We start from the raw sequence: 57,671 nt of genomic DNA on the forward strand, positions 1-57,671 counted from the left end.
TGCTTAATGTAAAAAAGCCAGATACATAAGGTATCTGACTTAGCAAAAAAACTATCAATCTATTTTAGGACGAGACATATACCCAATCGACTATAGAGATTTTTATTTGGCCTCATGAACGTGAGCGTGCAGAGTGGTAGGCGCAGAGACAACAGGAATAGGACTTTCGACAAACTGAAACGACTGGCAGCCTGATAGCAGCATCGTCATGCTCAATAAAGCAAATAGTGACTTCATAATAAAATCTCAAAAAGAGCCCTGCCTGCGACAAACAAGCAAGCGATATCACTGTATAACAGGTCTGATAGGGGATACAGCATCCAGCAATGTATCTATTATGTACAGTAAAGGCAGGACAAAGTAAAAAATAACGCCAGTTTTTTAGCATTATACAAGATTATGGCGCGTTTTAATAAAATATAAAAATGAATGTTTAAGATAAGCTATTGTTTTTGATGTTATATTTCTGAATTGTTTTATAAAATATTTTTTTATATATTATTTAAAAAATACAGCGAGTTGGCGCAGGTGGTTTTTTTAACTTTTGTAAAAAAATGGAGGTAATAAGTTACTACGCAAGCAATAGTAGAAAAATAGCTTTACATTAGTAAGGGAGTAGAGAGTATCGAGTAACCATTTATAACGCTGATTTAGACCAGATATTAATCAGTAAAAGATATTAGTCAGTAAAAGATAACAACTAAGCGCAATATACTGGCCATGAGTGTGTTATCTGCTGCTTTAAAGAAGATGTACAGTGCCAAATAAGTGATGGTCAACGCAGATGTATTATCTGGTCAAAAATTATTTGATAAGTCATATGCTGGAGAAATGGATTTTTAAGATACGTCAGGAAGCCAATATTAAAAGATAACAATAATGAAAACATCTTAGTGAATTAAAAATATTAAATCATTAAAACTAGATGCCAGCTATAAGAGGATATTATGAAGCCACTGTCTATGATGTTGTCGATGCTCGTCATCGGTATGACCTCTGGTACCGTCATGGCGCAAGGCAGTAACGTTGCCCGCGCCACCCTACCAAATGCCAGCTTGCCCAATGTCAGCCCCGCCAATAGCGAGCTGGTCAATCGCGGCGCTTATATCGCACGGGCGGCTGACTGTATGGCGTGTCACGGCGAGGACTATACAGGCGGGACCGCGATAGAGACTCCCATGGGGGATATTTACTCTACCAATATCACCCCTTCAAAACGTTATGGCATCGGTAATTATACCGAACAAGACCTAAAAAATGCTTTGCAAAAAGGCCGTGCTCCTACGCATATGCTCTATCCTGCTATGCCATATCCTTCTTATCATGGTATGAAGGATGAAGACATCAAGGCACTATTTGCGTATTTGCAAACGGTGCCCGCTGTCGATAAGGCGCCCAAACAAAAGACTGATTTGCCGTTTCCCTTTAATATCCGTGCCCTAATGTTGGGCTGGAACTTCTTAAACGTGCCATCGACCGAAAACCGTGAAGGCCTGAGTCCCACGCAGCAGCGCGGCGAGTATTTGGTCAATAATCTCGAGCATTGCGGTACATGCCACACACCGCGTAACAGCACCATGGGGTTTGATAAGGAAAAATATCTATCTGGTGCCCAGCTCGGGCATTGGTATGCACCCAATATCACCCCTGATGAGTCAAGCGGTATCGGCAGTTGGAGTGAGCAGGATATCATCACCTATCTACGGACAGGGGAGCTGGATCAGCGAGCGTATGCTGGCGGTCCGATGGGCGAGGCCGTGGCTCATAGTACGCAATACCTCACACACGAAGATTTAAGCGCGATCGCCTCTTATCTAAAAGCCATCCCAGCGGTGCAGACAGATGACAAAGTATCAGCTGTCGATGTGGCACGCTTGCCAACCCCCATCAATGACTCGATCACTCATGATCTTTTGGCACAAAAAGACTATCTGGCTCAGGCCAAAGCAGATGCGGGCAATAGCAGTAATTCGCCTGAGTCTTTGTACCTAGCGACATGTGGTAGCTGCCATGGTGTCAATGGCTATGGTCAGCCGGATGCTCAGTATTCTCCTATCGTTGGTCTGAGTAGTATTCGCCGTGATAACCCTGACGCGCTTGTCAATATCATCTTGCATGGGGTAGTCGGTAGCACCAATACCTCACCGATTATGCCTGGGTTTGCCGACCAGCTCGATAGTGAGCAGGTTGCTAGTATCGCCAATTATGTGCGCGTAAACTTTGGCGGGCTAACAGATAGCGACGTCAGTGCTGCTGATGTCGAACGTATTGCGTCGGCCGGGAATGAGCAGCCGTTTTTAATAAAATACGCAGGTTTGCTGGCGATTATTGGCATCATCGTGGCGGTTTTGCTCATCGTATTCATAATACGAGCCATCATGCGCAAAAGACGCCATCTGTAACTTTACCGTTTTTTTGTCACAGATGCTGCTAAGTGACGCCAGACTATTTAGCAAAACCAATCACAAATAATAATAGGGCAGACGGCCGTGCACACGCTGAGTATCTCATAGCAGAACCATCAGTCTGCTACCAAGCTGAATAGCTTTCTAGGAAAACAGCCTGTCAATACTCAAACTGGCGGTGCTACATAGAGCAAAAACCACAAGCGGACCGTCATGCACCAACTTTAAGGATATGATTATGAAAGACATGCTCCAATCCCCAACACGGCGCCAACTGCTCTCCATGATCGGTAAAACAGCCGGAGCAACGGCGATGTATCAGGCGATGACCACGCTAGGGTTTGCCTCTGAGTCGACATTTCAAGAGTCCATGAAGCTTGAAGGGGCACCTCCGGGCGCTAGTATTATCGTCCTTGGAGCAGGTTTGGGTGGTCTGACGGCCGCTTATGAGCTGCGTCAGGCAGGCTATAATGTCAAGGTTTTGGAGTTTCAAAACCGCGGCGGCGGACGTAGCTGGACGCTAAATAGCGGAGATAGATATACCGAGCTTGGCGGTGCGGAAGTGACATGCGACTTTGAAGAAGGCAATTATTTTAATGGTGGGCCTTGGCGATTACCGAGCCATCATTATGCAGTATTTCATTACTGCAAAAAATTTGGCGTAGAAATGCAGCCGTTTATCCAAACCAATGATCGAGCTTATTTGCATCGGACCAATCACTTCGGCGGTGTCCCTCAGCGTCTAGGGGATGTCAAAAACGATATTCAAGGCAATATCGCAGAGCTGATGTCTAAGGTGGTCAACGTCGGCGGCCTGGATCGCTCGGTCAATACCGAAGATAAAGAAAAGCTACTAGAAGGCTTAAAAGGTTGGGGCGTGCTGGACAAAGACTATCGTTATCGCGCGAGCAATGCCACCAGCAAGCACCGTGGCTATAGCGTCTTGCCAGGCGGCGGGCTTATGCCGACAGAGACACCCTCAAAACCATTACCGATGAGTGAGATACTAGACTCAGGCATGTGGTCTGATATTTATAGCAATCATATGACGTATGCGCATCAGCCCACGATGTTTCAGCCAGTAGGTGGCATGGGTAAGATAGGCGACGCTTTTACGCGTGAGTGCCGCGATATGATCGAATTTAATGCCAAGGTCACTAAGATTCACCAAGATGAGACGGGCGTGACAGTCAGCTATGTAGATAGCAACAACCCAGAAGGGGCGGTGAAGACGGTACGGGCGGACTGGTGTGTCTGTAATATTCCTCTGACCGTTTTGACCCAGCTTGATATCAATGTCTCAAAGCCTATGAAGCAGGCGATGGCGGCGGTGCCTTATGATACTTCTTATAAAGTCGGCCTAGAATTTAAGCGCCGTTTTTGGGAAGAGGATGAGTGGATCTATGGCGGCTTAACCTATACCAATATGCCAATTACCCAAATCGCTTATCCTTCTGAGGATATGTTTAAGGATGGCACAGGCGTTTTATTAGGGGCGTATGGCTTTGGCGCTACTTCCTATAAGTTTAATACCCTAACGCCGCAGGAGCGCATCAACGTCGCACTGGCTTATGGTAAGTACATCCACCCACAGTATCCCAAAGAGTTTCGTGCTGGGACATCAGTGGTCTGGCATCGCATTCCGTGGACTTTGGGCTGTTATGGTATCTGGAGCGAATCTAGCCGCAAACAGCACTACGATACGCTGTGCAGCATAGACAATCGTATCGTCCTAACTGGCGAGCATTGCTCTCATATCCCAGCATGGCAAGAAGGCGCTATTTTATCTGGCATAGACGCCGCCAATCGCCTGCATAAAAAAGCAAAAATGCTTGGTTAATATTGATAACAATAAAATTCAGAGGCTATCATGGACAATGCAATCGTAAAAAAAACAATCAGGGAGAATACAACATCAAAAATGCTGCCTGTGATGTTGCTGAGTGTGATGAGTGGCGCGGTGGTAATGGGCTGTAGCCAGCAAGCAGATGATGTGGAGACGGTGGCTAGTGTACAAGAAGCTGATCTTGCTCCAGATTATCAAGCCAGCCGCAATACGGGCAGTTGGGGCGGTGTCTATATGAGTCGCGACGAGCTAAAAGCCCCGCAGATCAACGTCGTCGATGACAGCTCGTTGCCAAGTATGACGCAAGATGCCAGCCTTAGTAAATGGGAGGCAAAGTTTGAGGGCACCAATGCTTTTGTCACCACCGATGGCAAAAAGCTATACCACGATTCCTGTGCAGGCTGTCATATGCACGAAGGTCAAGGCGCGTACGGGGCAGGATATTACCCGCCGCTGGCGAACAACAGCAAGATGCAGTCAAAATATTATATTATCGATATCTTGATTAATGGCTTTCGCGGTATGCCGTCTTTTCATATGATGATGGACGATGAGCAAATGGCTGCTGTCACGCAATATGTGGTCAGCGATCTTAATGGGTTTACCGATACGGTGACTGCCGCCGATGTTGCCAAATTAAGACACGCCAATCCACCAGGCTATGATCCGAGCGAGTAGCTCGCTGGCATAAAAAAACGCCTGATTAACTATCAGGCGTTTTTTGTGGATGCTGTGGTCGCCAAGATAAAGTCGCTGCGTACTTGTGCTCTAGCTCCTAACTGTGCTGTATGTGCTGTGGTTTATTGTGAGGGATTATTGCGGGCTGGCTGACCAGACGGGCGAGCGTATCACGCCTTGACCAGACTTGCCAAAGGGCTCACCGCCGTTTAGGGACTTGATGATCAGCACTCCTTTGCCACCTTGGGTAGCGGCATATACCACGCGCTTGCCATTTGGCGAAAAGCTTGGCGCTTCATCGATGCCCGTATTGCCTAAATTAGCTGTCACCGTGCCATTGCTATTCATCACCGCTGCGGCTCGCCCACTCAAAAAGGCGATCTGCGTGCCATCGTGACTGAACTGCGGACTGGTGGCATAGCTACTGTTTGAGACTTTTGTCGTGCGCCCTGAGCCAAACTCATAGCGATAAATCTGCGGCTTATTAAAGCCTGCACGGTCACTGACAAACACAAATGATTTACCATCTGGGGCGTAGCTTGGCTGTACCTCGCTGCTTGGCCAGTTGGTCAGTCTTTTGGGCTGGCCACCGCTGGTACTCATCTCATAGATATGCGCGCTGCCTTCAAAGCTGCTAGAAAACAGTATCTTGCTACCATCGGGCGAAAACGACGGGCTAAGATTGCTGCCTTTAAATGGAGTAAGTGCGCTGGCACCGCCGCCACTCACGTTTTGGATATAAATCACCGGATAAGACTGGTCGCGTTGGACGGCATAGGCAATGCGGTTGCCATCAGGCGACCAAGCAGGCGAGAAGATAGAGCCTGCCACTTCGGTGATGGTCTTGGCGTTTTCGCCATCGGCATCCATCACTTTTAGGCGTGAGACTTTTTGTTTGCCGGTGCCTACTTCTTCGATGTAGGCAATACGTCCTGAGAAGTCGCCTGGCGTACCGGTGATCAGCTCATACACCTTATCAGCGATGACATGACCGGCATAGCGCATGCTGTCTTTGTTGTTGTCAGCGCTGAGGCTTTGCTTGCCTTGTAGCACCCGACCTGATTTGACATCGATGACCTCATACTCTGTGATGACTTTACCGCGATTGCTGCGAGTACTGCCCACCACCAAATAAGGAATACCCATGCTTTGCCAGACCGGCAAGCTACCTGCCAGCTCGCTGCTACTATGCGGCTGCTGCGGCAAGTCTTTGCTGGTGACTTTTAGCTCTGTTTTGCTCAAGTCATTGAGAATAATCGGCGATAGTACCGAGTCTCCTGCAAAGGGTACAAACGCGACTTGGTTTTGTTGTACCGGAATTTCGTAGTTCAGCTCTAAAACGACAGGCTCTGCCAACACACTGGAAGAAGCAAGCAATGTGGTGACACTAATGCATAAAGGGGCAAGTAGTTTTTTATGGATAAGCATGAGTAAGTTGGGCTCCTAAGGGAATGTAAGTCTCGTTTTTTATAGGTTTTAGTTTATTATTAGAATAAGGGAGTATCGTCTAGGGTACAAGCTATTTAAGTAACGTTATCAATAATATGTGCCTTAAATCGTGTGTTAGTTGCTTCCTTTAAACTGTATGGTAAAGGTTGGATACCTGGGATCATCAGTATCGAGCGGTAGGCTGCCTGTGTCGAGATCGAGCACAGCTTGTTTGGCGGCCTCGTTGACCGTACTGTCTGGCCCCGATGCTATGACATTGACCACGCTGCCGCTGGCATTGACCGTGATGATTAATGTGGCGTGCTGGGTAGAGCCTTTTGCGGCGGGGGGCGGATTATAGTGGCGTCCGATTAAATTGATAATTTCACTATTGCTAACACCGCGGTTATCGCTGGCAGCTGTTCGGCTACTGCCTTTGTTTGGGCTGGTGGTGACCGTGTCACCAAGGAGGGTAGATTGACCTTCTGATAAGTCAAAGGTTTTACCTGCGCTACCAGAACCACTAGTATCAATTTTTAGGTTTCGGCCGGTAGGCGTAGGACGAGTAATCTTGGGTGGGTTGTTTTGTTTTTGATGAAACTCATCTAGCCGTCTTTGTTCCTCTATCAGCTGCCTTTTTTTATCTTGTTCAACTGCTTCGTGTTCTTCTAATATGGCTTCATCAAGCTTGGCTGCCCACTCTGCCATACGGCGTTCATATTCTTGATTTTGCTCAAGCAGACGTTGGTGCTGCGTCTCACTCATGAGAATTGGTGCACTCGCAGGATCATTAGAGCGTGTGAATACAGGTGCTCGCTGCGCATTCGGTTGGTCAGTGCTTTGGCTGGTAGAGCCGCTATCAACTATCTGAGGCGGCAAGGTGCTGGATATACCGTTTGTACTACTGTCGGTTTGCATGGCCTCTGCAGCGGCAGCTCGGTTGGCCAATATCTGTCCTTGCATCTCAGCGAGCTGCTCTGGCGAGACCATGACCGTCTCGATACTACCTGTTGTTTCTACATCGGTATGTTGATACGCGTACACCAAGATGCCCAGCACCAGCCCATGTGCGAGCAAGCTCAGCAGCATAGGTAAGGTGAGCCCGTTACCTTCAGGCTCGGTGGGCACATAAACGACAGGAGCATTATGCATGGTGTGATTACTCATGAGCGTGGTATATCAGATTGTTTGCTATGGTTTGCTGTATCATTGCTTGGCACTGTATTGGCACAAATAGCGAGACAATCACAGCGATGGGGCCGGTAAAGGCGCACCAGTGAGTAGTCCGACTTTTTCGATCCCTGCTTGTTGTAGGCTGGCCATCAATGTCATGATAGCGCCATACTGATTGTTTTGATCGGCATTGATCATCACTTGTATCGGTGGCTCGCCAGTATTGCTGTTTTGTGTTTGAAGATTGGACAGCGTATTGATCAGCTCAGGCTCACTAATCGGCATATCAATGTTGTTTTCGTAGCTGATAAATAGCTCGCCGCTCGCCGTCAAAGACACAATGATTGGCAGCTGACTTTGGCTCATGGTGTTGGTCTGCTCTTTGGGCAGATCCACGTCGACACCAGTGATGAGCAGCGGCGCGGTCACCATAAATATCACCAGTAGTACCAGCATGACGTCGATATAAGGAACGACATTCATCTCTGCATTTAGGGATTTTTTTTCACGGCGGTAGGGGCTTTGTCTCATATACTTAGCGTCCTTGCACCTGACTGGCGCTCGATGGTGCCTCTGAGCTTGGGTTGTTTTCGCGGTTCATGCTGCGCTCAGCGCTGGTCTCACGCTGGAGCATACCAGTCATTTCATCACAAAACAGCGCGCGCGACTCATACAGACGGCCAGACTTGGCGGTGAAATGGTTGTAGGCCAGTACAGCAGGAATCGCAGCAAATAGACCCATAGCAGTGGCGATCAGTGCTTCAGCAATCCCAGGAGCGACCGCAGCGAGGGTGGCTTGTTCAGTTTGTGATAGCCCCAAAAACGCATTCATAATGCCCCAAACCGTCCCAAATAGTCCAATATAAGGCGCCACTGAGCCAATACTGGCAAGCGTGGTCAGTCCTGACTCTAGTAATAACTGCTGACGACCCAATCCGACACGTAGCTTGCGCTCCACACCATCGATGATGTCGTCTTTGGGTTGGCGTTTTTTATGCATTCTTAAATATTCAGAAAACCCAATATAAAAAATCTGCTCAAGCCCTTGCCGATCAGGGGAGCCTTGTACGCCTTGATAGAGCTTGGCCAAGTCTTCACCCGACCAAAACCACGTCTCAAATTGTTGATCGAAGTTTTTGGCAGTACCCAGCCGTGCACTCATACGAAAAATAATCACCCAGCTAAGTAGCGAGGCCAATAACAACAACGCCATGACGATTTGTACCAGCAAACTGGCTTGGGTAATAAGGTCGATAATGTTTAATGATTCAGGCATGTATTTGACTCATGAGTGATGAATAACAACTGGTAGGACAAGTCCTAGTGTAGTGTACTGTGAAATGAAAAAAAGGTCATTTATTAAAGTGTTAAACGGCAAATAAAACCGGTAAAAATGATACGTTGTTATTTTCGATTGATTTGGTGACTTATCACATGACCTAAACCACAAAACAGTCATAAATAAAGCGAAAACAGCTGTTTGCACCCATCAGGCACGGGTAATGATTGAATTTGTACGCCAATTTCTCTAAAATGTTGCACTTTGTTACCGCTGCCTTTTTGATAATGACGTCGCAATCTATTTGCTGACGTCATATTTATTTTAGGCACCAATAAATTTGTTCTTTCTCTAAGATATGGTTTATTTATATATTTTGATGTTTAAATAAGGCCATACCTTAGCAAGCTGGGCGCGACACTTATGAATGCAATTGAACGCTATTTTGGGATCAACGGTGAAAACACCACGGTCAAAACGGAAATCCTCGCCGGTATAACCACCTTTTTGACGATGGCTTATATCATCTTTGTCAACCCCAACGTATTGGCAGAAGCTGGTATGGACAAAGGGGCGGTGTTTGTTGCTACCTGTTTGGCAGCGGCATTAGGCTGCTTTATCATGGGTATCTATGCCCGATTGCCTGTGGCATTGGCTCCTGGTATGGGCTTAAACGCCTTTTTTACCTATGGCGTCGTTTTAGGGATGGGCTATGCGTGGGAAACCGCGTTAGGCGCTGTTTTCTTATCAGGTTGTTTATTTATTCTCTTAAGCCTATTTAAGATTCGCGAGTGGATCATCAATGCCATTCCAGCCAGCCTCAAGCAAGGCATCGTGGCGGGTATTGGTGCGTTTTTGGCATTTATTGCCTTACAAAGCTCAGGCATCATCGTTGGCCGTGATGCGACACTAGTGATGCTAGGCGATATGACCGCGTTTGCACCGATGATGGCGGCGCTGGGCTTTTTTATTATTATCGGCTTGGTCTACAAAAAAGTCCCAGGCGCGGTGACGATTGGTATTTTGGCGATTACTCTGATCAGTTTGTTTACAGGGCATACACAGTTTACAGGCATCATGTCGACGCCGCCATCTGTCGCACCAACCTTTATGAAACTCGATATCGCAGGTGCCTTTGATATCGGTATGATCAGTGTGATTTTTGCTTTCTTGTTTGTCGATTTGTTTGATACTGCAGGCAGTCTGGTGGGTATCGCCAACAAGGCAGGTCTGATCGATAAAAACGGCAATATCCCTAACATGGACAAGGCGCTGCTTGCTGACTCAACAGCGACGGTCGCAGGCGCTATGCTAGGTACATCATCGACGACCAGTTATATCGAGAGCGCCTCAGGTGTGGCCTCAGGTGGCCGTACAGGTCTGATGGCAGTGACCGTGGGCGTGATGTTTGTGCTGAGTATTTTCTTTGCACCCCTTGCTGGAATGATTCCTGCATATGCGACTGCTGGCGCAATTTTTTATGTCTCGGTATTGATGTTGTTTACGCTAAAAGACATCAACTGGGAAGACTTAACCGAAGCGGCACCAGTGGCGGTAGTCCTGTTACTCACACCGCTGACGTACTCTATCGCTGATGGTATCGCGCTTGGGTTTATCACCTTTACTGCTGTCAAGCTGATGACGGGTAAGTTTTCAGAGATTAGCATCCCTGTATGGGTGTTGACGGCTATTTTGCTTGCCAAGCTGGTACTGCTATAAGTATTTGGCGTTATCAATACGTTTGATACAAATACACTTGATATAATGGCTCAATATTGCGTTGTCATCCGTAAAAACCCTCTTTATCTGATATGGATAAAAAGGGTTTTTTTATGTGGGCGCAGTAGAGGGTTTTTAGGGTGCAGGTTTTAGCAAGTGGCGCGTCCAAGTATTTGATTAAAAAACAATTAATACACAATAGTAAACACAAAAATATAACTCAGGCGTCATGATGGTAAATGTGCTAGTAACTGATTGTTTTTTAGTAAGATATTAATTGTCAAAAATACGCGATATCGTTAGTTGGAAAATTTTTTTCATGATATTATAGCGACGTTAAGCGCATCACCTCAATCAACGCCGTAGAGGTTTTTCTTACAGTGAATTTGCATTATCTTAGATGACAGGGATTCGCCATATTTGACACGTCGATGTTTGATATCGCTATCGCAAAACCTGCTCATCGCACTCCTTTCACTACTAACAAGAAGAAGGCACTAATGCCGCTTAACTTTTCGTTGTTGCCTTTGTATTGTTAACGTAGCCCGTTTAACACTCGAACGACCTACTTAACCGTTTCCAGCCTATGCTGGATTTTCTCGTTTTGTGATGGCGCCGTTTGGTCTTTTGATTATCGCTGCATGCATATATTGTGATTGCTATTTATTTAACCGCTGTCATTAGCGGTGATACAAGACGATCAGACTTCCTAAAGCCCCATTTATGATGGTTTTTAAACGATAGTTATGGAGTTGTTATGAACCCAGTAGACCAGTTTACCCCGCAAGAGCCGATTTTATTTAAGCCTGTCGATCTGCTAGCGCCAGAGTATATTACCCAGTCGTCAAAAGCACTATACGCGTGTATCTCACCTTTATATTGTGTGGATGAAGAGCGCTGGTTGTCAGAGCTGTTGCCACTTGCTAAGCCCAGCGACAAAGAGCGTGACGACGCTGCTGAGCAAACACGCCAGCTGGTCGAGCATGTACGCAATGATGGCAAAGCCGTCAAAATGGTGGACTCATTATTGCTTGAGTATAGCCTTGATACCCAAGAAGGTATCTTGCTCATGAGCTTGGCTGAAGCCTTGATTCGCGTACCAGACAGTTATACGGCTGATGCTTTGATCCATGACAAGATGAGCGTGGCTGACTGGAAAAAACACATCAAAAATGACAATGGTTTTATGGTCAATGCCTCGACATGGGGCATGATGATGACCGGCCGCGTCGTGAGTATCGATAGCAGCACCACGGCCACAGGGTTTTTGGATCGTATGACCAAAAAAATGGGCGAGCCGGTGATTCGTAGTGCCATGCAAAAAGCCATGCGCATCATGGGGCATCAGTTTGTATTGGGGGAGACCATCGAGGGCGCCAATAAAAACAGTCAGTCTTATCGCAATAAAGGCTATACCTATTCATTTGATATGCTGGGTGAAGCGGCCATCACGCATAAAGATGCTGAAAAGTACTTTAATGATTATCTGCACGCCATCAAAGCCACTGCAGATATCAAAGTGGCTGAGGGCATGCCAAAACCGTCAGTATCTATCAAGCTGTCGGCGCTGCATCCGCGCTATGAGGCCACGCAAGAAGCGCAAGTGATGGGACTGCTGCGCCAGCGCTGTTTGCTACTGATCGAAGCGGCGCGCGCCGTCAATGTCGATATTAGTATCGATGCCGAAGAAGCGGATCGCCTTGAGATTTCGCTAAAACTGTTTGAGTCTTTGTATCGTGACAATTTGACTGCCGGCTGGGATGGCTTAGGGTTGGTGGTGCAGGGCTACTCAAAGCGCGCGATTGCGGTTTTGGCGTGGCTGGCGCAGTTAGCGGCAGAAATGGGTGATCGCATTCCAGTACGTTTGGTCAAAGGCGCGTACTGGGATACGGAGATCAAATTGGCTCAGCAAAAAGGGCTGGCAGGTTATCCTGTCTGGACACGAAAAGAAGGCACCGACACGGCTTATCTGGCGTGCGCGCGCTTCTTGTTATCAGATCATCTGCGCGGGCTGATTTGGCCGCAGTTTGCGACGCACAATGCGCATACGCTAGCATCAGTCATGACCATGAGTGCGCATCGAGACTTTGAGTTTCAGCGTCTACACGGCATGGGCGATGCACTTTATGATCATATCTTGCAAGCCTATCAGATTCCGGTGCGTATCTATGCGCCAGTCGGTGCTCATAAAGATTTGCTACCATACTTGGTACGTCGTTTGCTCGAAAACGGTGCCAACAGCTCGTTTGTTCATCAGCTACTAGACAAGTCTTATCCGATTGATAAGCTGACTGTACACCCTTTTGATAAGCTACTGGCCAACGCAACATTGCACAATCCAGAGATTCCCTTGCCATTAGATATTTATGGCGAGCGCCGCGCCAGTTTTGGCCCCAATATCTTTGTAGAGTCGCAGTGGCTACCGTTTAAAGCGGCGATTGATAGTCACTTGCACAAAACATGGTCAGCGACTTCTATCATCAATGGCGCGGCGATTGATGAGTATAAAACGAACGGTCAAGTAAACAAGCTTGAAGCGCACACAGTACGCGCGCCTTGGAATCACGACGTGATCGCTGGTGAAGTGGTTTATGCCAATGCTGATCTGGCACAACAAGCGACCCTAGCGGCCGTGGCAGGACAAGCAGCATGGCAAGCGCAGTCAGCGGCCAAGCGCGCAGCCATACTACGTAAGATTGCTGATTTGTATGAAGAAAACTACGCTGAGCTCATGGCACTGTGCCAAGTAGAAGCGGGAAAAACCATGCAAGACAGTATCGACGAGATCAAAGAGGCGGTCGATTTTTGCCGTTTTTATGCGGATGAAGCAGAGCGCCTAAATGAGGTGGTGCACGAGTTTACAGACTTGTCTGGTAAGCCTGCACGTCAAGTGTATAAAGCGCGCGGTACCTTTGTCTGTATCAGTCCTTGGAACTTTCCGCTAGCCATCTATACCGGTCAAATCGTGGCGGCGCTGGCCGCAGGCAATACCGTAGTCGCTAAACCTGCTGAGCAAACCAGCTTAATTGCGCATTTTGGTGCACAATTGATGTATCAAGCAGGGGTACCGGTAGAAGCGTTGCAATTGGTAATAGGCGCAGGTGAGGTGGGCGGCGCATTGACCGCAGCTGACAATATCGCAGGTGTGATATTTACAGGCTCTACCCAGACCGCCCAGCGTATCAACCAAAGCCTAAACAGCCATGCACAAAGCAGTGGCGAGCTACCAATACTAATCGCCGAAACAGGCGGACAAAATGCGATGATCGTCGACTCAACCGCCTTGCCTGAGCAAGTGGTCAAAGACGCTGTGCTATCTGCCTTTGGCTCAGCGGGTCAGCGCTGCTCAGCATGCCGTATCTTGTGTGTACAAGAAGAGATGGCTGATGATTTGATAGAGCTGCTGCAAGGCAATATGGCGGAGCTGTCGGTCGGCAATCCGCTGTACGCCGCCACGGATGTCGGTCCGGTAATCGATGCTGATGCCAAAAATGGCCTAGAAGCGCATATCGAGCGTATGCGTGCTGAGCCAACCGCGACTATTCTGGCACAGACGCCCATGAGTGTCAGCTCGGTCGTTAGTCAAGAAAAATCGACCTTTGTCTTACCGACAGCGATAGAAGTAAAAAGCATAGATGTGATAGGCGGTGAGCACTTCGGTCCTATCTTGCACGTTTTGCGCTATCAAGCACGTGATCTAAACAAGCTGATCGATGCCATCAATAGCACCGGCTTTGGTCTGACACTGGGTATTCATAGCCGTATCGAAAACACCGCCGAGCATATCGAACGCCGCGTGCTGGTGGGTAACACTTATATCAACCGCAACCAAATCGGCGCGGTAGTCAACGTCCAGCCATTTGGCGGCTGTGGCCTCTCAGGTACTGGCCCCAAAGCAGGCGGCCCGCATTATGTGGCGCGCCTGATGAAATTAGATAGCGACAATCAACTTTCAACATCTACGCAATCAGCAATCGCATAAGGAGTAGCAAGATGGCGACTGAATTTAAAAAAAATCATGCCCAAGTTTGTGAGTCTTGGCGATTACTTGGCGCGGTCAATCGCGCCGCTTATCTGCAAGCAGCCATTCCTCGGTTGGCCTTGTTGACGGGCGATGCCAATAAAGCCAAGCGCTTATTCAACCATTTGTTAAGCGCTGCGCCAAGCTTAGATGAAGTGCACCGTATGACAGGCGCGACAGGAGAGTCCAACGATTTGTATGTGACGGCCCGTGGCAAAACCATGGTCATCGGTAGTGAGTCAGCGCGTACGATGGCAGTGCTTGGTCAGCTAATCGCCGCCCTGCTGACGGGTAACGAAGTGATACTACACTGCCCAAGTCAGGCGGAGATGTGCGATGAAGCGGCAAAAGTGCTTTATGAGATAGGAGTGAGCGATGATGTCTTAAGCGTCGCCAACGACTCACAAACCATCACGCTGTTATATATCGATCGCCTCGCGCAGGTCGCAGTGGCAGGCAGTAATAGTGAAGTTCAGGCCATCAGCCAAGAGCTGGCCAACACCGATGGTATCTTGACACAAGTCATTAGTGTGACCGATATGGACGGCATGTCAGAGATGCTCACGCCTGACTACTTGCATCGGTTTGTCACTGAGCGCGTCAAAACCATCAATACTACCGCGATCGGTGGTAATGCCAGCTTGCTTGAGCTTGGTACTGACTAGGGTTGTTTTTTGCATCGCGGCATAAGATCAACAGTAATAATAAAAACCGATATCTGAAAACTCAGGTATCGGTTTCTTTATTGAGAACAGACTGAAATAGCCTATACAAAACGACTTGTACACAACAACGAGCAGTTACTCAGCATAATCAAGCCAAACCCAGCCGTTTTCTAGCCACTCGCTCAAATCGTCTGGATCGATATCGGCCACATCTTGATAAGTCAAACGCTCGCCATTTGCCAAACGAATGAGTACCGTCGCTGCTGCCTCATCGATGCCATCGAGGCGCTGGCCATTGGCATATAAGATGTAGCCTTTGTCCGTTTGGCGGTAGAGTAGGCGATTGCTATAATCCGCTTGCAGCACTGCACCCTCTGATAAGGCCTGTATCAGCTCATCTGTGTCCAGCGTCTCCTCTGGTACCAGCGCATCATATTGGCGTTTGCTGACGACCTCAGACACGGCTTGACCAATGATGTCGTCGCCGCGCTCAGACTGCAGCAGTTGTAATAGTTTACCCTTAATCGCTTCAATACTATCTGTGTGTAGCTCGCCGGACGCTTGCAGCGCTTGCGGCAATAGCATCGGGACAAATAAATCGCTGTCGTTGGTGGCGATATCAGCCAAGCTATCGATGATTTGCATAAGGTTGGGACGACGACAGCCAAAAGAAAACGTCAGGCAGTCATCTTGTGCCACCCCAAAATGCGATAGCTTTGGCGGTACATAAAGCACATCGCCCGCCTCTAGTATCTCATCAAAGATAATCTGACCCATATCGTCAAACACCCGAATCGGCTCATCTGCCACAAACTCAGTGTCTGTATCACAAAACTTACCGAGCTGCCAGCGGCGTGAGCCAAACCCTTGCGCCAAAAACACATCATAATCATCATAGTGCTTGCCAACCGAGCCGCCAGCAGGCGCATACGAGACCATAATATCATCACGCTGCCACTGCGGGATAAAGTCAAACGCTTGCCACAATTGCCCAAGCTCAGGTGACCATTGCTCAAGGTTCTGCACAAGGACTGTCCACTGCGCTGGTAGGTTATCAAAATCACTTTCAGCCAATGGGCTTTTTTTAAGTTGCCATTGCGGCATCTCTTTTTGTTTAATCGCCGCTTGAGTGAGCAGGCGCGCTGAAGCGTCTTCTTCTAAAGCCAGACCCAGCATATCTTCTGGCTCAAACATGCCAATAAGCTGTGGTAAACCCTGTTTAATAAGTAAGGGTTTTTTTTGCCAATACTCGTTTAAGAATTGCTCAGGTGTCATCGAATCAGGTAGGCATAAGGGGATAGAAGTCATGGGTCAGTCCGTGTCTGTAGATGAAATAGAAGATTAATACTTAGGATGGCTTTATAGACAAGTGGGAATGGTTTATGATTATTGACTGGCTGATGATGAAACTTATCACATCAGCGCCGCCCACCAAATCTAGGAAATTTATGAAAAAACTGCATTTTATGGTCATCATCGCAAGTATCTTTGCCTTACAAGCCTGTGTGCACAAAGTTGTGACCGTCCCTGCCAAAATCGCCTATAAAACCACCAAAGGCGTGGTCAAAGGCACAGTCGCGGTCGGCAAGGCCATCATACCAGGTGACAGTGATGACGATGATGATAAAAAAGATAAAAAATAAAACCTTACTTATCACCTATGAGTTTCTAAGACAGTCATAGCATGTAAAGTAAGGTTGTTATTTTTTATGGACTTAGGCGAATGTATAACCGGTTTGACCAAATAGAGATGAGGCAGGTGCGCCTCATCTCTATTGCTTTAAGGTCTTAAATTCACCTTAGCAAACTTTATAACTTTGCCATCCAGTCTTTGATAGCGCGTGCTTGCTCAGCGGCATTACCCGTATAGGTCGCAGGCGTCAGCTCACGTAGGCGCGCTTTGTCGCTATCAGAAACAGCTGCCAGCTCATCACTGTCTACGAAAGTGAGCATCGCCTCACGCGTCATAGCATTACCACGAGTTAGGGCTTTTAATTTCTCGTATGGGTTTTCGACGCGGTAGCGACGCATGACCGTTTGAATCGGCTCTGCTAATACTTCTTGTGCCTGATCCAAGTCATCGTTTAAGCGCTGAGCGTTTAACTCAAGTTTGCCCACGCCTTTTAGGCACGCATCAAATGCAATCATACTCTGCGCTAAACCCACGCCGATATTACGCAGGACGGTAGAGTCTGATAAATCGCGCTGCATACGCGAAATTGGCAGTTTTTCGCCCAAATGCGCGAGCATGGCATTGGCCACGCCCAAGTTGCCCTCAGAGTTTTCAAAATCAATAGGATTGACTTTGTGCGGCATGGTTGATGAGCCGACTTCACCGTCTTTTAGGCGCTGCTTAAAATAGCCTAAGCTAATATACTGCCAAATATCACGGTTAAAATCGATCAATACTGTGTTGAAGCGTTTGACAGCATCAAACAATTCAGCGATATAGTCATGCGGCTCGATCTGAGTGGTATAAGGGTTAAACGTCAGCTCAAGGCGCTCGGTGATAAACTGCTCAGCATGACTTTGCCAGTCGACTTCTGGATAGGCTGATAGGTGAGCGTTGTAGTTACCGACTGCGCCATTGATTTTACCTAATAGCTCAACCTGACCGATTTGCTTGATTTGACGAGCAAGGCGGTAGGCGACGTTTGCCATCTCTTTACCTAGCGTCGTTGGGCTGGCAGTTTGACCATGCGTACGTGAGAGCATAGGCTGATCGGCATGGGCAATGGCTAACTCGGCGATACTATCGGTCACTTGCTGCATCTTTGCAACCACAAGCTCGCGGCTGTCTTTGAGCATGAGTGCATACGATAAGTTATTAATGTCTTCACTGGTGCAAGCGAAGTGGATAAACTCCAAGCTGTCTTCTAGCTGCTGATTGCCGCGAAACTTGTCCTTGATAAAGTACTCAACCGCTTTGACGTCGTGGTTGGTCGTCGCTTCGATGTCTTTGATTGCCCCAGCGTCCGCTTCGCTAAAGTCATCAACAATGCTATTTAAAAAAGCATGGGTGTCGGCATCAAACGCTGCCAGCTCACCGATGGCGCTGTTGTCCGCCAATGACTGTAACCAGCGAATCTCGACGGTGACGCGCGCTTTAATCAAGCCAAATTCAGACAAATAAGGACGCAAGCTGTCGGCTTTCGATGCGTAACGACCGTCGATCGGGGAGAGTGCGGTAAGTGGAGTCATAAGGATGCCTCGATAGTTATGAAATGAAAAACTGCAAAAGTTATAGCTAATGAAAATCGCTATATAAGTGAGTGGTTAAATTTGATGCGCGTAATATAGCAGAAATACAGATTTAATAAAGCAATCTATTGATGTCAGCCTTGAATTAGGGCGTCGTGGTCGTACCATATTTGGTATTAAAATAAAAGCTACGCTGCGTCTGCGGCGCTAAAGACAAGGGAATTGTCTTGACCGTACCATTGTTACCGATGGCGACACTATCGGTCGCATAGTCAGCGGTATTATATGCAGGGTTGGTCAATCGTGATGTTACCGTCGCACTGTTTTTTCCTGCTTGCTGCAAGATATCCTGCATGACAAAGTTATCGATGCTTTTGTTGGCGCGATTGGTCGCGGTGATTTTATAAGCGATACATTGACCAGGCTCTATTTTATCGATGTTTTTGGTGCTAAATCCCGTCAACGGGGTGTCGTCAGCAGTATTGCTGATATTTGGATAATCAAGGGCAGAAGGGCAATGGTTGATATATTGGTATTTCGTTAGGACCAGCGCGGCATTTTTATCAATGACACTGCCAAAATTATTGTCTAAGTAAGTAAAGTTACTGGCACTAAAGAGAATGGGATTGGTTGCGCTAGTGGTTCTGATAGGGTGGCTGGCATTTGTACGCGTCTCAATGATGCAACCCGGCGTTGCGCTGTTGTCGATGGCAGTAGGAAGCAGGACAAATTGATAGCTACCAGCGTCGGCAGTGGTGATGGTTTGACGGCCGTATTCTTTGGTAGGGTTTGTACAGTTATTTACTAGCCGAATGGTGCTATCAGCGATGCCTTGCTCAGGGGATGCGCTTGGCGTACGGTCCCATATGCCATTAAAGTATCTATTGTTATTATAGATGCCTCCTATGGTACTGGCGTCGGCATTTGCATCGTTGATACCACCATTGTCATTAAAGACCTTGCCTGAAAAAACGTAAAGTGGTTCGCTCTCTACGCCAAAGCTGATCCACTCATTATAGGTCTCACCCACCACGTCCGCTTCTAGAGCACTGTTGCCTTGCATGATGCCGTCGTACGTTAAAGTTACCGATTCTGCATTCCTAACTGCGATTATATAATTGCTTTTTGAGTTTTCAATCCCATAGCTGACGTAGCTACTGTTATTAGGAATAACGGTGCTGCTGCTTAATGCTGCGTAAGTATTTTGATTGTTGGGGTTGGTAGAGCTTTCTTTTAAAATATTTTCAAAGGTAGGCGTCGGAGGCAAAATACCTCTTTTTCGGCCAGATGCAAAAGATACGTACCCATTAGCATTGGTAGTCGGGGTAAATGAGCTGCTGTTGCCGGTACCGTTTAGGGCAGTCAGGTTATAATAATACAGATTGTTGTTGCCACCACTGAAGCTATCGACACGTAGCTGCGGCTGATTAGTGGTATTGTTAGAGCTAAAGCTATTGCCCGATAGTCTTTTACCCATAAAATAATCACCCATCGCTCCAAAGAAGTACTCGACACTTGGGTTGTCTCGAATGGTGGCTTGCGCTGCGACCGAAAAGTTCGGATTGGTGGTATGGCTCAAGGTTTGACGCGCCACCTCTGAGTTACCATTGGTGGTATAGCTGGCTTGGCCGATTTTTATGGTATGTATCGAGGTCTTGTCGTCGGGTGTGATAGTGATGGTATAAGTAAACGTGTCTCTGTCATTATTGGTATTGACTTCGTTTTTGATTTCAATCCCATTGTCTCCGGTTTGCACCGTATAGCCGCCATAACCTGTCGTAGCCCCTGCGCCAATCTTAAATCTGCCTGTGGCGTTTTGCGGTGTTCGATAAGTGCCTGATACAATACTACCCGACACAGGGCTTGCGTCGCGCGTGAATGTCCCAAAATTACTGGGGTTGGCATGCGCAAGCAATGGCGTGGCCGCGAGCATGGCGACAAAGAGCTGTTGTTGCCATGTCAAACAAGGTGTTGGTAGAGTGCGGGCACTGAGGAGACGGCCAATCATGAGAGATCCTATAATGCGTCTAAAAACTTGTCACCAAATCAGCTATCAATATGTACCACATCAGCCATATACTGACGAGAAAAATGACCAGTCCAGAATAGGGCGTGTTGAACATTCAACCATGGCACTGACAGAGACTATTTTTTAGACGATTCGAAGGTAAAAATAGTAAGCTTAGTTGTTCTAAGCGTCTATTTTTACCAATGAAGCGGCAAAAAATAGTCCTGTCCCTACGGCTGATGCTAAAATTGCGCCATACTGCGTTGCAAATCTAGCTAAGGCATCTGCATTATCGTCGCTTTGCGCCTTGTCTGGAACAATTTTAGCGATCAGCAGTGCCTATTTGTGACTGTTTAACACGCCCTAGTATAGTTAAAATAAAACGATCAAAGCCCGCAAGGCGCATCAATCGATGCAATCACGCCGCCGCCCAAACACACCTCATCGATATAAAACACCGCAGACTGACCCGGCGTCACTGCGCGCTGCGGCTCATCAAAGACCACGCGCACCTCGCTACCGTCAGTATTTGTCGCAAACACACGGCAGGCCTGATCTGGCTGGCGATAACGCGTTTTTGCCATGCAGCGTAAGCCCTCAGCGCTAAAGCTATCTTTTGGCGCAAGACCATCGACCCAGTCGAGTTTGTACGCTTGCAGCTCATTGCTCATCAGCATCGGATGCTCGTGGCCTTGACCGACGATTAGACGGTTTTTGGCCAAATCTTTTGCCAGTACAAACCAAGGCTCCTCAGGACGGTCTTTGACTCCGCCGATACCGATGCCGCCGCGCTGACCTAAAGTATAGTACATCAGCCCATCATGCGTACCGATGATATGGCCATCGTCGGTGACGATATCGCCCTTTTGCGCAGGTAAGTATTGCTGTAAAAAATCCTTAAAACGGCGCTCACCGATAAAGCAAATGCCCGTTGAGTCTTTCTTTTTGGCCGTCGCCAGATCGTGCTCTTCGGCGATGCGGCGTACTTCAGGTTTTTCTAGCTCACCCACAGGGAACAAGGTCTGCGCGATTTTGTCACCGCCGACAGCATGCAAGAAGTAACTTTGGTCTTTATTGTTATCAAGGCCGCGCAGTAGCTGCGCCACCTCCATGCCTTCGACATTTTTATAATTAACACTGCGGCGCGTATAATGACCGGTGGCGATATAATCAGCCCCAAGCGTCAGCGCATAGTCCAAAAACGCCTTAAATTTGATTTCTTTATTGCATAAAATATCAGGGTTAGGCGTGCGTCCGGCTTTATATTCGGCCAAAAAATGCTCAAACACACGGTCCCAGTATTCCATCGCAAAGTTTGCGGTGTGCAGCTTGATACCGATTTTGTCACAGACCGCTTGCGCGTCGGCGAGGTCGTCCATGGCTGTGCAGTATTCGGTGCCGTCGTCTTCTTCCCAGTTTTTCATAAACAGCCCTTCTACCACAAAGCCTGCTTGCTGCAAAAGAACGGCAGATACCGAAGAGTCGACACCGCCTGACATACCGACAATCACATGCTTACTGCTAGGATTGTCGATGTCGGCAAGCGTCAAAGGACGCTGGGCGCTAAAAGCATGAGAGACAGAAGTGGAGGGGTAGGCGGTGGCTGACATAAGACGGCTCAACTATTTATACGTGATTCAATATCAAAGAGGACAGCAAAATACAGACAATCACCAAAACCAATCAGCGTGGCAAATGCAGTCAATGTTGCTGCCGTCTCATCTTTTGAACGGGGTATTATGTTAAAATTAAGCATCGTATTATACCAGTTAATTGAAACTGGTGGCGAGCTATGGCATCTTGTTACTGGCAAAATCACTTTAAAAATTCAGATAGTGGTTTTGAATTATTTTAATCCTCTGTTTTGTATTTGGAATAATAATGATAAAAATTGGTCAAGGTATCGACGTTCATGCATTTCATAATAATGGTCAGCAGCAGCAATATGTCATACTAGCGGGCGTGCCGATCGAGCATACTCACAGTTTGCTGGCGCACTCTGACGGTGATGTGGTGCTACACGCACTTGCTGACGCGCTACTGGGCGCACTAGCGCTCGGTGATATCGGGCAGCACTTCCCTGATACTGATGACGCGCATGCTGGTCTTGATTCAAGAGTGCTGCTACGTTATGTCTATAGCAAAATAGTCGATGCAGGATATAAAGTGGGCAATGCCGATATCACCGTCATGTGCGAGCGACCAAAACTTGCGCCGCATAATCAAGCGATGCGCGCCAACATCGCCAGTGATTTGCAAACCGATATCAGTAATGTCAGCATAAAAGCCACGACCACAGAAAAACTGGGTTTTACCGGTCGTCAAGAGGGCATCATGGCCAGTGCCGTGGTATTATTGCTCGCTGCTGAGCCTCGGTAGCGTGACTGTGATGGGTGATATGATGACGGGTGATACAATGATGAGGGATATAATATTGGCACTTCTTTTATGAGAACTGACAATGTTTAGGCGATGGATCAAACGCTAGCAAGCCATGCTTGTAATATACGGACCGTCGCCCCATGTATCAGCCATAGCCTTTATTTCTTTGTTTATTTATTTGTCTATCCAATGAATGATTGGCAATACCGTTACCCCACATACCTTTTTAATAAACCGCTTTATCAATAGGAGCCTTTTATGAGTGAGCAAACCCCAAACACCGCTGCAAATGATGTCGAACAACTGATTCGTGATCAGATCCGTGACAATAAAGTCCTTATCTATATGAAAGGCACGCCACAATTTCCGCAGTGCGGCTTTTCTGCACGCTCGATCGAAGTCTTGACGCAAATCGGCCGTCCATTTGCCTTTGTGAATATCTTAGAAAACCCAGAGATTCGTGCTACTTTGCCTAAGATTGCCAACTGGCCTACGTTTCCGCAGTTATGGATCAATGGCGAGCTGATGGGCGGCTCAGATATTATTTTAGAGATGTATCAATCAGGTGAGCTTAAGCCATTGGTTGAAGCCAACAGTCCTGCAGCGTAATATCTGTATGAAGATGTGGCCGCTAAGGTCTCTATAACGGCGCAACATCTGTCCAAGACCCGAGTCTGCCTACGCACGGCTCGGGTTTTTTGTGGGCGTGATGCGGCATTTTGCATTGTTTTTAGCGGTTTTGGCCCCATATAGGGCTTAGGATAAATGCCATTTTAATAATAAGAGATACTTATGAATCATCCTGAAAAAAGCACCGCACCGCAAAACGAGCAAGCCGCTATTGAAAAGCGCCGCGAGCATTTAAAAGCTGAGTCGCAGCGTCTAATCGATATGGCGAATAATGAGCCACACTCGGCACTTAAGTGTATCCATCAGCTCAGTGTGGCAGGCGGTGCCACTGAAGCGACTTATATCGCTATTGAGCAGCGTATTGTGGCCGATCAAGATGCAGCAGGTGCTTATCACTTGGCCTTGTTGGCACAAAACACGCCTGATTTGCCCATCGATGCGCGCCAGCTGATTGAGTTGGTCGTCAATAAAGGTGACAATACGCAGCGTTTGGCCTTACTCAAAAATCTGCCGTTACCGCCTGTCGATCATATCAAAGAGACCATCTTGGCCAGCAATGATGGTGAGGCGATTGGACAAATGAACGCGTATTTGCAAATCAACCCAGAAGGCTATGGCAGTCACCATATGCTTGGTAGCAGTCAAAAAGACCGTATCGTGCCACTAAGCCCTGGCAATAGCATAGAATAATGGCATTTAGACGGCTTTATGAGTAAGTAACTGGTAATTATTTGCTTTGGCTTCCTCAGTTATTTGCTATAAATAGTTTTTGTTTGAGCATTTTTTACACATCAAAAAATTGTTATAATAATGGGTCATCTACTCCCTGATCAGCGGCTTATCTGAGCCGCTGTCTCTTTTTATTTTTTCTTCGATTTTAATTCGACTGACGTTTGTGGGCTGGGCGTTTGCTACGTGACAAAAAAGTAGTAAGCGAGGGCCGCGTTATGAGTCAAGTGAGGCATACATGCAATACCCAAAATATTACGACGTGATAGTGATCGGTGGTGGTCATGCTGGCACAGAAGCTGCGCTGGCAGCCGCACGTATGGGCGCGCAGACCTTGCTACTCACCCATAATATTGAGACGCTCGGACAAATGAGCTGTAACCCCGCGATTGGCGGTATTGGTAAGTCGCACCTAGTGCGTGAGATAGATGCGTTAGGTGGTGCGATGGCATTGGCAACCGACAAGGCAGGTATCCAGTTTCGGGTGTTAAATAGCCGTAAGGGTGCTGCTGTACGTGCCACGCGCGCACAAGCGGATCGTATCTTGTACAAAGCCGCCATTCGTCATACGCTTGAGAACCAGCCCAATCTTGATTTATTTCAACAAGCGGCCGATGATATCTTAGTAGAAAATGGCCGCGCGACAGCGGTGGTTACCTCGACAGGTATTGTTTTCAAGACAGAAACAGTCGTTCTGACGTCAGGGACGTTTTTGGGCGGTGTCATTCATATCGGGCTTGAAAACGCAAAAGGTGGCCGCGCAGGAGATCAGCCTTCTATCAAGCTGGCTGACCGCTTGCGTGAGCTCAAACTGCCAGTTGGCCGCCTAAAGACCGGCACGCCTGCGCGTATCGATGCGCGTACGGTGGATTTTAGCGTCATGACGGTACAGCCGGGTGATACACCGCTGCCCGTAATGAGCTATATGGGTGATGTCTCTATGCATCCTGAGCAAGTCAATTGCTATATCACCCATACCAATGCGCGTACCCATGACATCATCCGCGAAAACCTTGATCGCTCGCCGATGTTTTCTGGCAAAATCGAAGGCGTCGGCCCGCGTTATTGCCCGTCTATCGAAGACAAAATCCATCGTTTTGCTGATAAAGACAGTCATCAAATCTTTATCGAGCCTGAAGGCCTGACCACACATGAGTTGTATCCAAATGGTATCTCAACCAGCTTGCCCTTTGATGTGCAGTTAGACTTTATTCATAGTATGAAGGGGCTTGAGAATGCACACATCACCCGTCCAGGGTATGCTATCGAATACGACTACTTTAATCCACAAAGCCTAAAGCCCACGCTTGAGACCAAATCTATCGATCGCTTGTACTTTGCAGGGCAAATCAACGGTACGACGGGTTATGAAGAAGCGGGCGTGCAGGGGCTGCTAGCTGGTACTAACGCGGCACTCGTCACCACCAATAATAGTGAGTTTGAGACGTGGACACCGCGCCGTGACGAGGCGTATCTGGGCGTACTTGTCGACGATCTCATCACCCACGGTACCAAAGAGCCGTATCGTATGTTTACCAGCCGTGCTGAATATCGTTTGCTCCTGCGTGAGGACAACGCCGATCAGCGCTTGACCGAGACGGGCCGCAAGCTCGGTTTGGTTGATGACGCTCGCTGGCAAGCATATCAAGACAAAATGGATGCCATCGCCACCGAATCTGCTCGTCTAAAAGACATGTGGGCCACGCCTGCCAATGCCCTTGGAAAAAAACTTACTGAGCAAACCGGTGAGGTCTTATCCAAAGAAGCCACGGCGTTTGACTTACTAAAACGTCCGCAGATTCACTTTGCGGATATTGCTGCGATGACTGACTCGCAAGTCGATGAGCAAGTGGGTGAGCAGATAGAAATCTCGGTCAAGTACGCCGGCTATATCGACCGTCAATCCGAAGAGATTGAGCAAATGAAGCGTTTGGAGAGTACGGCATTACCGATGGATTTTGATTATAGTGTGGTCTCAGGCTTATCAAATGAGATCGTACAAAAGCTATCGCAAGTACGGCCTGCGACGCTGGGTCAAGCTGGTCGCATCAGCGGTGTGACGCCGGCGGCGGTTCAGCTGCTGGCTATGACGGTCAAAAAACAAAAAAAAGCACAGGCGACGCTTAGCGTTTGATGGTGACACAGATTTGTCATTCAATATAAGACAGCAAGAGGCTCGCCCTAACACCCATAATGATTCGTTATTATGGGTTTTTTGTTGCTAAGAGCTTGGCGGTTTTTGGCGACAGCAAAAATAGCAGGTAAAATACTGTATCGGCAATGAAGCCAATCAATGACAAAAAAGGAGTGCGATTATGCCTTACGTTACTGACACTAAGAAGCACGTAGCACACAGTATCTTGCCTGCCAGTTTTATGTGGGATTGACTACAGCTGCATTGCGATAGACCAAACGTCAGCCGATTTTATGCTAGATTAGGCGTTTATCTGATTTTCTAGTCACCTTATCACCTGATATAGAGGCATGGCGGCAAGCGTGCTGCTGTGCGTCTATGGTGTTTTTTGAGTTTTTTATGATAGAAGCCATCATTTTTGCGATTACCATTGTTTTACCTAACTTAGCGCTGATGTGGTTGGGGTTTTTTATGCAAAGGCGCGGTGAGGCCAGTCAGGTTTTTATCGATCAGGCCTCAAGCTTTGTGTTTAATTACTGCTTGCCGTGCTTGCTTTTTTTTAGTGTTGTCGACAGTGAGGTGGACTATGCTAAGCAAATCACGCTGATCGTGGCAGGTATTGTCGTGACCTTTATTTTGTTTGTCGGTGCAGAGCTTTATGCCAAGCGTTTTGTCAGTCGGCCCATCGATCAAGGGGTTTTTGTTCAAGGCGTCTTTCGTAGCAATATGGCAATCATTGGCTTGGCGACTGTGGCAAACGCCTATGGCGAGCGCGGCTTGAGTATCGGCGCTGTTTATATGGGTGTGGTGACTATATTGTTTAATATCCTCGCTGTCATTACGCTCAGCCGTGTGTCGAAAAACATAGACGATACGTGGGTGAGCCGCAGTGTGATGATCAGCAAAAAGCTGTTTACCAATCCACTGATACTTGCTCTACTGGCCGCGTTTACCTACAAGGCGCTGATGCTACCACCGCTGACGGGGGTGATTCATAAGACAGGCGATCTGCTGGCGGCTGTGGCGCTACCACTGGCACTGATATGTGCTGGCGCGAGTATTGATCTAAAATCGATGCTGCATCCATCTGGCTTGTCCATGCAGGCAAGTATCGGCCGTATCGTGATAGCGCCTATCGTTGCTATCGCCGTTGGACTGAGCTTTGGGCTGTCAGGGGTGCATATGGGCGTGCTGTTTTTGATGGTGGCGTCACCAACCGCCGCCGCCAGCTACGTGATGGCAAAAGCCATGGGCGGCAATGATGTACTCGCGGCCAATATTTTGGCCTTTACGACAGTGGTGGGGATGTTTGGTATGGCGATTGGGGCGGCGATGCTGCGTGTATTCGCCCTGATCTGATATAGACGGTCTGAATAAGGCGCATGTGCTATATGAGGCGGTCTATACACCGTCTATATCAATGCCATCGTCACGTATTGAAATCAGCAAATGTGAATAATGGCATACTGCATGTCTGTGCCTACTCGTCTTTTGCACGCTTATTATCGCGGCGCTGCTTACGCTTGGGGCTGGTGCGATACGTCAGATAACCGCCAACGACCAGCACGGCAATAAACGCTGCAATGTACAAAAATATCGATGAACCAATAAAAGCAGAGGGTTCCATAAGTATGATCTCATAGTGGTTTATCAATAATTATGCAAGCGCCCTATCTTATTGTAAAGTAAACAAATTTAGCTCTGGTGTAAGTTCAAGTGAACGTAAACGCGCTGCTTGATCATAGACGTTGGCCGTGACGATCAGCTCATCTGGCTCATATTGTGCCAAAAACTGCGCAAGCTTTGGTTTGACTGTTTCAACCGAGCCAATAAACGATACTGACAGCGCATTATCCACCATCATTTTTTCAGCCGCACTCCAGATGCTATCCATATCATGAGTGGGTTTGGGCATTTGTCCCGTTTCGCCTCGGCGCAAACGTACAAAGCTCTGCTGCGCTGAGGTAAAGTGGTACTGTGCGGTGGCATCATCATCAGCGAGTAGCAGGTTGGCAGCCAGCATCACATACGGCTTTTGAAAATATGCTGAAGGTGTAAACTGCTCGCGGTAGGTATTAATCGCCTGCGCTAGCATCTGCGGGGCAAAATGCGAGGCAAACACATACGGCAAGCCTAAGTGCGCCGCTAATGTCGCGCCAAACAGCGATGAGCCTAAGATCCAAATGGGCACATTAGACTTGGCCCCAGGGAACGCCTGTACAGGGCTGTTGTCCGTATCGTTGCCCAAAAAATACTGCAGCTCTTGTACATCCTGCGGAAAGCGCTCAGCATCTTTCATCTGCCGGCGCAGCGCCTGAAACGTCGCGCCATCAGTACCAGGGGCGCGGCCCAAACCGAGATCAATTCGATCGCCATAAAGCGCTTGTAAGGTGCCAAACTGTTCGGCGATGACCAGCGGGGCGTGGTTGGGCAGCATCACACCGCCTGCACCGATACGGATACGACTGGTCTGGCTACCGATATGTGAGAGTAGCACCGAGGTGGCAGCACTGGCGATACCTGGCATGTTGTGATGCTCTGCCATCCAGTAGCGGTTGAGACCGACTTTTTCTGCTTGCTGAGCGGTTGCCACGGTTTGGGCGATACCGTCAGCGATGGTTTTACCTTCGGGTACGGGGGCGAGATCCAAAAACGATAAAGGGATAGTATTACTCATAAGTCACCTAATATTTGTGACCGCCTTTAAGCGGTATGATTATATTTGTAGTTGACTGTATTAGGGCGCATCTGCAATTTAAAAGTAGCAATAACAAATCTTAAAATTTTTTTAATATGCTTGTTGAACTGATAAAAATACAGAGCACCGCTATATATCAATAGCGGTGCTCTGTATGGAGGGGCGGTGCCCTGTATAAAGGTTTTTTGTCTTGTTATATCTCGGCTAGGGGAATAGCGGGTATAGGCGCTCTGTCAGCAGCTGCTATAGCGATTGACTAAACTGCTGCTGACAGAGCGTCATAAAGGCGCGGCCATATTGGCGAATCTCAGCATCATCGCGTACAGCCATCCAACTGGTAAATCGTCCAAAATGATCGACGGGGATGGCGGTTAGGTTTTGATAGTGACTGGGCTCAAACGCCATCTCGGCGATGATCCCAATGCCCAGCCCTAGACCCACGTAAGTGCTAATCACGTCGGCATCGAGCGCGGCCAAAACGATATCAGGCTCAAGACCAGCATTGTTAAAGGTCTTGTCGATAGCGCCGCGACCGGTAAAGCCGCCATGGTAAGTCACAATCGGATAGCTGGCCAGCGTCGGCAGATCAATGGACTCTAAGCCTGCAAGCTCATGATCGCTTGGTACGATGACGCGGTGTGTCCAGTCATAATAACGATAACAGCGTAGGTAGTTATTATGGAGCAATGACTCCGTTGCAATACCAATATCGGCCTGCCCACGAATGACCATCTGTGCGATGGTCTCAGGATCCGCTTGCTGCAAGATTAAGTTGACTTTTGGAAATCGCTCTTTGAACTCTTTGACCACTTTTGGCAGTACGTATCTGGCCTGCGTGTGCGTGGTGGCAATTGTCAAAGTACCGATATTTGGATTATTAAAATCCAGACTTAGGTTTTCGATGGTGCGGATTTCAGCAAAGATAGACTCAATATGCGGCATCAGCGCCGTACCCATTGCCGTCAGCCCAGTCAGACGTTTGCCTTGACGGATAAACACTTCGGTCTTGAGCTGGTTTTCGAGCGCGGCAATATGTTTGGATAAGCTCGATTGACTGGTGTGTAGTACGGTCGCAGCCTGGCTTAAGTTATAGCCATTAATCACCGTGTGCCACACCGTCTCCAACTGTTTGAGCTGAATTTGTAGATGTCGCTGATTGACCACTACGTCGATTGCCATAACTAAATCCTATTATATAAATACACAGACCCTGCCTGTATATAAAATGCTTGTATATAAAAATGAAAACGTACGAATACGGCCTAGTGTAAAACAAAGTTATTATTCTTGTATATAATAAATAGCTATCAAATTATGATAATTATGAATATAGGCTGTAAACATAGGTTGTGAATATAGAAATTTTCGTCACATTCAGCTTTATTAGCTGTCATACCGTATTTGGGATAAAGAACTGTTTAAAGAAGCAAGATACAGCGTTGAATAAGAAATATGATTAACAATAAAGTAAGGTAGAAGCGGTAAAGGGATACAGTGATTGATAAAGGGACAACATAAAGCCTCAATATTAGATTTACTTGCCAGCCCATACAAAAATATCTAGTCAAGGTCAGCGTTCTCAAGTACCATAATTCAATTTTGTTATTATGACTATCGTCATACAAGCCCAATGCGCGTGTGGTGCTGTATGATGGTGTGTTATCTGTCCTAAGTGCTGGTGAGTTATTATGTCTGCTGTCAAATCTGTGCCACCCAATCAACCGAGTGCAAAAAAATCATGGGGCGAGGCCGCCAAGGCTTATTTGGACTCGCGTGTCATTGTGATGCTGTTTTTGGGGTTTTCAGCCGGTATTCCTATCTTGCTGATATTTTCTAGTCTGTCGTTATGGCTAAGAGAAGCGGGTATAGATCGCAGCGTGGTGACGATGTTTAGCTGGGCGGCACTTGGTTACTCGTTTAAGTTTATTTGGGCGCCTTTGATTGATGCGCTGCCGGTGCCTTTTTTGACCAAGTGGCTGGGACGGCGTCGCAGCTGGATGGTGGTGTCGCAGCTGCTTATCGTATTGGCGATCTTTTTGATGGCGACCGTCAACCCTGTCAGTGAAGATGTGCTGATTTATATGGCAGGTGCGGCGGTATTGCTGGGTTTTTCGTCAGCTACCCAAGATATCGTCATTGATGCCTATCGTATTGAGCTGGCACCGCCGTCTATGCAGTCGATTTTGTCTTCTATTTATGTGTCAGGCTACCGTATCGGTATGATTGTCGCTGGGGCAGGTGCGCTGTACTTGGCGGACTATTTTGGCTCGACGGAGGCTTTTTATAGTTATGAAGCATGGCGCAATACCTATTATATTATGGCAGGGGTTATGACATTAGGTATCTTGACGACGTTTGCCAGCTATGAGCCGACCGCTGAGATATTGCAAAGCAACAAACAACATCGCAATTTAAAGGTTTTTTTGATTTATTCAGCATTGCTTCTCATACCAGGGCTGTTGTTTGGTGTGGTTTATTTACTCAATATGCTGATTAACTTGGCGCTCGATACTCCTGTGGCATTGATACCGCAGGTCGCTCTGCCCAGTATCAAGTTTTACTTTTTGGCATTGGTTGCTTGTGCGCCCTTGCTGCTGCTGTACTTTATTATCAATCAGCCAAAAATCATCAATAAAGCACCGCTGGTGGCCGAGACGCGTGAAGACTATGTCAGACTGGTATTATTGTTTGTCTTTGCTGTCGTGGCATTTATCGCCGCCTATGTATTGACAGGGCAGCTCTTGCCGGCGTTTGACGGGGTGTTTGTCAGCTTTGTTAGTGAGACGCTGCATTTATTGATGAGCTTGGCGGTCGCTTTAGTAGCAGGCTTCGCGCTGGTGCAGGCGGGGCTAGTCAACAAACAAATTGCCATGGCGACATGGATTGAGCCGATTGTTGATTTTTTTAGACGCTATGGTATGAAAGCGCTTTTGCTACTGGCGTTGATTGGCTTATATCGTATCTCTGATATCGTCGCTGGGGTCATATCCAATGTGTTTTACCAAGACATGGGCTTTAGCAAAACCGACATCGCCAATGCGGTAAAACTGGTTGGGGTGATTATGGCCATCGCTGGTGGCTTTTTGGGTGGACTGTTAGCGCAGCGATTTCGTATCATGCATGCCATGATGATTGGTGCCATCTTGGCATGTGCGACCAATTTATTGTTTGTGGTTTTGACTTATAATCCAGGCAGCCTGCCTATCATGTATATGGCGGTGATATTTGATAATTTGGCGGCAGGGCTGGCCAGTGCTGTGTTTATCGCTTTTTTGTCTGCTTTGACGTCCATACGTTTTACGGCTGTGCAGTATGCGATTTTTTCCTCATTGATGACCTTGATTCCTAAGGTGATGGGCGGCTATTCTGGCTCTATCGTCGATAGCATGGGTTATCCGTTTTTCTTTATTTTTACCTTTGCCATCGGTATTCCAATTTTGGCGCTGATTTATTTTGTCGATAAACACATCGTCATCGGTGATAATGATGATATTTATGATAATGACGATGATAATGGTGCGGGCGCGCCTTCATTGACCAAGGCAAACCCTAACTTGGCTGACACCAAAGCGCCGCCTCGTGCATCAGAGTAGTGGTCATTTATATCGTTAGGGCTCTGTAGTTAATGTCGGCGTTTGAGAGTATATATGAAAAATATAAGCGGTAGTCATGTCTAGTATTAAACATCTAAAACAGTACATTCGCCAGCTATCGGATGAGGCTGACAATAGCCGTTTGCCTTCGTTTTGGTTTACAGATTGGCTGCTGGTGGTCATTGATAAACCGTCCTTATTTTTGATCACTGACGAAGAGTATCAGCTGACAGAAAGTGAGCTTGCGCAGTTTTATGCGGGTATCGACAAACTGCAGGCCGGTACCCCATTGGCATATCTGACTGGTCAACAAGCGTTTTGGTCGCTTAGCTTTACTGTCAATGAGCATACCCTCATTCCTCGGCCCGACACCGAGGTATTGGTCGAGCAAGTACTACAATGGATACAATCGCAGCCGATAAATGACGAGCATCCTACACCGAAACATCTTTTGGATTTAGGTACTGGCTCAGGCTGTATCGCGATCAGTTTGGCGCATGAGCTAAAGCACCACTTGCGATATGCTCATTGGCATACTGTTGCGCTCGATGTCTCGCCTGAAGCGCTAGAGGTTGCTAAGTATAATGCGCTGATCAATGAAGTGGGGGATATTGATTTTATCCAGAGCAGTTGGTATGAGTCGCTGCCGACCGACATGATGTTTGATGTGATTGTCTCAAACCCACCTTATATCGATGAGGAAGATGCGCACTTGGCACATTTGAGAGCCGAGCCAATGAGCGCTCTTAGTGCGCCCAATCATGGTCTGGCTGATATCGAGCATATCACGCAGCTGGCACCTAAATATCTGCGTGCAGGCGGGCTACTGGCGCTAGAGCACGGATTTGATCAAGGTGAGGCGGTGCGTCAGATACTCTCGTCCCATGGCTTTGGCGCGGTACAGACGGTGCAAGACTATGGCGGAAACGATCGGGTGACGCTGGGGCATCTGGCATAAAGGGCTTTTTAGATATTTTTTCTAACAAATCGTGGTGAAAGAGTGTGATAAAAGATATGACGCAGGCGACAGAGGTACAGCCGCTATCAGATAGCGAGCTGATGCGTTATGCGCGGCAGATACTGCTAGAGGGCTGGGATGTCGATGCTCAGTTACGTTTAAAATCAGCGCGCGTCGTTATGATAGGAGCCGGTGGCCTTGGGTGTCCGGCTTCTGAGACGCTGGTACGGGCGGGGCTTGGACAAATCCATTTGATCGATGATGATGTGATTGAGGCCAGCAATCTGCAGCGGCAGACGCTGTTTTTGCCTAGTGACATCGGCAAAGCCAAAGCCCTGACAGCCGCGCAGATGTTAGAAAAAATCAATCCGTTGATAATGGCGCGTGGGTCAGTGGCAAGGCTGAGCGAAGACAATGCCTATGAGCTACTGGGCATGACATCTGGTAAGCCTAATTTATTATTGGACTGTACGGACAATTTTGCTACCCGCGATATGATCAATCGTATCAGTGTGCGCTATCAGCTTCCGTTATTGTCTGCCTCAGCGATCGCCATGCAAGGGCAGCTGGCCTTGTATGAGCCGCATCGGCAGACGGGCTGCTATCATTGTGTCTTTGGCTCGGTGCTCATCGATGCAGAGGCAGATGAGCGAAACTGTGCCAACTCGGGTGTGCTGGCAAGTACGACCGCGATTATGGGCAACCTACAAGCCAATGCGGCGCTGCAATATCTAGGATTAACCAAAAATCCACTGACAAATAAGCTACTGATATGGGATGGTAGCCAGATGCAGCAACGGCTGATGGGCTATCGTCCAGACCCAGCGTGCCCTGTCTGCGCCCATGCCTAAACTCAATCGATCGTGGTATAAGTTATTTTTTATGAAAATTCATCGTCCGCATTTATTAAAACACACCTTCAATGTCGTCAATCGGGTTCGTCAAACTGCAAGTGTGGCAGGTCTCTCGGCGCTCAGAGTCGCCAAAGGTGAAAAGCCAGACGCGAGGCTATTAAAAGAAACCTTTGAGCAGCTTGGCACCACTTATATCAAGATAGGCCAGTTTATCGCCAGCACGCCATCGTTGTTTCCGCGTGAGTATGTCAAAGCGTTTCAGAGCTGCTTGGATCAAACCACGCCATTGTCGTACACCTATATCGAGCAGGTATTAAATGAAGAGCTGGCAACGGATGGCATGACGCTTGAGGATAAGTTTGCGCATATCGACCCGACACCGCTGGCGTCGGCATCTATCGCCCAAGTGCATGCTGCGCGCCTACATAATGGTGATGAGGTGGTGCTCAAGGTACAAAAACCTGGTGTCGAGACCATCATGCAGACGGATTTGGGCGTATTGTATGGGGTTACCAAGCTGCTTGAGCTGCTGATGCCATCGATGAAATTTGCCAGTATCGCACCGATCATCGATGAGATTCGGTTGCGTATGCTGGCCGAGACAGACTTTATCGCTGAAGCGCAAAACATTCGAGATTTTCAGCAGTTTTTAGCGGTATCTGGTAATACTCGTGTGGTCGCGCCAAAAGTATATGAGGCGTTGACCACCAAGCGTGTGTTGACCATGAGCCGATTGTATGGGGTGTCAATGATCGATGAAGTGCTGATGCGTCAGTACTGCGCCGACCCAGCGCAGGTGATGGCGGATACCTTAAATACTTGGTTTGCCAGTTTGATGCTGTGCAATAGCTTCCATGCAGATTTGCATGCGGGTAATTTGATGCTGCTGACCGATGGACGCATTGGCTTTTTAGACTTTGGAATCGTGGGTAGGCTCAAAGCTGAAAGCTGGCGCGCTTGTATGGGAATGATGCAGGCCATGCAAGACAGTGACTATCAAGCGATGGCACGTCATATGGTCGATATGGAAATGACGCACGAGAGCCATCAAGTGGATGTCGCTGCGTTGGGCGATGACTTGCAGCGCATGATGCAGACCATCATGGCAGAGGACAAAGCTTTTACTAGCGGTGTGCCATTTAATAGTAAAGAGCAAGCCGACGAGCTCAACCAGATGATGCTAGAGATCGTGGAAGTTGGCAAACGTCATGGTATTCACTTCCCGCGGGACTTTGCCTTATTGACCAAGCAGATGTTGTATTTTGATCGTTTTATGCGTACGCTTGCGCCCGATATGGACATGTTTAGCGATCAGCGGGTACAGATGCTGGGGCAGACGGTGAGCTAAAATCACAAATGATTGTGCCTGTTGTATCTATTGCACCTGTTATACCTAGGGCGTGTCCTTGGCTAGATTCAAGTTGCCAGCGCGGCACGTCCTAATATAGCCGTCAAACCACATTGCGGCTAAACACTTCTCGCAGCTCAAAGCTTGTATGTACTTGGGCGACGCCCTCGATACGATTGAGGCGATGCAATAAAAACTCTTCATAATGCGCCATATCGCGTACCCGCACCTTAATCAGATAGTCCTCTGTACGACCGGTGACGATACTACAGCTCACCACTTCATCAAAGCTTTGAATTTTTGACTCAAATATCTCAAAACGCTCGGCAGTATGACGATCCATGCTGATGGCGATAAAGACGGCAAGCGGGTAGCCGAGCTTTTGCGCGTCTGTCTGTGTGTGGTAGCCGGTGATGATGCCGGTGTCTTCTAAGCGCTTGATGCGGCGCGCGCATGGCGTCGCCGAGAGATTGACCTGCTCTGCCAGCTCCGTGATACTCATGCGCGCTTGCGTCTGCAGCAAGCGTAATAGCGCTCTGTCGGTCTCGTCAATCTCTACAGAAAACCCTTTATCAATATGGCTGTTTGACATAAATATCCATCTTATTAGTGAAATATACTAATTATAGTGATAAATGCGGAGTTTTTCACCAAAATAGCCTCAAATAAGACAGAAGAAAGCTGATTTTCGGCTGACAAACTTTGATATTATGATGGCATAAAGAGTGGTTATCTCGTATGATAAACATAAATCCAATCATCAACCATCCTGTAAAACCCATAACCCTTGATATCATCTAAGGATTGATTATGTCTGACCAAGCCACACGCACGGCGGCAAGCACAGCTGCCAAGATCACCCCAAAAAATGCTGCTTTTGATTATAAAAAGTATCGTCCATTTGCGTTTGCTCCTTCGCTGCCAGATCGCACATGGCCGAGTAAAACAATCGACAAAGCACCAATCTGGGCAAGCGTGGATCTGCGTGATGGTAACCAAGCACTGATTGATCCGATGAGCATCGAGCAAAAAATGCGCTTTTTTAAGACTTTGGTGGCCGTCGGTTTTAAAGAGATCGAAATCGGCTTTCCATCGGCTGCGCAGGTTGAGTTTGATTTTGCCCGCAAACTTATCGAAGAAAACCATGTGCCTGATGATGTCACCTTACAAGTACTGGTACAGGCGCGTGAGCATTTGATCGCTCGTACCTTTGAGTCGTTGAAGGGCGCTAAGCGGGCGATTGTCCACGTCTATAATTCAACAAGCCGTGTCCAACGCGAAAAGGTCTATGGTAAAGACAAAGCTGAGATCAAAGAGATTGCAATCGCTGGGGCCAATCTATTAGTAGATTATGCGGCCAAATATCCTGAAACCGAATGGATCTTTCAGTATTCTCCTGAGAGCTTTAGCCAGACAGAGACTGAATATGCGGTGGAAGTCTGCGATGCTGTCTGTGAGGTATGGCAACCCCAAAATGGGCAGGAAGTGATTTTAAACTTACCCGCCACGGTTGAGGCCTCTATGCCCAATGTCTTTGCCGATCAGGTTGAGTATTTTTGCCGTCATCTCACCCACAGAGAGCATGTGACGGTCAGTTTGCATACGCACAATGATCGCGGCTGCGCGGTGGCAGCCGCAGAGCTTGGCGTCTTGGCGGGTGCCGATCGTATCGAGGGCACGTTGCTCGGAAATGGCGAGCGCACAGGCAACATGGATGTCATGGTCATGGCTATGAACTTATTTAGCCAAGGTGTCGATCCTGAGCTTGATTTTAGCAACATGAGCGAAATTGTACAGGTGGTGAGCGAGTGTAATAACTTGCCACTGCATCCGCGTCATCCGTATGTCGGTGAGCTGGTGTTTACCGCCTTTAGTGGCTCGCACCAAGACGCCATCAAAAAATCGCTCGATTATAATGAAAAACATCAAGACGAGACGGACGATATCTGGGATGTGGCCTATCTGCCAATTGATCCTGCGCATATTGGTCGTAGCTACCAAGATGTCGTCCGTATCAACAGCCAATCGGGCAAAGGCGGCGTCGCTTATATCTTGCAGCGTAACTACGGCTTTAATCTGCCGCGCTGGATGCAGATTGACTTTAGCGGTGTGGTACAAAAACAAGCCGAACGCGTGGCGCGCGAATTGCAAAACGACGAAATCTTGCAAACCTTTGAAGACACCTATCTACAGCAAGGCAGCTTTGAGTTATTAGACTATAGTGTCAATAATAAAGGCGGCGAGGTCTACTTTAATGGTCAAGTGCAGATGAATGGCGATATCATCGACATCGATGGTACTGGTAATGGGCCGTTGTCGTCCTTTATCAATGGTTTGGCCCAACATACAGGAAAGTCATTGCACATCATCAATTATGCTGAGCATGCAATCAACCCGCAGCATAATAGTGGTCACGGCATCGATGATGATACCAATCGAGACAACAAAACCAACGCCAAAGCCGCCGCTTACATTCAGTTAAATGTCGATGGTGAGGTGTACTCTGGTATCGGTACGTGCAGCAGTACGGTATCGGCGATGCTAAAAGGTGCGCTATCGGCCTTTGCTCAGGCAGTCGGTGCGGTCGCCGCCTAAATCTGACAGTGGGTGATACAGCCCTACTATTGGTTATTATAACGCCATAGCGTTTTGCATCATGCAAGCGGCGCTATGGCGTTGTTTTGTGTGAGGTACAGACAGCACTGGTAGCGTTACGACTAATAGCATAAAGTTACTTGTGTTTTTGGTGTCTAAGACTTACGCTAATGTATATAGCACCTACTATAAAACAATAAATCAAAGGTTAATTATGGAACCTATATCATTTGCTTCATTTACTTTGGCCTCTATTTTGGCCTCGTTGCCTGCCAATGGTGAAGTCGTGACCAAACCGACCATCACGACCCATATCAGTCCTGCTATCGCGGGGCAGTGGGAGATAGATTTGGACAGTAGCATCACGATGACCAAAGACGCGCAGGCGCGGCAAGCGGCCCGAAAAGAGAGACTGGCGTCAGCGAATAGCGAGCCGAAGATTAAGGAGGGTGCCGCAGCAGGCGGGATACTCACACAAAGTGAGGAGCGCATCCTACAGACTGAGCCAAATACCGATCAAAACTTACTCGCCTCAACCGCGAAGTCTAATCAATGCCGTGAGTTGTATAACTTTGGTGCGGATAATGAGATGTGGGCGGTAAGTGGTAAGGAGTGGACGTACGGACGTTACTTGGTGACACACCGCGAGGAAGGGCTGCCTATTATCGCCCTCAAGACTGTTTATGACAATAACGAAGTAGACTGCTCAGGCAATCAAATTGATCAGACCGATGAGGCACTCATAGCGTTTTTGTACCATGATGGCAACCAAATGCAGTGGTGTGCAGATCCTGAGGGTAACGAATGCTTTATGAATTTTCATAGAATCCTGCCATAAGCTCTCATAAAGGCTGATATGGTTAAATCCCTAAAAATTGATACCGTTGCTGCTAGAAGGGGTTTGCGCAGTATCGAGCGACGTAGACACAGCAAGCCAATAAAATTTATATCAGTAGCCTTGCCTTTATCTGTATATGTCTTATTTGGTCAAAAAAACCGCCAATCGTTGATTGGCGGTTTTTTATTGAGTCATACAGCAAGCCAAATTATGAGTCGGCTTTGGCATTGTTGGGCGTTAAAAGCTCTCTTTCTAGGTAGTGAATGTTTTGGGCTTCATGGACAAAATTGTCATCCGCCAAAATCACATCGCGATGCAGCGGTATATTGGTTTTGATGCCTTCAATGACGAGCTCATCAAGCGCATGCAGGGTCTTGGACACCGCTTGTTGGCGCGTTTGACCATGGCAAATCAGCTTGCCAATGAGCGAGTCATAATAGGTCGGTATTTCATAGCCAGGGTAGAGGTGTGAATCAAAACGCACGCCTGCACCGCTTGGTGTAAACAGCTGAGAGATGGTGCCTGGGCAGGGGACAAAAGTAGCAGCGTCCTCGGCATTGATACGGCACTCAATCGCATGACCTTGTACTTCGATCTCGCTTTGACGATAAGACAGGCCATAACCGGCTGCGATTTTGAGCTGTTCGACGACCACATCGATACCGGTGATCATCTCAGTCACAGGGTGCTCTACTTGCACGCGCGTGTTCATCTCGATAAAGAAAAACTCGTTGTTTTCGAACAAAAACTCAAAGGTGCCCGCGCCGCGATATTTGACCAGCTCGCAGGCTTTTACGCAGGCTTTTAAGATAGGCTCGCGCACATCGTCTGGGATATCAGGGGCAGGGGCTTCTTCTAGTACTTTTTGGTGACGGCGCTGTAGTGAGCAATCACGGTCATAGAGGTGAATGGCGTTACCATTACCATCTCCTAACACTTGTATCTCGACGTGGCGCGGGTTTTGTAGATAGCGCTCCATATAGACGGTGTCATCACCGAACCACAGTTCCGCTTCTTGTTTGGCGGCTTGTACTTGTCCAATCAGCTCATCAAAACGCTCGACCACGCGCATGCCGCGACCACCACCACCAGAGGCAGCTTTGATCAAAAGCGGAAAGCCGATATTGCGGGCTTGCTCTTCGGCATTGTGCAAGGTGACTGCGCCCACAGAGCCTGGGACGGTTGGCACGCCTGCTTTTTTCATGGCATTAATCGCCGAGACTTTGTTGCCCATTAAGCGGATATGATCGGCATTGGGACCGACGAAGGTCAATCCTGCTTCTTCTACTTGTTCGGCAAATTCAGCATTTTCAGATAAAAAACCGTAGCCTGGATGGATGGCGTCAGCCCCCGTTATTTCTGCCGCCGTCAAGATCGTATTGATATCGAGGTAGCTTTGGTTGGCATTGGGTTTGCCGATACAGATAGCTTCGTCAACAAAGCGCAGATGCATAAGATTGGCATCTGCGGTGGAGTAGACGCCGACGGTTTCGATACCTAACGCCTTACAGGCTCGAACGATACGTAGGGCGATTTCACCTCTATTGGCAATGAGCAGTTTTTTTATCATGGGGTCATCCTTTTTGACGCGGCAGACATTGATTGAGCCTTGATGGGGAGCCTCGGCATTTGATAGCCGTATTCGGCATCGGTAGGTAGTGACAGCTTACAACAACGTGAAACGGTATAAAGTGCCAAAATGAGGTGCCGAAATAAAGTGCTAAAGACTCAATCAGTATGAAGTAAAGTGAGGCAAATATCGTTACGCTTTATAGCGTATGACAGGTTGACCAAACTGCACAACTTCAGAGTTATCTACCAAAATCTCGTCAATGACACCGCTTTGGGTGGCCTCAAGAGGGTTCATGATTTTCATCGCTTCGATAATACCAAGCGTGTCGCCCGCTTGTACTTTTTGGCCGACCTTAACAAACGGCGGATCATTGGGGCTTGGGGCAGAATAAAAAACGCCAACCATTGGCGATGTCTCAACGCTACCTGCCTTTGCTGCTGGTTTTGTGTCTGCAGCCACTGGTGCTGCGCCAGCAGTAGGAGCGGCCATCATGGTCGGTACAGGGGCATCATAGTGACGAGTGAGACTGATGTGTTCGTCATCAGAGCTGATTTCTAGATTGACCAGTTCACTTTCTTCCATGAGGGCGATGAGGGTGCGTATTTTTTCAATATCCATAGTTTTTATCTTGCCTTGTACTAAATTCGAGAAATAGTGTAACTAAATATTGTTTGATTGCTAATGATACCTAGATTCAGGCCAATGAGCAATCAATGTACAGTTGTTAACTGAGAATTTTTACATATTTTGACGTAATCTAGCTGTTTTAGTAAGAAACCCACTACGATTTATCATTATCGATATGGTTTTTGAGCCAAGCTGCTTGTACATCGTGCTGCGTTCGGTCGCACATTTGTATGATAGCCCTAACCCCAAAGCGCCGTTAGACGTCTTTGTTGATAACGCAAACGCAGCGTCAACAAGATAGAGGACAAAAACAGCCCCGTAATCAGTGCCATCCAAAATCCTTGAGCGCCGACATCGGTAAAACGTACCAAATAAATACCCAGCGGCAATGCCACCACCCAATAACAAAACAACGTCACCCACATCGGTACAGTGGTGTCCTGCATACCGCGCAGTATCCCCGCGACATTGACCTGCCAGCCGTCAAACAGCTGATAACCAAGAGCAAATACCAGCAAATGCATAGACTGAGCGATGACCGCAGGGTTGTCTGTAAAGGCTGCTGCCAGCTGTGGTCGAAATAGCCAAATCCCTAGCATACATGTGAGGGCAATGAGTATCGTCCAGGTCAGCCCCGTTGCCTGTACTTGACGCAGTGCCAGCAGGTTTTTTTCGCCAAAACGATTGGATATCATGATGGTCAGTGCCATCGCGACCGATATCGGTATCATAAACAGCTGAGAGGTCACCGCCAGTGCGACTTGATGCGATGCGGTCGCCAGCTCGCCGAGCGGACTGATGACAAGCGCGCCCAAACTAAAGAGGCTCGCCTCAAAAAAGATAGAAACACCAATAGGAATGCCAAGTTTTAGCAGTTTTTTGATTTGCTGACGGTTAGGACTGGCAAAACCATAAAAAAAGCGGGTACTGGCAAATTGTTGCCGTTTGGTAAAGCTGGTATAGGTAGCAAGCAGTAGCACGTTTATCCATAGTACCAAAGCTGTAGCCACACCGCAGCCTGCACCGCCCATCTCAGGCATCCCAAACAAACCATGAATGAAGATATAGTTAAGTGGAATGTCCGCTAACAGACCAATGATGCTGATAATGGTTACCGGCTCAGGCCGACCCAATGCTTCGCAGTAGCTGCGAAGGACAGCATAAACGGCCAGCGCAGGAAACCCAAACGATACACCATGTAGGTACTGTGTCGCTATCGGTTGGATGTTTGCTGGTACGCCCATGATGCCAAGAATATTGGGTGCCAAATTCACAATAATGAAGCCAACAATACCGATAACCCCAGCAGTCCACAAAGACTGCTGGGTGATATGAGGTACTTTACTGTGTTCGTTTTGTCCGATGGCCTCACCGATCAGAGGTGTGGTGGCAATCAAGATGCCAGTGGCCAATAAAAACAGCGGCAGCCAGATACCAGAGCCGACAGCCACGGCCGCCAAATCAAGCGCTGAGACCTGACCTGCCATGATGGCATCTACCACACCCAGCGCCGCCTGACAAAACTGGGTAATCAAAATAGGAAGTGCCAGCACGCCTAAGCGTAAGCTGTAGCTTCTAAAATCTCTAAAGGATAATGGGAAAACCATAGTGAGCAACTTTTTATTCTTGACGATAATGATCGTTGAGGCGTCAAACGCGCCATCAACAAATGAATAGGGAAACAGCCACACCATTTTCAAAGCGTTCAATCATAAAAACTAAAGCCAGCAAGTATCGTACGGCGATTGGCGTGCTGCTCTAAGAAGCGTACTGGCAGACTGCCATCAGCTATATATTGCACTCTTTGAAAATGGTATAAGATGATGATGCCGATAATTTATATGAACAAGCGCATATAGACTAGGGCGTGTCTTCAATTCACTCGATAGTTATCTAAATGTGCTAAAAATGGCCAAATTTTGCCAAACATCGTCAAATAGCGGGTTTATATCTCAATATTAACGGCGCTATTTTCCTTGTTTGACCGCAATTTGTCTCATTTTTATCACCATTTTTGAAATAAAGACACGCCCTCAGGATAAAATAAAAGTCTAGGCACCAAAATAAAAATAACCCGTCAATTCACTAGGGGAATTGACAGGTCATCATTAGATAAGATGGTAAAGAAGCTGCCCCTCGATGTCAACGTTTTAACGCGTCATATATGACTGTAAAAACACCACCGGAGCGTAGTCGCCCATGAGTCACAAGTTATAGACTATAAGTCATAGGTTATGAGACATAGGCTACAAAGCTTGAGCCAAGACAGAAAGGCTGTGCTGCGCTTATCTATAATGATTCAGGTAAGTCTTGCACCACCGCTTGATAGCCGATCAGATCGTTTGCCGAATCAAAGGCTTGTACGACGATAGCGTAGTTGGTCGAGCTAGCTGGGATAAGCGGAGAAAATGTCGTCTCACCAGCGGTCAATACCAGGTTTTGTACATAGCCGTTCGCGCCAGTCTCTGCTTTGTTGATATCGATTTGGCTGACCAGTATATATTGTGTGTTTCGCGGGTTTTGCCATGTCGCGACTTTTTGACTGCCATTGCCGCTGACATCTACATTCAGCTCACCTAGGCGGTAATCAAGTGGGTAGGTCTTAAAGTTAGAGCGGTTGCTGATGGTATAAGTGACATTGCAGTTTTTCTCGCTACTGGTTAGCGTTTGTCCGCCCAGACCGTCCTGATACTCAAAGCTGCCTTGCCACGGGGTACCCGCTTGTTTTTTCTCAAAGCTACCTGCAAAGGTGGTAAATAGGTTCGGTGTCTCAATGCCCAAGTCATTGATATACTTCACATCCAAAAACGCTAGCGTATCGAGGCTGCCGGTCACTTTGCCTGCGATATAGTTGTCTACTTTGATTGCAGAGTTGATGCCCAGTGTGTTGTTTTCTTGACAAGCTTGTTGCTGGTAGCTAAAACTACCATCGACGCTGCCCACACCGTCTTTGCTGATGTCAAAATAAACAGCCCCGATATCGATATCATTATCATCGCCGTCCTCAATTTCAACGAAGTGTCCGACATACAAGCCGCCGAGGCCGCCTTCTGGGGTGAGCTTGTCTAAGAAGTTGTCTAGCGACTCTTCTGGCAAAAACACGGACTCCAAAATCTCAGCCATGCTTTTTTCGTCATCGCTCAGTTTGTCTTCTACCTCTTTATACTCTTCTTTGACCTTGTCTTCTATACGATCATATTCTTCTTTTACCTGATCCTCAATACGATCATATTCCTCTTTGACTTTGTCACCATCACTGCCGCAGGCGCTGAGGGCCAGACTAGCCATGCTTAACGTTAATGCTGATAATAGTAATTTGGGTGCGCTCATAAATGCGTCCTGATGATGAGTTGGCAGTGACTTAGCCATAAAAAAAGAAGGTATTGCGACATTTGTAATATAGCAGAATTTAAATAGCAAACGCACAGATAAATGTGCATAGATGCCAGCAGGTTTCTTACCCAATCGTTACACAGTCAACCGAGGTCAACCGGACAGTAACATTGATGTTTCGGCCATGTCCAAAATAGCGTTCCAGTGTTTGGGCGTCAAAGGAATCACCGTCAGCTGCTCACAGCCTTTTTTGAGTAATAATGAGTCCTCTAGCGCAGGCAGGAATTTAAGCGCTGATAAAGGCAAAACGTCGGTGAAGGCTTGCTCAAAAGTGACGTCTACCATATACCAGCGCGGCTGATCTTCAGTGGCGATGGGGTCATAGTGACGATGCTCAGGATGGAATTGGCTGGGGTCAGGGTAGCCCGCCTTACTGATAGTCATGATACCGGCAACTCCAGAAGGCTTGGCGCTGGAGTGATAAAAAAACACCTTGTCACCGACTTGCATATCGTCGCGCATAAAGTTGCGTGCACGGTAATTGCGCACGCCATCCCAGTCCTTCGTACCTAGACGCTGTAAATCATTGATGCCAAAAAAGGTAGGGTTGGATTTCATGAGCCAATAGGCCATCGTATTCTCCTTTTGTTATTATTGAGTGGTTGCTTTTGATCATTGCACGCTCAATATATAGTCGCTATACAGTCATTTATGCCGATATCTGCTCCTGTAAATGGCTGTCAGTATGATTTTATCATCTAGCGCTTTTCTTTATGCTGTCTAATCGTTATCCTGGTGCTGCTTTTGCTCATCATCGCCGCGCGTTATTTTTCGCATTGTTGGTTATTCGTTTTTGAATAGCTTTTTTTAATAGATACCTTTGTTATGTCAAACACCCAAGCAGTTAATTTATCTAATGATAGCCGCGACCATAAGACGATGTCTAATGCAGGTAGGCTGGAGGTGGGCGAGATCCCATTGGCGCTCTACATTCATATTCCGTGGTGCGTAAAAAAATGCCCTTATTGTGATTTTAATTCACACGAGCTGCCAGTGGATACGCAGCTGTCTATGTATGATGAATATGTCGATGCGCTGTTAGCCGATGCGCTGATGCAGCAGCCGCTGTCCCAAGGTCGAGCGGTCAGTTCGATTTTTATCGGCGGTGGTACACCGTCGCTATTACCGATCGCTCACTATCAGCGACTGTTTGCAGGGCTAAAAGACATATTTTGTTTTGCTGCTGATATCGAAGTGACGATGGAGGCCAACCCAGGGACGCTCGAGCATGCGCCTTTTGCTCAGTATCTAGACGTGGGTATCAATCGCTTGTCTATCGGTGTGCAAAGCTTTGCCGCTGATAAGCTGACAACGCTTGGGCGTATCCATGATCCTGCGCAGGCGCTGTCCGCGATCCGTGCAGCTCGGTTGGCTGGGTTTGAGCGGGTCAATGTGGATTTGATGCATGGGTTGCCGCAGCAGACTTATCAAGAAGCATTGGCCGATATTCAGATGGCGCATGAGGCGGGGGCGACACATCTGTCCTGGTATCAGCTGACGATTGAGCCAAATACGGTGTTTTATCGTAGCCAGCCTGTATTGCCAAACGAGGACAATCTGGCCGATATTGAAGAGGCGGGTCAGGCACTATTGCGGCAGCTGGGCTATACCAATTATGAAGTATCTGCTTGGGCAGGCTCGTATGATAAGCCATGCCGACACAATGTGAACTATTGGCAGTTTGGTGATTATTTAGCGATTGGTGCGGGTGCTCATGGCAAAGTCACCATTGCAAGTGATGCCCTAGATCATGCAGCATTTGACACAAACAACGAGTTACGTGCGCAGTCTGGTATCTATCGTTTTAGTAAATCGCGCTTGCCAAAAGACTATATGGATTATCACCGTGTCAGTACGGATGACACTAGCTTGATGGCCCCAAAGATGGTCGGCTGGCAGGCCATTGCACCTGATGAGCTGATCAGTGAGTTTATGCTCAATGCCTTAAGGTTACACGGCGGGGTGGCGTGGTCATTGTTTAGCGCTCGGACAGGGCTTGGTTATGCTGAGATTGCCGCGCAGGTTCAGGGTTTGGTGGCGCAAGGATTGCTGATAGATAGCACAGAGCGGCTACAGCCAACCCGTTTAGGCCAGCGTTATCTCAATCAGATATTGCGAGCGTTTTTATAAAATGATATTTATAAAATGACAGGTTGTGCAATCTATTGAACTAAAAAATAGGGAGATATCAACAAGATATAACGCATGAAAAGTACAGGATCAAAAAAAGGCTTATCAAATCAATGATAAGCCCTTCGAAAATCTAAAAACCAATTATTAGATTTTGTTTTGAACGTCTTGTGCGCCGTCAGTTACAGCGTTGCCTGCGCTTTCAACGTCTTGGCCAAGACCTTTAAAGGTGTTGCAACCAGTTAAAACAAACATAGCAGTCAAAGATGCGATGATTACTTTTTTCATAATAATATCCTCAAGATAAATCGATTGTTATAAGTAATGACAGTAACGCTCAGTATAGTACCGAGGCTTACTGTAGGGCTGCTAGATAGCAAAGCGAAATGTAGATACCGTCTTGCTATCCGTTACAGACATCATAGTGAAAGTTAAAAACCATGCACAGTATCAAAATGTAATTATTGGCAGTAAACTGTAACTTATGATTACTTACTGATGCTCTCTATAGTCGAATTCAAATAAATCGGATATATGGCGATCAAGCCGCTCAGTACGATCAATAAAACGTTGGTTTTCTTGGATGCTTCACCTGCGCTTCTCAAGTCTGAGAAAACAGCTTTTCATCTTACAGTATCGTTTTTATATCGGGCTGACTGTATAAAATTTAGACCACTCACGGAGTTTGTATGACCATTCATATTGTGCTGGTAGCCCCCAAAATGCCCAGCAATACCGGCAATATCATTCGTTTATGTGCCAATACAGGCGCGCAGCTGCATTTGGTTAGGCCATTAGGGTTTGAGCTTGATGACAAAAAACTGCGCCGTGCAGGACTAGATTATCATGAGTACACGCATATGCAGGTTCATGATGATTGGCCAGCTGCCAGACGTGCGCTACAAGCGGCGGATTGTCATACCATTACTGCTCTGACTACCAAGCTGAGCCAGCCTTTTTATGACTATGATTTTGGTGGACGACAGGATAATGAGACTGGTCAGATGCCAAATATCGCGTTGGTCTTTGGCTCAGAGACGGCTGGTCTGGCGGATGATATCCGCGAGGACATCGGCGCGGCTCATTGGCTGCGCTTGCCGATGCTGGCGGACTCGCGCAGTCTTAATTTGTCCAATAGTGTGGCGATATGCTTGTACGAGATTTGGCGTCAGCAGGGGTTTGTAGGCGACGAAGGGCGCAGTATCGGCTATGAGAGCTTGACGGTGTATGATCCAAAATAGCGCTACTGGCCATGGCTGCTATCAACTACAAACTATAAACAGTTCGGCGGTTTGGGCAAGCCTGCCAAGCGATTGACATGGCGCGCCACCAGTCCTGTGTTAAACAGCTGCTGTAGCTTTTGATTGCTGATATCGTACTCAGGTAGGGTTTTTTGTAGCCATTTGATCAGTGGACGGGTGGCTGGTGGATGGTTGAACTTGGCAAAAAACGTCCGTACCTGCAGCAAAACCTGCAAGTGCTCATCTGCTAGCTGTACCTCTAAGGTATCGGCTAGCTGCTGGGCGATGGCAGGCGTCCAGATGGTATGGTCACATAGATGGCCGTCTTGGTCCAATTCAATAGCGGGCTGTGCAGCATGGGTTGTATTATCGTTCATAGGGCAATGGTCACCACTTTATCAAATTTAGCATGATTGCTATCGATGCTCCCTGTCAGTGCGACCCATTGTTGATCGCTTAATATTGCACTGAGTTTGGTCTCTAGCTTTAATTGCTCGACGGCGCTGGTCGTGAGCTGCGCGATATCATCGCTCAGCGCATACATAGCCGCGATACCGTCTATATCTTTGTCAGCCAAATATGCATTGAGCCAGTCAATAAATGCAGCCGTCGTTCCTAATAACAAGATGCTGTCACCGCGCTGCCAAGTGCGAGACATCTCGTCTATGCAGCGTCTTAGCGTATCCATGCTGCTATGTAGTTGGTATAAAGTTGCCATGATAATGTCCAAATCATATTCAGCTGCTTGCGTCTATCGATATCTATGCGTTATCGGTAAGCACAAACGCCAAATGGATGGTTGTTTTGATGTAGTTGTGTGAGCTTGTACAGATTTTGACAAAGAGTTGAATCATCAAAAGGTTAAGATTTGCTCGAAGTCTGCTGCAGGTATCACTTCTGGAACCAATATTAGCTGTGAGGCCAGATCAGCAGGCAGCATACCTGTGACCCAGCCGCTAAAGACATCGTCAGGTAGCCACGCTGCTGGCATGTCATAGAGCTCAAGCGATTGTATCATCCCGTGCAAACGTGACTCTGGCTGCATCAGCAAGCCAAAGACAGGCGCATCTAGATACAGCTGCACATCATGACCAAAGGTCGCCAGCGTCAGTGCCAACGCGCAGCCTTCATAGCTGGCCATTTCGGTCGGCGTATGCAGCTTAATCAATAATTTCATAGAAAACTCCTCCTTAAATGTGCTGATGAGTTGGGCTGATCTTATATCGTTTGAGGTGATCAAAACTGTATCAACCGGCCATCAGCCTGCATCATCATTGCCAGCTCACTTAGACCGACCAACGTAAATCCTGCAGCCAGATTATCCCCGCTTAGCTGATGACGGGCGCTGTTTTCGGTATCACTAATACCGCGACCGAGTGCGGTACTGACGCAGACGGGTAGCGATAGCTGATACTGCTCGGCCAGATTTTGCCATGCTTTGGTCACATCAAGCTGGTCTGCCGATTGCCAGCGCAAGCGATTGGCCGTATGCGCGCCGTCGCCATAAAAAAACACGTTCAAGGTATGACTGCTGTCGTCTGCTGGGCGCGCGCTGAGATAGGCACGGGCATAACGCAGGGCTAAATGGGCGAGAGGCTGGCTGGGATCAGCCGTCACTAATAGCAAAGTGGTCGTGGTGGTCATAGGAGGTCTTATCTATCATTTGTGCTAAAGTGGTTTATGCTACCATAAAGCGGCCAAAAGCAGATAGGCTCACTGTGAATGAATGGGGTTTTCTACCAAATTTACCAGATATAGACATATTAGATGTCGTGATGGGTACTGGTGACTGCTTCGTAATAAAAAATAATAAACTTATGGGCTAGGTTCACGTAGTCTTATCACTCTATGTAAGGAGCTTCTTTTTCTATGTTACCTGCTATGTCTTCACGCTCGACCCATGGTACAGACTATCAGCCGACCGCAGAGCAGCTGCAGATATTACGCACTGCCAGTGAGTTTGCTTATCAGATTTGGGAGAGTCGGACAGTCTCTTGTCAGACGTTTTTGCGTAGCTATCCGCTGGATCAAACCCTCACACGCCAGCAAATCGATGACTTGATCCAAGACTATACGTTGGATGAAAACTACCAACTCGCTGATGAGGCCAAAGTGATGAGCGGCCTTCGCCATCTGCGCACTTTGCTGATGATGCGCTGGATTTGGCAAGACGCGCTGCACATGATAGCGCTTGAGCAATTGACCGATGAGCTGTCGGAGTTTGCAGACGGCTGTATCTCTTTTGCCAAGGACTATACCTACCAGCATCTGATCAAAAAGTACGGTGAGCCGACTTTTATCAACGCGCAGGGTCAAGTACAAACAGACGACATGGCGATTATGGCCATGGGAAAACTTGGCGCGCATGAGCTGAATTTATCCAGCGATATCGACCTTATCTTTGTCCATCAAGCGCGCGGTGAGACCAATGGTGACAAAGCTAAGGGCACACGTAGCATAGACAATAAGCGCTTTATGACAAGGCTTGGTCAAGGCATCATTAAATTGCTTGATAATAATACCGCAGATGGCTTTGTGTTTCGTGTCGATATGCGCCTGCGTCCATGGGGTGATGGCAGCGACTTGGCCATTCATTTGTCTGCGTTACAAAAATACTTTTCATTACACGGGCGCGCGTGGGAGCGGTTTGCTTGGCTCAAGGCTCGTGTGGTCGGTCATATAGAGCCGCCATTTTATGAGCAGATACAAGCGCTCATCAAACCCTTTGTCTTTCGCTATTATGTAGATTATAGTGCGTTTTCGGCGCTCAGAGAGATGAAGTCTTTGATTCAAAACCAAGTGGTTCAGCGCGAGGATTTGGACAATATCAAGCTTGGTGCTGGCGGTATCAGAGATATCGAGTTTATCGTTCAGGCGTTTCAGCTTATCTATGGTGGCAGGCACCCACAGCTACAGATCAAATCCTGCCTGCAAGCGATGCAGGCATTGTACACGCTTGAGTATTTAGAGCGTAGTACCTACGAGCAGCTACAAGCAGCCTATCGGTTTTTGCGCCGACTCGAGCATGGTATTCAGGCAGTCAATGACCAACAAACCCAGCGTCTGCCTCATGATCGGCAGTGGCAGCACAATTTGGCGATTACCCTTGGTTTTGCTGATTGGGAAGGGTTACTAAGTACGCTCAACCATCACCGGCACAATGTCAATGTGCCCTTTGAGCGTATGGTCACCGAGCGGCAAATACCCGACCACGAAGATACCGACCTTGAGCCGGAGCAGCTAGACGAGCAAATCGCCCGCTTAAATGAGGTGTTGACAAAAGACAATCGTGAGCTGCTACAAGGCTTTTGGCAGTCAAAAATGGTCGCCAATCTGAGCGATGAAGCTCGTGAGCGTTTGGATGATGCTTATCCGGTCATTGTCCATGCTTTGCTTGCTCATCAAGAGCAGCAGCAACTGGCAAACACCGCACTGCCGCGGCTCATCTCCTTACTCGAGGCGATTTGCCGCCGCTCTATCTATTTGGTGATGATCGCCGAAAACCCCAACGCCACCATTGAGCTGATTCCGATGCTCTCAGCCAGCCCTTGGATTGCCAAAGAGCTGGCGCAGTATCCGGTGCTACTCGATACTTTTTTGCAGCAGCGCTATCGTCACCTGCCAGACAAGCTCGAGCTACGTGATATTTTGCGGCAACAGTTATTGCGCGTCGAGCCTAATGACGAAGAAAAGCTACTGAGCGTATTGCGACTGTTTAAAAAAAACCAAGTGTTGGCAGTCGCTGCCAGTGATGTATTGGCTGAGCGCCCGATTATGAAGGTGTCAGACTCGTTGACCTATATCGCCGCTGTGGTGCTAGAGGCGGCGCTGGAGCGCGCGTTTGCCGAGATTGTCAAGCGTTATGGTTATCCCATCGGCCAAGATGGTGATCCTGTGACCGAGGCGGACTGCGGCTTTGCCATTATCGGTTATGGCAAACTTGGCGGGCTAGAGCTGTCCTATTCGTCAGATTTGGATTTGGTGTTTTTGCACAAGATAAAAGAGCAGGGCATGACCACGGGCGAAAAATCCGTGAGCGGTATGAAGTTTGCGGCGCGCTTGGTACAAAAGCTAATGAACTACTTAAATACCCAAACCCGAGATGGCCGCGCTTATGAGATTGACATGCGCCTGCGCCCGTCAGGTAATGCTGGCATGATGGTGGTCTCCTGCCATGCGTTCGAGACTTATCAGATGGACAAAGCATGGTCGTGGGAGCACCAAGCGCTGGTGCGAGCGCGAGCGATATGCGGTGATAAGCGAGTGACGGCGCGCTTTTGTGATATTCGCCGAGAGGTGCTATCACTACCGCGCACGATAGAGCAGGTGCGCACGGAAGTCACCAGTATGCGTATCAAGATGCAAAAACATCTGGGCACCAGTCAGTGGCAGCAGCAAGCGGGCAAGTTTCATCTGAAGCAAGACGCCGGCGGGATCATCGATATTGAGTTTTTGGCACAATTTGCGGTATTGGCCTATTCGCATGATCATCCAAGCTTGACCAAATGGAGCGACAATGTCCGTATATTTGAAGAAATGGCCTTGCTTGGTATCTGGGATCAGCAAGTTTGCCAAGACTTGACAGGTGCTTATCTCAGAATACGCGCGGCCACCCATCAGTTGGCACTATCCGAGCAGTCGCTATTGGTCGATGAGTCGCTATGGAAAGAGACGCGCGCACTGGTGCAAGATCAGTGGCAGCACTTGATGGGGGTGGATGATGCCGAGGATACGCCTTGAGCATTGAGACAATGTACAAATTACTTGTAAAAAATTGACAATTGGTTTTCTTAAACCGATTTTCACAACCAAGATGCATTTTTTACCATAAAAATAGATGCGGTGGTGGTATCATATACGGTTGATAATCACTGTTAAACAAAACCTACTTAAAAAAAGTTAGACGTCAGCGCTAGCATAAGGACTATAAAATGAATATGGCAACACAAGAAGGTAAGCTTTGGATGAATGGTACGATGATCGAGCAGCCCGATGCCAGCGTCCACGTACTGACTCATAGCCTACATTATGGCATGGCAGTATTTGAAGGGGTTCGCGCTTACCAAACTGCTGACAACCGTACAGCGATTTTTCGCCTAAAAGAGCACACTGAGCGCTTGATGGGCTCAGCGAAGATTTTTCAGATGGATGTGCCTTTTGATGCAGCGGCGCTTGAGCAAGCCCAAAAAGACGTGGTCAAACAAAACCACTTGGCAGAGGCGTATATCCGTCCGCTGATTTGGGTTGGGGCAGAAAAACTTGGCCTATCATCACGTGATAATAGTATCAATGCCATGGTCGCAGCATGGCACTGGGGAGCCTATCTTGGCGAAGAAGGCATCAAAAACGGTATCCGTGTCAAAACCTCATCATTTACCCACCACATGACCAATGTGACCATGTGTAAAGCCAAGGCCTCGAGCAACTATCCTGTCTCTATCATGGCCAACCAAGAAGTCACCCGAAATGGCTATGACGAAGCCATCCTAATGGACCCACAAGGTTATGTCTGCCAAGGCGCAGGCGAAAACTTGTTTTTGGTCAAAGACGGTGTGCTACATACGCCAGATCTGGGCGGCGGCGCGCTTGACGGTATTACTCGTCGTACCATTATTCAGTTTGCTGAAGATTTGGGTATCAAAGTCGTTGAGCGCCGCATCACGCGTGACGAGTTTTACTTGGCGGATGAAATCTTTATGACTGGCACGGCTGCCGAAGTGACCCCGATTCGTGAATATGATGATCGTACCATTGGCAATGGTGGCCGTGGCCCGTTGACAGAAAAGCTGCAAACCTTGTATTTTGATGTGGTACATGGCCGTAATGAGCAGTATATGGATTGGCTCAGCTTTATTGATTAAGTTTTAACATGACGCTGTATGAAGAAAGCTAAGACTTTGATGGTCTTGGCTTTTTTTGATTTGTTATGGGGAGGGTATCGACAAGCTCGCACATATATGATGGATGTTGTATCATAGCTGCGCTTGGCCGCTAATTATCTACTGCTAATTGTCTATTAGCAAGCATCATGAAGCTGGTCATCTGTAGGACACACTGCCGAGCACGATACAATTTTGGCGCAAAGGTGTACTGGGTAAAAAAATGTGCTGGGTAAAAGCTGGGTAGAAGTAGTATAAATCCGCCCCTTTTTTTGGTATTGGTCGTACGCCTAATAAAACAATGGAGAAACCGTTGAGAGTCTTACATTTTGTCACTGGTGGCTTTTCAGGAGCGACGAAAGTTGCTATTGATTTGGTCGAGGCTCATAATCAAATCGAATCAACGGACAATTTATTAGTATTGCGCCGAAAAAAAACGACAGTCGCAGAAAAGCTGACAGAGCTTGAAAAAAAAGGCATCGACTATCAAATAGTCACAGGTAAGACACACCTTGCGACTGTCCATGAATTAAAAAAACTATGTGAGCAATGGCGACCTGACATATTGGTTGCGCATGGGTTTCCTGAGCATTTACTTGGAAGACGAGCAGGGCTGTTGGCACAAGTGCCTTACCTAGTACAAGTGGAGCATAATTCTAAAGAACGCTACACACCGTGGACGCGACATCAAACACGTAAACTCAGTAAATCCACGGCCAGTATTGTGGCGGTCTCTGAAGGGGTGGCTCAGGTATTGTCTGCGCAAGGTCTTCATGCCCCCATTCATGCCATTCCAAATGGTATCGATACCACTCGATTTGGCGGTGCTCACCCCATAGCTGTCCATCAAAGGCCGCAAGATCTGATCATGGTGGGGCGCTACGCCAAGAGTAAAGACCATGTTGCTTTGATCGAAGCGCTACAGCAGTTAAAACAAAAAGGCGTTACTCCCACCCTGACTCTAGTAGGGAGTGGCCGTAAGCGCTATCAAAAACAAATACATGACCTAGTGGCTCGTTATGAGCTACAAGATCAAGTGACCTTTATAGAGTACAGTAGTGAGGTTGAAAAGCTATTGCGCCAACATAAAGTGTTTGTCATGTCGAGCCGTTTTGAAGGGTTGAATCTTGCAGTATTAGAGGCTATGGCAAGCGGCTGCGTCGTAGTAGGCAGTACCGCGATGGGGGTAAAAGAGCTGATTGATGATAAAGCAGATGGGTTTTTATTTCCTATCGGCGACTCAGTAGCGCTAGCAGATATCTTAGAGACCGTGCTGTCTGATCCAAAAAACTACCAAGCGTTTGCTCATGCCGCAAGAGAAAAAGTTTTAAACCACTATGATAAAAAGCATGTCACTCAGGCATATTATAAGTTGTTTAAGCAGCTGTTAAATCAGTCTGAGTAGTATTTTATCACTCTAAACATCGGTAGCTTGATAAAAAGGAATTTGACTTTTTATATGGCGCTCAACTTTTCTTATGTTTCGTGTATTGATGGTCTTGCTCATTGATCGAAAAGGTATGATAAGCTTTTCGCCAATACCATCGACCAATACAAACTCTGGCTTCCCTTGTCGCTGTTCGGTGTACATAATGCCAGCAATATTGACCTCTCCAAATACCACGTGCATATCACAACACTCATCAAAAAACTGATCTAATGCTGCCGCGTGACGGTCAGTAAACCGCCCTTCTTTTACCAGATCATAGACTGAGAAAGCCCGACCACTAGGTGAAGTGACTTTCTCGGTGACCAGACCTAGTCCTTGGTCTGTCGCAACAAAACCGTACACCGTCTCGATAGGGAAGGTGAACTTCAACGCTCCATAATGACTTTTACAAAGCTGCAGGTACTGTAGTAGCTCTCTACGAAACTGCCTATAGATGCCTTGGGATCTGTGCGCGCGCAGTTTATGCTGCCCAGCTCTACCGCCATCAGGTGTCGCATGCTCAGACTTCATGATTTTGATGATTTTATCGGTTTCAGAGGGATGCTCGTAGATATCTTTCTGAGTGCCTGCATCTATTTTTTTTAGATTATGAGTAAAGAGCATAACAGTTCTCAGTTATTAGCATAAAAGTCATAAGGTATGAGTTTATTGGAAATTTTTAAGTATTGTTCAATAAGTATTCATAATAAGAGCCGGATTTTGTCTCTTTAACATAGGACATTTTATGAATGCTTGATTGCGAAATAATGTCTTGGTATTCGGATTTATCAAAAGTCTTCTGTAATACAGAAACGAGTAAGTGTGGTTTAGTATCATCTACAATAGCACATTGATGCTGTGCAAGCTTGTCTGTAATAAGTGTATCAAACAAGATCTGAAAAAAGAAATAATGAGGTATGTATTCTTGAGTCTGCCAAAAGTTTAACAGTAAATCTAAACAAGTATGGATGACAGGGTTGCCCTTACGAGCAAAAATGACACTATTGAGAAGGTTTACTTTATGGCTACTATCCCAATTAAAATAATAGCTATTAAAACGATGCCAATGCTGTTTATTTTGTGCACTTTGATCACGCTGATACATAAAGAAATCGTTATCTTTCAACATGTTGGGTAGAGGAGCTGTCAGATAAATTGTTGCATCTAACCAAACACCACCGTAAACATCGAGTAATGCCAAGCGTAATAAATCTGCAAAGAATGCTGGCTTGAAGCCGTCAAGGTTTTTTTTGTTCCATACAAAGGGAGGTAGATCTAGGTATTCGTGTATGTTTTCATCATCTAATCGAATGATTTTATAGTCTGCACAGTGTTTATCTATTGACTTGAAATATAGCTGCACTGAGTCTGGCAGTGTGTTTTCAGAGAAGCCTTGTCCCCAGTATTGCCAAATTATTTTCTCATGACCAAATTTTTTTTTGGGCTTTAATGAAAAATTCTGTAATTCATTATTATAATAAAGCTCAATAAAAGCCTCCCAAGACTTAGCCACTTGGTTTTGCTGTTCAATATCCACCTTTTTTTCCAGTGCCTTACGCTTACTACGCGGTGTGGTTAAGTTGTATAAATAACGGTATGGCTTTTTCTTCTTTTTTTTAAGCTGCTTATAACCTTCACTATCTAAAAAAAAGCGACTTGAAATATTGTTTAAATCGATAGGTGAATCTTCTACGAGGTTTGGCATTATTTTTTTTCCACTCTGACGGGGTGATTTTTTCGTTTGTTTCGCTTCTCAAATAAGCATGGCCACCAAAACGGTAATGAGTTTTGTCAGAAAACATGAGTTTAGAAGTTTTTTTCCAATATTCATTTTCACCTTTAGTAAAATAAGGCGGCAACACCTTAATATCATCACGATCTAAAGCAAACTTATTCAGATGACTTTCATCATGCCATTTAGCAATTATATTGTTCTCAAGGTCTATTTTTGCATTTTTGTTTAGAATGTCACACATATCTAAGAAGTTTTTTGTATTACCACCTACGATACCACCCGCAAAATAGAAGGATCCTTTGCCATAAGGTATATAGGCTTTTGAATCAATGTTACGCTCGTATGGGAATTTATCTCGCCTTTTATGAAATATATGTGGTTGGAGATAGAAGGTTAGGTTCTCCTGCCTTTTTAGTGGCAATAAATCGTCTTTGTGTATATAGGCTAAAAATTCAGTATTACCATTAAAAAAGAAAGTATAA

49 protein-coding genes (1 of these 49 running past the window's edge) are annotated in these 57,671 nt (G+C 47.2%); 23 read left to right on the top strand and 26 right to left on the bottom strand.

Translation table 11 applies throughout. The annotated features are described in order from the left end of the window. Positions 1–102: 102 nt before the first annotated feature. Positions 103–237, bottom strand: a complete 135-nt coding sequence (locus tag BTV99_RS13795) for a hypothetical protein (RefSeq protein WP_256713781.1) — start codon at positions 235–237, stop codon at positions 103–105. A 710-nt stretch (positions 238–947) separates the two neighbouring features. Between BTV99_RS13795 and BTV99_RS10930 the strand changes: the two genes are divergently transcribed. The 3 genes from BTV99_RS10930 (at position 948) to BTV99_RS10940 (ending at position 4,929) form a co-directional block, all read left to right on the top strand. Next, on the top strand, positions 948–2,402 hold the full coding sequence (locus BTV99_RS10930; protein ID WP_075102397.1) for a cytochrome c: 1,455 nt from the start codon (positions 948–950) through the stop codon (positions 2,400–2,402). A gap of 241 nt (positions 2,403–2,643) precedes the next feature. Continuing rightward, positions 2,644–4,245, top strand: coding sequence for a flavin monoamine oxidase family protein (locus BTV99_RS10935; RefSeq protein ID WP_075102398.1), 1,602 nt, complete (start codon positions 2,644–2,646; stop codon positions 4,243–4,245). A gap of 30 nt (positions 4,246–4,275) precedes the next feature. Then, the gene (locus BTV99_RS10940) at positions 4,276–4,929 is read left to right on the top strand and encodes a cytochrome c (RefSeq protein WP_075102399.1); all 654 of its coding nucleotides are present in this window, start codon (positions 4,276–4,278) and stop codon (positions 4,927–4,929) included. A 135-nt stretch (positions 4,930–5,064) separates the two neighbouring features. Here the strand turns inward: BTV99_RS10940 and BTV99_RS10945 are convergent, their stop codons facing one another. The 4 genes from BTV99_RS10945 to tolQ form a co-directional block, all read right to left on the bottom strand. Continuing rightward, a complete protein-coding gene (locus BTV99_RS10945; protein WP_075102400.1) occupies positions 5,065–6,357 on the bottom strand; it encodes a PD40 domain-containing protein in 1,293 nt (430 codons plus the stop codon). 135 nt (positions 6,358–6,492) lie between these two features. Next, positions 6,493–7,524: a cell envelope integrity protein TolA gene (locus BTV99_RS10950; RefSeq protein WP_256713782.1), complete on the bottom strand. Its 1,032-nt coding sequence runs from the start codon at positions 7,522–7,524 to the stop codon at positions 6,493–6,495. Between the two features lie 78 nt (positions 7,525–7,602). Then, the gene (tolR, locus tag BTV99_RS10955; protein ID WP_075102402.1) at positions 7,603–8,061 is read right to left on the bottom strand and encodes a protein TolR; all 459 of its coding nucleotides are present in this window, start codon (positions 8,059–8,061) and stop codon (positions 7,603–7,605) included. A 4-nt stretch (positions 8,062–8,065) separates the two neighbouring features. Further along, positions 8,066–8,806: a protein TolQ gene (tolQ, locus tag BTV99_RS10960; RefSeq protein WP_075102403.1), complete on the bottom strand. Its 741-nt coding sequence runs from the start codon at positions 8,804–8,806 to the stop codon at positions 8,066–8,068. Positions 8,807–9,232: 426 nt separating this feature from the next. Here tolQ and BTV99_RS10965 point away from each other — a divergent pair, with 426 nt between their 5' ends. From BTV99_RS10965 to BTV99_RS10975, 3 genes are all read left to right on the top strand, one after another. Next, positions 9,233–10,528 (top strand): NCS2 family permease, encoded by a 1,296-nt coding sequence (locus BTV99_RS10965; RefSeq protein ID WP_075102404.1) that lies wholly within the window; start codon positions 9,233–9,235, stop codon positions 10,526–10,528. 757 nt (positions 10,529–11,285) lie between these two features. Beyond that, the gene (gene putA, locus BTV99_RS10970; protein WP_075102405.1) at positions 11,286–14,510 is read left to right on the top strand and encodes a bifunctional proline dehydrogenase/L-glutamate gamma-semialdehyde dehydrogenase PutA; all 3,225 of its coding nucleotides are present in this window, start codon (positions 11,286–11,288) and stop codon (positions 14,508–14,510) included. Between the two features lie 11 nt (positions 14,511–14,521). Continuing rightward, positions 14,522–15,214 (top strand): 1-pyrroline-5-carboxylate dehydrogenase, encoded by a 693-nt coding sequence (locus BTV99_RS10975; RefSeq protein WP_075102406.1) that lies wholly within the window; start codon positions 14,522–14,524, stop codon positions 15,212–15,214. A 135-nt stretch (positions 15,215–15,349) separates the two neighbouring features. Here the strand turns inward: BTV99_RS10975 and BTV99_RS10980 are convergent, their stop codons facing one another. Then, positions 15,350–16,522, bottom strand: a complete 1,173-nt coding sequence (locus BTV99_RS10980) for a cupin domain-containing protein (protein ID WP_075102407.1) — start codon at positions 16,520–16,522, stop codon at positions 15,350–15,352. Positions 16,523–16,662: 140 nt separating this feature from the next. On the opposite strand from BTV99_RS10980, the gene BTV99_RS10985 reads away from it, so the two are divergent. Beyond that, the gene (locus BTV99_RS10985) at positions 16,663–16,857 is read left to right on the top strand and encodes an NF038104 family lipoprotein (protein WP_075102408.1); all 195 of its coding nucleotides are present in this window, start codon (positions 16,663–16,665) and stop codon (positions 16,855–16,857) included. 166 nt (positions 16,858–17,023) lie between these two features. Here the strand turns inward: BTV99_RS10985 and purB are convergent, their stop codons facing one another. The 3 genes from purB to mnmA form a co-directional block, all read right to left on the bottom strand. Next, entirely contained in the window at positions 17,024–18,415 is a 1,392-nt protein-coding gene (gene purB, locus BTV99_RS10990; protein WP_075102409.1) for an adenylosuccinate lyase, read from the bottom strand. Between the two features lie 145 nt (positions 18,416–18,560). Further along, positions 18,561–20,423: a hypothetical protein gene (locus BTV99_RS10995; protein WP_075102410.1), complete on the bottom strand. Its 1,863-nt coding sequence runs from the start codon at positions 20,421–20,423 to the stop codon at positions 18,561–18,563. Positions 20,424–20,809: 386 nt separating this feature from the next. Continuing rightward, positions 20,810–22,033: a tRNA 2-thiouridine(34) synthase MnmA gene (gene mnmA / locus BTV99_RS11000; protein WP_075102411.1), complete on the bottom strand. Its 1,224-nt coding sequence runs from the start codon at positions 22,031–22,033 to the stop codon at positions 20,810–20,812. Between the two features lie 271 nt (positions 22,034–22,304). On the opposite strand from mnmA, the gene ispF reads away from it, so the two are divergent. From ispF to BTV99_RS11025, 5 genes are all read left to right on the top strand, one after another. Beyond that, positions 22,305–22,802, top strand: coding sequence for a 2-C-methyl-D-erythritol 2,4-cyclodiphosphate synthase (gene ispF, locus BTV99_RS11005; protein WP_075102412.1), 498 nt, complete (start codon positions 22,305–22,307; stop codon positions 22,800–22,802). Positions 22,803–23,063: 261 nt separating this feature from the next. Next, positions 23,064–23,414: a Grx4 family monothiol glutaredoxin gene (gene grxD / locus BTV99_RS11010; protein ID WP_075102413.1), complete on the top strand. Its 351-nt coding sequence runs from the start codon at positions 23,064–23,066 to the stop codon at positions 23,412–23,414. Between the two features lie 183 nt (positions 23,415–23,597). Further along, a complete protein-coding gene (locus tag BTV99_RS11015) occupies positions 23,598–24,125 on the top strand; it encodes a hypothetical protein (RefSeq protein ID WP_075102414.1) in 528 nt (175 codons plus the stop codon). Positions 24,126–24,402: 277 nt separating this feature from the next. Beyond that, positions 24,403–26,298 carry a tRNA uridine-5-carboxymethylaminomethyl(34) synthesis enzyme MnmG gene (gene mnmG / locus BTV99_RS11020; protein WP_075102415.1) on the top strand — a complete coding sequence of 632 codons (1,896 nt, stop codon included), beginning with the start codon at positions 24,403–24,405 and terminating at the stop codon, positions 26,296–26,298. A 399-nt stretch (positions 26,299–26,697) separates the two neighbouring features. Beyond that, positions 26,698–27,657, top strand: coding sequence for an AEC family transporter (locus tag BTV99_RS11025; RefSeq protein WP_075102447.1), 960 nt, complete (start codon positions 26,698–26,700; stop codon positions 27,655–27,657). Positions 27,658–27,778: 121 nt separating this feature from the next. Here BTV99_RS11025 and BTV99_RS13455 read toward each other — a convergent pair whose 3' ends face one another. The 3 genes from BTV99_RS13455 to BTV99_RS11035 all read right to left on the bottom strand — a co-directional run bounded on the left by BTV99_RS13455 (position 27,779) and on the right by BTV99_RS11035 (position 30,175). After that, on the bottom strand, positions 27,779–27,925 hold the full coding sequence (locus tag BTV99_RS13455; protein ID WP_172953078.1) for a hypothetical protein: 147 nt from the start codon (positions 27,923–27,925) through the stop codon (positions 27,779–27,781). 48 nt (positions 27,926–27,973) lie between these two features. Further along, entirely contained in the window at positions 27,974–28,975 is a 1,002-nt protein-coding gene (locus BTV99_RS11030) for an LLM class flavin-dependent oxidoreductase (protein WP_075102416.1), read from the bottom strand. A 264-nt stretch (positions 28,976–29,239) separates the two neighbouring features. Then, entirely contained in the window at positions 29,240–30,175 is a 936-nt protein-coding gene (locus BTV99_RS11035; RefSeq protein WP_075102417.1) for a LysR substrate-binding domain-containing protein, read from the bottom strand. A gap of 509 nt (positions 30,176–30,684) precedes the next feature. Between BTV99_RS11035 and BTV99_RS11040 the strand changes: the two genes are divergently transcribed. From BTV99_RS11040 to BTV99_RS11055, 4 genes are all read left to right on the top strand, one after another. Continuing rightward, positions 30,685–32,589, top strand: coding sequence for an MFS transporter (locus BTV99_RS11040; RefSeq protein ID WP_075102418.1), 1,905 nt, complete (start codon positions 30,685–30,687; stop codon positions 32,587–32,589). A gap of 76 nt (positions 32,590–32,665) precedes the next feature. Beyond that, positions 32,666–33,547 carry a peptide chain release factor N(5)-glutamine methyltransferase gene (gene prmC, locus BTV99_RS11045; protein ID WP_075102419.1) on the top strand — a complete coding sequence of 294 codons (882 nt, stop codon included), beginning with the start codon at positions 32,666–32,668 and terminating at the stop codon, positions 33,545–33,547. Between the two features lie 56 nt (positions 33,548–33,603). Beyond that, the gene (locus BTV99_RS11050) at positions 33,604–34,398 is read left to right on the top strand and encodes a HesA/MoeB/ThiF family protein (protein ID WP_075102420.1); all 795 of its coding nucleotides are present in this window, start codon (positions 33,604–33,606) and stop codon (positions 34,396–34,398) included. Positions 34,399–34,429: 31 nt separating this feature from the next. After that, positions 34,430–35,749 carry an AarF/ABC1/UbiB kinase family protein gene (locus BTV99_RS11055; RefSeq protein WP_075102421.1) on the top strand — a complete coding sequence of 440 codons (1,320 nt, stop codon included), beginning with the start codon at positions 34,430–34,432 and terminating at the stop codon, positions 35,747–35,749. 103 nt (positions 35,750–35,852) lie between these two features. Here the strand turns inward: BTV99_RS11055 and BTV99_RS11060 are convergent, their stop codons facing one another. Beyond that, positions 35,853–36,341 (bottom strand): Lrp/AsnC family transcriptional regulator, encoded by a 489-nt coding sequence (locus BTV99_RS11060; protein ID WP_075102422.1) that lies wholly within the window; start codon positions 36,339–36,341, stop codon positions 35,853–35,855. 218 nt (positions 36,342–36,559) lie between these two features. On the opposite strand from BTV99_RS11060, the gene leuA reads away from it, so the two are divergent. Continuing rightward, entirely contained in the window at positions 36,560–38,344 is a 1,785-nt protein-coding gene (gene leuA / locus BTV99_RS11065) for a 2-isopropylmalate synthase (RefSeq protein WP_075102423.1), read from the top strand. A gap of 214 nt (positions 38,345–38,558) precedes the next feature. Beyond that, a complete protein-coding gene (locus BTV99_RS11070) occupies positions 38,559–39,182 on the top strand; it encodes a hypothetical protein (RefSeq protein ID WP_075102424.1) in 624 nt (207 codons plus the stop codon). A gap of 208 nt (positions 39,183–39,390) precedes the next feature. Here the strand turns inward: BTV99_RS11070 and accC are convergent, their stop codons facing one another. From accC to BTV99_RS11095, 5 genes are all read right to left on the bottom strand, one after another. Then, entirely contained in the window at positions 39,391–40,752 is a 1,362-nt protein-coding gene (gene accC, locus BTV99_RS11075) for an acetyl-CoA carboxylase biotin carboxylase subunit (protein WP_075102425.1), read from the bottom strand. Positions 40,753–40,944: 192 nt separating this feature from the next. Then, positions 40,945–41,373 (bottom strand): acetyl-CoA carboxylase biotin carboxyl carrier protein, encoded by a 429-nt coding sequence (gene accB, locus BTV99_RS11080; protein ID WP_075102426.1) that lies wholly within the window; start codon positions 41,371–41,373, stop codon positions 40,945–40,947. A gap of 248 nt (positions 41,374–41,621) precedes the next feature. After that, a complete protein-coding gene (locus BTV99_RS11085) occupies positions 41,622–42,989 on the bottom strand; it encodes an MATE family efflux transporter (protein WP_075102448.1) in 1,368 nt (455 codons plus the stop codon). Positions 42,990–43,671: 682 nt separating this feature from the next. After that, a complete protein-coding gene (locus BTV99_RS11090) occupies positions 43,672–44,712 on the bottom strand; it encodes a hypothetical protein (protein ID WP_075102427.1) in 1,041 nt (346 codons plus the stop codon). 156 nt (positions 44,713–44,868) lie between these two features. After that, positions 44,869–45,348 carry an EVE domain-containing protein gene (locus BTV99_RS11095; RefSeq protein WP_075102428.1) on the bottom strand — a complete coding sequence of 160 codons (480 nt, stop codon included), beginning with the start codon at positions 45,346–45,348 and terminating at the stop codon, positions 44,869–44,871. A 306-nt stretch (positions 45,349–45,654) separates the two neighbouring features. On the opposite strand from BTV99_RS11095, the gene hemW reads away from it, so the two are divergent. Beyond that, a complete protein-coding gene (hemW, locus tag BTV99_RS11100; RefSeq protein WP_075102449.1) occupies positions 45,655–46,905 on the top strand; it encodes a radical SAM family heme chaperone HemW in 1,251 nt (416 codons plus the stop codon). Between the two features lie 147 nt (positions 46,906–47,052). On the opposite strand, the gene BTV99_RS11105 is transcribed toward hemW, so the two are convergent. Beyond that, positions 47,053–47,193, bottom strand: coding sequence for an entericidin A/B family lipoprotein (locus BTV99_RS11105; protein ID WP_075102429.1), 141 nt, complete (start codon positions 47,191–47,193; stop codon positions 47,053–47,055). A 401-nt stretch (positions 47,194–47,594) separates the two neighbouring features. On the opposite strand from BTV99_RS11105, the gene BTV99_RS11110 reads away from it, so the two are divergent. Then, positions 47,595–48,146: a tRNA (cytidine(34)-2'-O)-methyltransferase gene (locus BTV99_RS11110; RefSeq protein ID WP_075102430.1), complete on the top strand. Its 552-nt coding sequence runs from the start codon at positions 47,595–47,597 to the stop codon at positions 48,144–48,146. 32 nt (positions 48,147–48,178) lie between these two features. Here BTV99_RS11110 and BTV99_RS11115 read toward each other — a convergent pair whose 3' ends face one another. From BTV99_RS11115 to tusD, 4 genes are all read right to left on the bottom strand, one after another. Then, positions 48,179–48,523, bottom strand: a complete 345-nt coding sequence (locus BTV99_RS11115; protein WP_075102431.1) for a TusE/DsrC/DsvC family sulfur relay protein — start codon at positions 48,521–48,523, stop codon at positions 48,179–48,181. Next, entirely contained in the window at positions 48,520–48,864 is a 345-nt protein-coding gene (locus BTV99_RS11120; protein WP_075102432.1) for a hypothetical protein, read from the bottom strand. The genes BTV99_RS11115 and BTV99_RS11120 overlap by 4 nt, the downstream gene beginning before the upstream one ends. 135 nt (positions 48,865–48,999) lie before the next feature. Beyond that, positions 49,000–49,323: a hypothetical protein gene (locus tag BTV99_RS11125; protein ID WP_075102433.1), complete on the bottom strand. Its 324-nt coding sequence runs from the start codon at positions 49,321–49,323 to the stop codon at positions 49,000–49,002. 59 nt (positions 49,324–49,382) lie between these two features. Continuing rightward, positions 49,383–49,790, bottom strand: coding sequence for a sulfurtransferase complex subunit TusD (tusD, locus tag BTV99_RS11130; protein WP_075102434.1), 408 nt, complete (start codon positions 49,788–49,790; stop codon positions 49,383–49,385). Positions 49,791–50,015: 225 nt separating this feature from the next. Here tusD and glnE point away from each other — a divergent pair, with 225 nt between their 5' ends. The 3 genes from glnE (at position 50,016) to BTV99_RS11145 (ending at position 55,430) form a co-directional block, all read left to right on the top strand. Continuing rightward, positions 50,016–52,886 (top strand): bifunctional [glutamate--ammonia ligase]-adenylyl-L-tyrosine phosphorylase/[glutamate--ammonia-ligase] adenylyltransferase, encoded by a 2,871-nt coding sequence (gene glnE, locus BTV99_RS11135; RefSeq protein ID WP_256713783.1) that lies wholly within the window; start codon positions 50,016–50,018, stop codon positions 52,884–52,886. Positions 52,887–53,077: 191 nt separating this feature from the next. After that, positions 53,078–54,007, top strand: a complete 930-nt coding sequence (locus BTV99_RS11140; RefSeq protein ID WP_075102435.1) for a branched-chain amino acid transaminase — start codon at positions 53,078–53,080, stop codon at positions 54,005–54,007. Positions 54,008–54,338: 331 nt separating this feature from the next. Then, positions 54,339–55,430, top strand: a complete 1,092-nt coding sequence (locus BTV99_RS11145; RefSeq protein WP_178377957.1) for a glycosyltransferase family 4 protein — start codon at positions 54,339–54,341, stop codon at positions 55,428–55,430. Positions 55,431–55,442: 12 nt separating this feature from the next. On the opposite strand, the gene BTV99_RS11150 is transcribed toward BTV99_RS11145, so the two are convergent. The 3 genes in view from BTV99_RS11150 to BTV99_RS11160 are tightly spaced (at most 55 nt apart) and all read right to left on the bottom strand, a layout consistent with a single transcriptional unit that may run on beyond the window. After that, entirely contained in the window at positions 55,443–56,078 is a 636-nt protein-coding gene (locus tag BTV99_RS11150; protein WP_075102437.1) for a YrbL family protein, read from the bottom strand. 55 nt (positions 56,079–56,133) lie between these two features. Continuing rightward, positions 56,134–57,159, bottom strand: a complete 1,026-nt coding sequence (locus tag BTV99_RS11155) for a capsular polysaccharide synthesis protein (RefSeq protein WP_075102438.1) — start codon at positions 57,157–57,159, stop codon at positions 56,134–56,136. Beyond that, positions 57,092–57,671, bottom strand: partial view of a glycosyltransferase gene (locus BTV99_RS11160; protein WP_075102439.1) — the 3' portion only. Its footprint extends 281 nt past the window's final position; 580 of the gene's 861 nt are visible here — the last part of the coding sequence; the start codon falls outside the window, past its right edge; the stop codon is at positions 57,092–57,094. Before BTV99_RS11160 ends, BTV99_RS11155 begins: the two co-directional genes overlap by 68 nt.

This window comes from Psychrobacter sp. Rd 27.2, assembly GCF_001921755.1.
GTDB lineage: Bacteria > Pseudomonadota > Gammaproteobacteria > Pseudomonadales > Moraxellaceae > Psychrobacter > Psychrobacter celer.

Coding starts and splice junctions, on each gene's coding strand:
- BTV99_RS10995 (WP_075102410.1), bottom strand. CDS start 20,423: ATGATTGGCCGTCTCCTCAGTGCCCGCACTCTACCAACACCTTGTTTG.
- BTV99_RS11120 (WP_075102432.1), bottom strand. CDS start 48,864: ATGGCAACTTTATACCAACTACATAGCAGCATGGATACGCTAAGACGC.
- BTV99_RS11070 (WP_075102424.1), top strand. CDS start 38,559: ATGGAACCTATATCATTTGCTTCATTTACTTTGGCCTCTATTTTGGCC.
- BTV99_RS11030 (WP_075102416.1), bottom strand. CDS start 28,975: ATGAGTAATACTATCCCTTTATCGTTTTTGGATCTCGCCCCCGTACCC.
- BTV99_RS10975 (WP_075102406.1), top strand. CDS start 14,522: ATGGCGACTGAATTTAAAAAAAATCATGCCCAAGTTTGTGAGTCTTGG.
- ispF (WP_075102412.1), top strand. CDS start 22,305: ATGATAAAAATTGGTCAAGGTATCGACGTTCATGCATTTCATAATAAT.
- BTV99_RS11105 (WP_075102429.1), bottom strand. CDS start 47,193: ATGAAAAAAGTAATCATCGCATCTTTGACTGCTATGTTTGTTTTAACT.
- purB (WP_075102409.1), bottom strand. CDS start 18,415: ATGACTCCACTTACCGCACTCTCCCCGATCGACGGTCGTTACGCATCG.
- BTV99_RS11110 (WP_075102430.1), top strand. CDS start 47,595: ATGACCATTCATATTGTGCTGGTAGCCCCCAAAATGCCCAGCAATACC.
- BTV99_RS11025 (WP_075102447.1), top strand. CDS start 26,698: ATGATAGAAGCCATCATTTTTGCGATTACCATTGTTTTACCTAACTTA.
- BTV99_RS10930 (WP_075102397.1), top strand. CDS start 948: ATGAAGCCACTGTCTATGATGTTGTCGATGCTCGTCATCGGTATGACC.
- grxD (WP_075102413.1), top strand. CDS start 23,064: ATGAGTGAGCAAACCCCAAACACCGCTGCAAATGATGTCGAACAACTG.
- BTV99_RS11055 (WP_075102421.1), top strand. CDS start 34,430: ATGAAAATTCATCGTCCGCATTTATTAAAACACACCTTCAATGTCGTC.
- mnmG (WP_075102415.1), top strand. CDS start 24,403: ATGCAATACCCAAAATATTACGACGTGATAGTGATCGGTGGTGGTCAT.
- BTV99_RS10965 (WP_075102404.1), top strand. CDS start 9,233: ATGAATGCAATTGAACGCTATTTTGGGATCAACGGTGAAAACACCACG.
- putA (WP_075102405.1), top strand. CDS start 11,286: ATGAACCCAGTAGACCAGTTTACCCCGCAAGAGCCGATTTTATTTAAG.
- BTV99_RS10935 (WP_075102398.1), top strand. CDS start 2,644: ATGAAAGACATGCTCCAATCCCCAACACGGCGCCAACTGCTCTCCATG.
- BTV99_RS10980 (WP_075102407.1), bottom strand. CDS start 16,522: ATGACTTCTATCCCCTTATGCCTACCTGATTCGATGACACCTGAGCAA.
- accC (WP_075102425.1), bottom strand. CDS start 40,752: ATGATAAAAAAACTGCTCATTGCCAATAGAGGTGAAATCGCCCTACGT.
- BTV99_RS11085 (WP_075102448.1), bottom strand. CDS start 42,989: ATGGTTTTCCCATTATCCTTTAGAGATTTTAGAAGCTACAGCTTACGC.
- BTV99_RS11155 (WP_075102438.1), bottom strand. CDS start 57,159: ATGCCAAACCTCGTAGAAGATTCACCTATCGATTTAAACAATATTTCA.
- BTV99_RS11090 (WP_075102427.1), bottom strand. CDS start 44,712: ATGAGCGCACCCAAATTACTATTATCAGCATTAACGTTAAGCATGGCT.
- BTV99_RS10985 (WP_075102408.1), top strand. CDS start 16,663: ATGAAAAAACTGCATTTTATGGTCATCATCGCAAGTATCTTTGCCTTA.
- prmC (WP_075102419.1), top strand. CDS start 32,666: ATGTCTAGTATTAAACATCTAAAACAGTACATTCGCCAGCTATCGGAT.
- BTV99_RS11140 (WP_075102435.1), top strand. CDS start 53,078: ATGAATATGGCAACACAAGAAGGTAAGCTTTGGATGAATGGTACGATG.
- BTV99_RS13795 (WP_256713781.1), bottom strand. CDS start 237: ATGAAGTCACTATTTGCTTTATTGAGCATGACGATGCTGCTATCAGGC.
- tolR (WP_075102402.1), bottom strand. CDS start 8,061: ATGAGACAAAGCCCCTACCGCCGTGAAAAAAAATCCCTAAATGCAGAG.
- accB (WP_075102426.1), bottom strand. CDS start 41,373: ATGGATATTGAAAAAATACGCACCCTCATCGCCCTCATGGAAGAAAGT.
- BTV99_RS11060 (WP_075102422.1), bottom strand. CDS start 36,341: ATGTCAAACAGCCATATTGATAAAGGGTTTTCTGTAGAGATTGACGAG.
- BTV99_RS11050 (WP_075102420.1), top strand. CDS start 33,604: ATGACGCAGGCGACAGAGGTACAGCCGCTATCAGATAGCGAGCTGATG.
- BTV99_RS10940 (WP_075102399.1), top strand. CDS start 4,276: ATGGACAATGCAATCGTAAAAAAAACAATCAGGGAGAATACAACATCA.
- BTV99_RS11040 (WP_075102418.1), top strand. CDS start 30,685: ATGTCTGCTGTCAAATCTGTGCCACCCAATCAACCGAGTGCAAAAAAA.
- leuA (WP_075102423.1), top strand. CDS start 36,560: ATGTCTGACCAAGCCACACGCACGGCGGCAAGCACAGCTGCCAAGATC.
- BTV99_RS11095 (WP_075102428.1), bottom strand. CDS start 45,348: ATGGCCTATTGGCTCATGAAATCCAACCCTACCTTTTTTGGCATCAAT.
- glnE (WP_256713783.1), top strand. CDS start 50,016: ATGTTACCTGCTATGTCTTCACGCTCGACCCATGGTACAGACTATCAG.
- BTV99_RS11115 (WP_075102431.1), bottom strand. CDS start 48,523: ATGAACGATAATACAACCCATGCTGCACAGCCCGCTATTGAATTGGAC.
- BTV99_RS11035 (WP_075102417.1), bottom strand. CDS start 30,175: ATGGCAATCGACGTAGTGGTCAATCAGCGACATCTACAAATTCAGCTC.
- mnmA (WP_075102411.1), bottom strand. CDS start 22,033: ATGTCAGCCACCGCCTACCCCTCCACTTCTGTCTCTCATGCTTTTAGC.
- BTV99_RS11150 (WP_075102437.1), bottom strand. CDS start 56,078: ATGCTCTTTACTCATAATCTAAAAAAAATAGATGCAGGCACTCAGAAA.
- tolQ (WP_075102403.1), bottom strand. CDS start 8,806: ATGCCTGAATCATTAAACATTATCGACCTTATTACCCAAGCCAGTTTG.
- BTV99_RS11015 (WP_075102414.1), top strand. CDS start 23,598: ATGAATCATCCTGAAAAAAGCACCGCACCGCAAAACGAGCAAGCCGCT.
- BTV99_RS11125 (WP_075102433.1), bottom strand. CDS start 49,323: ATGAAATTATTGATTAAGCTGCATACGCCGACCGAAATGGCCAGCTAT.
- tusD (WP_075102434.1), bottom strand. CDS start 49,790: ATGACCACCACGACCACTTTGCTATTAGTGACGGCTGATCCCAGCCAG.
- hemW (WP_075102449.1), top strand. CDS start 45,655: ATGTCTAATGCAGGTAGGCTGGAGGTGGGCGAGATCCCATTGGCGCTC.
- BTV99_RS10950 (WP_256713782.1), bottom strand. CDS start 7,524: ATGAGTAATCACACCATGCATAATGCTCCTGTCGTTTATGTGCCCACC.
- BTV99_RS13455 (WP_172953078.1), bottom strand. CDS start 27,925: ATGGAACCCTCTGCTTTTATTGGTTCATCGATATTTTTGTACATTGCA.
- BTV99_RS10945 (WP_075102400.1), bottom strand. CDS start 6,357: ATGCTTATCCATAAAAAACTACTTGCCCCTTTATGCATTAGTGTCACC.